This is a genomic window from Microlunatus ginsengisoli, from assembly GCF_039537205.1.
Classification (GTDB): domain Bacteria; phylum Actinomycetota; class Actinomycetes; order Propionibacteriales; family Propionibacteriaceae; genus Microlunatus; species Microlunatus ginsengisoli.
This window is the reverse complement of record NZ_BAABAB010000005.1, coordinates 197,644-255,314: the sequence shown is the minus strand read 5'-3', so window position 1 is coordinate 255,314 and position 57,671 is coordinate 197,644. Positions and strand designations below refer to the sequence as shown.

Sequence of the window (57,671 nt, the reverse complement as noted above, 5' to 3'; positions counted from 1 at the left end):
GGCCTTTGCGGACGGCTGGTCGGGCCCGATCGACGTCCTGATCAACAACGCCGGGGTGATGGCAGTGCCGCTGGGACACACCGCGGACGGCTTCGAGCTGCAGTTCGGCACCAACCACCTCGGTCACTTCGCCCTCACCAACCTGCTGCTGCCGCAGATCGTCGAGCGGGTCGTCAGCGTCGCCTCCGATGCGCACCGGGCCGGGAACGGGTTCGACCTGACCGATCTGGACTGGCGGCGCCGGAAATACCGCCGCTGGCCGGCGTACGGCCAGTCCAAGCTGGCCAACTTGCTGTTCGTGCTGGAGCTGCAGCGCCGGCTGACCGCCGCCGGGTCGCCGATCGGGGCGACCGCCGCCCATCCGGGTTTCGCTGCCACCAACCTGCAGAGCCACACCGGGAACGCCCGGGTGGACCGGGTGTTCATGGCCGTCAGCAAGGCGATCGCGCAGACCGCCGAGGGTGGCGCCCGACCGACCCTGTTCGCCGCGACCGCCGACATTCCGGGCGGAAGCTACGCCGGCCCCGACGGGCGGCGGCAGCGCGGCGCCCCGACCCTGGTGGGCCGGTCGGCCCTGGCGAGCGACGCCGGGCTGGCCGAACGGCTCTGGGCGGCGTCGGAGGACCTGACCGGCGTCACGTTCCCCGCCGAGGCGCTGGCCGAGGACTGACGTACGGTCCTGGCGCGCGGCGCAGCGCGTCTAGCGGTCGAGCAGCCGCAGCACGGTGGGCGGCGCCACCGCCTTGAAGGCGTCCAGGGCGATGGCGTCCAGCTCGGACTGGTCGACGGTGAGCAGGTGGACGCCGATCCAGCCGCGGTGCCCGACGTACGGCGGCCGGAAGAACCGGTCCGGCTCGGTCTCGATCAGGTGTTGCTGGACGCCGTCCGGCGCCGCGCACCAGATCGCCAGCCGACCGTCCTGGTGATGATCGTCGAGGAACATGACGAAGCACTTCTTATCCCGGACGAAGAACGCGGGACCACCGTGGCTCGGCCGCTCCGAGGTCTCGGGCAACTGCGTACAGGCGCTGCGCACCATCGCCAGGCAGCGCTGGACGTCCGCCTCGCCGTATCCGCTCATGTCACCCCATTCTGGGGCCGGTATGTCGCCCTGGTCGTAGGGTGCCGAGGGTGGGAGTGTTCGACCGCTTGATCGACGACGCCGGGCTGGCGGCAGCCGAGCCGGACGTCGACACCATCGATGTCCTGCGCGCACATCGCTCGCTGCGGGCGGGCCCGACGGCGGCGCCGCTCGGGCCGCTGATCGTGCCGGACCGGCGCCTGGCCGAGCTGGGACGCGCGGCCGGTGAGGAGGCGGTCGAGGTCGTCGTGGTCAACACCGGCGGTGCCGGCGGGCTGGTCGCGCTGGCCGGGCGTACGGTGCCCGGTGTCGAGGTAGTCGCCGTCCAGTCCGCACTCCGCGACCTGGACGACCTGGCCGGGAACGCCGCCCGGGTGGTGTCCGCCGCCGGTGCGCTGGACGACGGCGTCACGGTGTTCGTCGAGATCCCGTACGCCTCCGGCTGGGTCCGCGCGGTCGAGGAGGTCGAGGCGGCCGGCCTGTCCGGCGCGGTCCGGATCGGAGGCATCGATGCCGGACGCCTCGCCGAGCAGCTCTCCGTGCTGGTCGAGGCGGACCTCCCCTTCGCGATCGTCGACGGCCCGGACCGGGCGCTGTCGAGCGCGGAGGGTCCGGGTTTCGTGCCGCTGATGCTCGCGCTCGAGGCGCTGATCGACGGCGCCGCAGCGGGGGACGCGGCGGAGCTGCTCACCCTGGTCGACCCGGACCGCGTCCGCGCCGCGGTCGGCAGCTGGGACGACTCCGCGGGCGGCCGGATCCGTCGACGGCTGCGCAGCATCGCCAGCCGCGACGCGGCCGGCGCGGTCGAGGACCTGCGCGCGCTCGGGCTCGCCGGTCCGTCCTGACCCACCGGCCCGACGCGGACCGGTCAGAGCGGACGGATCACCTGGGTCTTGGCGGCGAGGTCGTGAATGGCCTGCCGCTTGGGCTGCCAGAGCGGGAACAGGCCGTCGATCAGGCGGAAGACCGCGAGCACGCCGGAGATCCCGGGCAGCACCCAGATCGCCGACCGGATCACCACGCTGCCCCACTCGAGCCGGCCGACGGAGCGGCCCTGATCGACCGGCACCACCCGGAGCCGGCAGATCAGCTTGCCGGGGGTCGCCGACTTCCAGCGCAGGAACGCGATGTTGTAGATCAACGCGACACTCAGCTGGATGGCGATCAGCAGGGTCTGGTCGCTGCTGCTGAGGAACGTCGTGACGTCCGGCTGCGGCGGCGCGGCCTGACCGGCCTGCGCGGCCTTCAGCACCTGGTCGAAGTAGCCGGTGAACGCGGCGATCATCCGCTGATAGATCGGGAAGGCCGGGATCAGCACCAGCAGGCCGACGAAGATGCTGTCCAGCCAGACCGCGAGCACCCGCCACCACCAGCCGCTGAGCGGAACTCCGTCGGCGGTGTACGCGGCCTGCGCCGAGCCGCCCACCGAGGCGGCACGGTACTGCGCCGGCGGATACTGCGCCGGAGGATGCTGAGGCTGGTTCGGCGGGTAGCCGTACGGCTTGCCCTGCTGATCCTGGCCCCGGTAGCCCTGACCCCCGTTCCCCTGCGCCCCGTAGCCGTGACCCCCATACCCCTGACTCCCGTACGCCTGGGGCGCCTGGCCGTAGTCCTGCTGCCCGCCGGCGGAACCGTACGCCGGCAGCTCGCGCGGTCGGGTGTTGCGGGACCATTGCCAGCCGTCCCAGTACCGCTCCTGGGCGGCGTCGATCGGATCCGGGTACCACCCGCCGGGAGCCGCATGGCGTCCTGGAGGGGAGGGCGGGGTGCCGATCGGGATGTCACTCACGGGACCAATCGTAGGGAGTCGTCCGAACACCCCGCGGCAACTCGGATCCCCTGGAACGCCTCGGATCCCTTGCACGGGATCCGACGGCGTACACGGGATCCGACGGCGTACAGGGGATCCGAAGTCCAGGACAGCGGCTCCCGCCACGACGTTACCGGCCCCCCACACCGAACTCGGATCCCCTGGAGCGCCTCGGATCCCTTGCACGGGATCCGAGGACGTACACGGGATCCGAAGTGCAGGGCAGCGGTGGGCGCCGGGGCGGGCTCAGTCGGTCAGCGAGTCCTCGTAGTCGATGATCTCGCAGACGTTCGCGTTGGAGTGGCTGGTCGGGTCGAAGGCATACCCCAGCCACTCCTTGGCCAGCCGGCGGGCCAGCTGGAGGCCGATCACGCGCTGCCCCATGGTGAGGATCTGGCAGTTGTTCGACAGGATCGAGCGCTCGACGCTGAACGAGTCATGGGCGACCGTGGCCCGGATACCCGGCACCTTGTTGGCCGCGATGGCGACGCCGATCCCCGTCCCGCAGATCAGGATGGCGCGGTCCGCCTCCCCGGCGGCGATCTTCTCGGCGGCCGCGATGGCCACCGAGGGATAGGACGACGCGTCCAGGTCGTCCGACATCACGCCGAGATTGTCCACGACCTCGACCCGGTCGTCGGACTGCATGTCGGCCAGGATCGCCTCCTTGTAGTCGAACCCGGCCTTGTCGCTGCCCATCAGCAGCCTGATCTTCTCCGCCATGATCAGACCTCCGATGTCTGCGCCGTCGCGGCCGCGGATCCCTCGACCGCCGCCTCGTCGAGCACCGTGCCGATCGCCGTCACGATCATCCCCATCGACACCGCCCCCGGGTCCGGCGTGCCGACGCTGCGCTCCGCCAACGGCCGGGCGCGACCGATCTTCGGAACCAGTGCCGCGGTCGCTTCGGCCGCGTCGACGCACGCCCGGGCCGCCGTGGACCACGCCGTCGCGAGCGATCGGCCCCGATCCGCCTCGGCCACCAGGCTGTCCACGAAGGGGAACAAGGCGTCGAGCATCGTCTTGTCGCCCAGCGATGCCTTGCTGAAGCCCTGCAGATCGGCGGCGGCCTGCCGTACGGCCTCCACCACTCGGGCGGTGGTCACCTTGTCGGTGTTGCCGAGGCTCTTGCCCACCCCGTCCAGCAGCAGACCCCAGAGGATCCCGCTGGTCCCGCCGGCCTTGTCGCCGAACGCGGCGCCGGCCGCACCCAGCACCGTCTGCACGCCGCCCTCGGTCTGGGCGGCCGCCTCGGCGGCGGCGCGCGCTCCGCGCGACATGCCGATGCCGTGGTCGCCGTCACCGGCGATGGCGTCGATCCGGCCGAGGTAGTCCTTGTTCTCCTCGATCGTCTCACTGATCGCGAGCACCGCACTCCGCGCGATGGCGGCCGCCGCGATCGAGTCCTCGGTCGCCTCCTCCGTCGCGGCGGCGGTCACGTCCTCGGTGACCTGGCGGTGCTTGGTGAAGGTGGTCGAGACCGCAGCGTTCCCCCGTTTGAAGGCGGCCGTGTCGGCCGGGGCCAGCCAGTAGCGCTCGAGCTCCTCGTCCAGCCAGGTCACCGACAGCGAGCAGCCGGCCATGTCTAGGCTCGTCACCAGCTCACCGACCTCCGGCGCGACGATCTCGACCCCCGCGTCGGTGAGCAGCGGAGCGATGCCGCCGAAGAGCGCGTACAACTCCTCGTACTTCGTCGCCCCGAGCCCGTTGACCACCACGGCCGCCCGGGCAGTACCGGCGGGCCGCTCGGCCAGCACCTTCTCCACCAGGGTGGCCGCCAGCTCGCTGGCGGACATCGAGTCGACCGAGCTGATCCCCGGCTCACCGTGGATGCCGAGGCCGAAGTCCATCTTGCCCTCGGCCACGTGGAACAGCGGCTCGTCGGCACCGGGCAGCGTGCAGCCGTCGAAGGCCACGCCGAAGGAGTACGTCGCCGCGTTGGCCGCGGCCATCACCCGCTCGACCTCGTCGAGGTCGGCGCCGGCCTCCGCCGCCGCCCCGGCGATCTTGTACACGGTGAAGGTGCCGGCGATGCCGCGCCGCTTGCCCTGCTCATCCGGTGCGGCCGAGGCGACGTCGTCGGTGACGTAGACGATCCGGGTGTCGATCCCCTCCGCGATCAGCCGGTCGGCCGCGACCTTGAAGTTCAGCCGGTCACCGGCGTAGTTGCCGAAGCCCAGCACGATCCCGGCGCCTCCGTTCGCGGCTCGGGCGATCCGATAGACCTGCTCGGCCGACGGCGAGGCGAAGATGTCGCCGAGCACGGCCCCGTCCGCGAAGCCGGTGCCGACGACGCCGTTGTAGGAGGGGTAGTGACCGGAGCCGCCGCCGATCACCAGCCCGACCTTGCCCTCGAGGGCGCCCCCGGCCCGGACGAAGCCGGACGCACCGGGGACCCGGTCGACGTAGTGCGGGTAGGCCAAGGCGAAACCGCGGAGTACGTCCTCCTTGAAGTCCGCCGGGTCGTTGAATACGTGCGTCATGGGGTCCTCCGTCGGATCAGATGGGTAGTCAGTCGAATGGTCGGTCGGGACGGCGACCGGGGCCGGCCGGGTGGCGGGCTAGGCCTGCGCTGCGGCGAGGGGAAGTCAGACCGCTCGTTGAGCGATCTCGTAGGCGATCCCGGCCTCGGACCACGCCGCCAGCACGTCGGGGTCCGCGCCGTCGTCGGTGATGATGAGGTCGAGCTCGCTCAGCGATGCGATCTTCAGCAACGCGCGACGGTTGAGCTTGGTGTGGTCGATGAGCAGGTAGCGCTTGCTCGCGGAGTTGAGCATCTCCCGCTTGAGCGCGGCCACCTGCTCCTCCTGGTGGTAGAGATCGGTGGTGGAGACGGCGGAGGTCGACAAGAACACGGCGTCGACGTGGATGCCCTGCACCTGCTGGTTGGTCTGGACGCCGACGAACGAGTCGTGCGCGACGTCGTAACGCCCGCCGATCCCGATCAGGGTGAGGTCGTGATCCCCGGCGAGCTCGCTGAGCCGTCTCATCCCGGCGACGAACGTCGTCGCCACGTGCAACGGCGCCCGCTCGGCCAGGCCGTCGACCATGGCGAGCACCGTGGTGCTGTCGTCCAGCAAGATGGACATCCCCGGCTGCACGTAGCGCAGCGCCGTCGCGGCGATGGCCTCCTTCTCCGCCGTCATCGACGCGAGCCGGTAGGGCATCTGCGACTCGAACACTCCGGACGGCTGTGCGGTGACCCCGCCGTGGAACTTGCGGACCACGCCACGGCGCTCGAGCTCGTCCAGGTCGCGGTGGATGGTGACCAGGCTGACGCCGAACCGCTGGGCCAGCTCTGCGGCGGTGGCCGAACCGGACGCCAGGACCGCCTCGGTGAGCAGCCGCTTGCGAGCCTCGGCCTTGCTCTCCCGGCGCGGAACCTCCGAATGCGCCAGGTGCGGTCGTGCGGGCAAGCTCGCCACGCCGCCTCCCGCCGATCCGAGCCATCCGGGGCCGGAACCCGGGGCTGACCCCGGGCCCACGGCCGCCAGAACCTGTCGCCTGATCATCCCACAGCCTCGTGTGCTCCGGCCCGTCCTAGCCCGAGTAGACGAAGTCGTTCACGTTGTCGGCGTTCTCCTTCGTGATCAGGACGCAGTCGATGGCCTGCTTCTCCTCGCTCACGCCGGTGTTCCCGGTCCGGATCACGCTGTCGAGCTGGCCGATGGCCTTCTTGGTCGCCTCCACGATGGGCTGCAGCACGGTGGCGACCATCGCGCCGCTCTTCACCGCGTCGACCGCGTCCTGGTTGCCGTCGAAGCCGAGCACCTTGACCTGGTCCAGCTTCTTGGCTTCCTTCAGCGCGTTGATCGCGCCGAGAGCCATCTCGTCGTTGCCGGCGATGACACCCTTGACGTCGGGATTCTTCGACAGCAGCGACTCCATCTTCTCCTGGCCCTGCTGGCGGTCCCAGTTGGCGATCTCCTTGCCGACCGACTTGAGGTCGGGATACTGCGAGATGACGGCCTTGTAGCCGTCGGAGCGGACCTGGGCGTTGTTGTCGCTCGGCTTGCCGAACAGCTCGACGTAGGTGCCCTTGTAGTTCATCGCCTTGGCCCACTCCTCGGCGCCGATGGTGGCACCCTGGGCGTTGTTGGACACGATCTGGGCCTTGGCCAGGCCGGTCTGGGAGATCTCGGCGTTGATCAGCACGACCGGGATCTTCGCGTCCACCGCCTTCTGGACGGCGGCCACGCTCTCGTCGGCGCCGGCCGGGTCGAGCAGGATGCCGGCGACCTTGTCGTTGATCGCGGTCTCGATCAGCTGGTTCTGGGTCTCCGGATCGTTGTTGTTGGCCGACACGGTGGTCTTGTAGCCGAGCTTCTCCGCCTCGGCCTTGGCGGTGTCCGCCTCGGCCTTCCAGTACGGGTTGGACGGGTCCACGGTGATGATGGCGATGGTGCCGCCGGCGGCGCCGCCTCCGCCGGACCCGGAGGCGGCCGGCTCGGCCGATCCGCCTCCCCCGCCACCACATGCGGCGAGGCTGAGCATCAGTGCGCCGGCGGCGAGACCGGCGAGGCGTGAGCGGGTGAACATACGGATTCCTCTCGCAGTGACCGGGAGCGCCCGGCGACTCAGGTTGTGCGGATGCCCTCCGCACGGGGGTGGTGGGTAGAAGTGCTCGTCTGGGGTCAGGCGGCGCTGCGGGCGGCCCGCTCCTTGCTGGCCTGCTTGGCGGCTGCCACCGCGCGACGGGCGCTGCGGCGACGCTGGACGATCTGCTGGATCTGGTCGACCGCCACCGCCAGGATGATCACGGCGCCGGTGATGACCTTCTGCCAGAAGGGCGAGACGCCGACGATGACCAGGCCGTTGGCCAGGAAGCCGATCACGAACGCACCGATGATCGTGCCGCGGACCGTGCCCCGGCCACCGGACAACGCCGCGCCGCCGATCACCACGGCCGCGATGGCGTTGAGCTCGTAGAACGTGCCCAGGTCGGCGGTCGAGGAGCTGATGTTGGCCATCTGCAGGATGCCGACGATGCCCGCGCACAGCCCGGCGAGGACGTACACCGTGGTCTGCACCTTCTTGACCGGGACGCCGGCGAGCTCGGCCGAGCGCTCGTTGCTGCCGGTGGCATACAGCCAGCGACCGAACGGGGTCCGGGTGAGCACGATCGAGAACACCACCGCGAGAACGATCATCACCCAGGCGGAGATCGGCAGACCCAGCGGTCGGCTGGCGAAGATCTGGAAGAACCCCGTGTTGCCGAGCGCCTCCTGGCCGCGGAGCTCGGAGGTGATGTTCTGGCCGTTCAGCATGACCTCGGTGAGCCCGCGGGCGACGTAGAGCATGCCCAGGGTGACGATGAAGGGGGCGAGGTTGAGCCGGGATATCAGCAACCCGTTGACCCATCCCACCAACATGCCGATCGCCACCGACACCAGCACGATCACCCACACGCTGGGGAACATGATCACGTCACTCAGCGGCAGGTTTACCCCGCGGAAGAGATTGCCGGCCACGGCGGCGGTCATCCCGACGACCGAGCCGACCGAGAGGTCGATTCCGCCGTTCAAGATCACCATCAGCATGCCGAGCGCGATGATGGCGTTGAACGCCACCTGCTTGGTGATCGTGGTGAGGTTGCCCGCGGTGAGGTAGTTGTCGCTGAGCGCGGCGAAGATGATGATGATGATGATCAGGGCGATCAGCGCCCTGCCCTCCATCAGCACCGCGTTCAGGTTGATCGAGCGGCCCTTGGGCTTCTCCTGCGTCGCCGGGCCGGTTCCCGAGGGCTTCGTTGCCGCTGCGGTGGTGCTCATTCGGAGTCTCCGTTCTCGTGCGCGTACTCGGTGTCGTGCTCGCCGGAGGCGGCCATCACTTCGTCGCGAGTGCAGGTGCGGGGATCGAACTCGGCGACGATGCGTCCCTTGCTCATCACCAGGACTCGATGGGATGCGGTGAGCGCCTCGCCCACCTCGGACGTCACGTAGAGGACCGCGAGACCGCGCCGCGCCTCACGGAACAGCAGCGAGAAGATCTCGCCCTTGGCGCCGACGTCGATTCCCCGGGTCGGCTCGTCCAGCAGCAGCACCTTCGGATCGGTCAGCAGCATCTTGCCGATCACGACCTTCTGCTGGTTGCCGCCGGACAGCGAGGTGATCAGCGCGCTCGGCCCGGCGGTCTTGACCTTGACGTCGGCGATCATGTCGCCGATCCGCCGCTGCTCCTGGCCGGTGTTGATGAAGCCGCGCTTCACCCAGGACTTCAGGCTGGCCAGCGACAGGTTCTTGCCGACGGTCATCAGCTGGACCAGGCCGTCGCGCTGCCGGTCCTCGGGCACCAGGCCCATGCCGGCCGAGATCCGCTCCTCGATGTCGAGCCCGGCGACGTCGTTGCCCGCCAGCAACACGGTGCCGCCCGAGATCGGGTCGCGGCCGGACAGCGCCTCCATCAGCTCGGTCCGGCCGGCACCCATCAGCCCGTACAAGCAGACGATCTCGCCCTCGCGGACGTCCAGGGACACGTTGTTCACGGTCACCCGGCCGCTCTCGAGATCGGCGACGGTCACCCCCTGGATCGACAGCGCCACCTCCCCGAAGTCCCGTGGCTCGTCGCGGAAGTCGTAGTCCGCCTCGCGGCCGACCATCTGCCGGACGACCCACGGCAGGTCGATGTTCGCGGCCTCTTCGGTCGCGACCAGATCGCCGTCGCGGAACACCACGGCGTGGTCGGCGATCTCGATCGCCTCCTCCAGGTGGTGGGAGATGTAGACGATCGCGACCCCGTTGGAGGTGAGGTCCCGGATCACCTTGAACAAGACCTCGACCTCGCTGGCGCTCAGCGCCGAGGTGGGCTCGTCCATGATCAGGATCCGGCAGTCGGTGGCCAGCGCGCGGGCGATCTCGATGATCTGCTGCTGGCCGACCCGGAGGTCCTGGACCAGCGTGCTGGCCGGGATGAGCTCCTCGAGTCGCTGCATCAGCTGCTGGGTGATCCTGCGTTCGGCGGTGTAGTCGATCGCGCCGGTGCGGGTGCGCAGCTCGCGGCCCAGGAAGATGTTGTCGCGAACGCTCAGGTTCGGCGCCAGGTTCAGCTCCTGGTGGATGATCGAGATGCCGAGGTCCACAGCCTCGTTGGTCGAGTTCAGCTCGATCCGACGCCCGTCCAGCTCCAGATGGCCGTCGGTCGGCGTGGTCACCCCGGACAAGATCTTCATCAGGGTGGACTTCCCGGCCCCGTTCTCACCGAAGAGAACCGTGACCTTGCCCCGCCGAACCTCGAAGTTGACGCCCTTGAGCGCCTTCGTGACACCGTAGGTCTTGCTGATGTCCACCGCCCGGAGCACGACCTCGCCGTCGTCGGCGGTGTCCCTGGCCCGCGCCTCGTCGATCACGCCCGCCGTCATCAGCCGACCTCGATCTTGATCGGCTGCACGTTCACCGGCTTGGCCTTCGGTTGCGGCGCTCCGTTGTTCTGCACCGAGATCATCCCGATCACCTGGATCTGCTTGCCCTTGGTGATCCCGGATGCCTGCTCCTGCACCGCGGCCTGCATCAGCTTCTTGATCTCGTCACCGACGTACTGATAGTCGGTCTGGCCTGGGGCGTCGGCGAACTTGAACCCCATCCCGTCCCGGACCACCGTGCCCTGGATCGCGACATCGGTCGGCACGATCACCGCGGTCTCGTTCGGCACACCGGGGATCTTCAGCCGGACGGACTGGTCCGTCACGTCGGTCACCACGCCACTGGCGCGGACCGCGAACACCCAGGTGGACTCGTTCGGGGCGACCGCACCGAACTTCTCCGCCGCCGCCTTCGGGTCGCTCTGCACGCCGGTGATCACGTCGCCCAGCGGGCTTGCCTTGGAGGCGACCTCGGACTCGGCCTTGGTGTACAGCCCCTTGGCCACGGCGGCCGGCTCGAACGGCTTCGGCAGCGCGGCCGCGAGTTCAGCGGGGGTGAGGAACTTGGTGCTCAGGATCATGGCCACCAGCAGGACCACGAGGAGACCGGCTCCGATCAGGCGATTACGAGTCTTCTTGCCCTGCGTTCTTGGCATCAACGCTCCCTCACGCTGCGACGGCGCACCACTGCGCAACGTCGACCGGTTATCCGGTGGCTGAAAACTTACAGTCCACCGGCTTAATTTTGCAAGTCATTCTGAAAACTTGTCGTTTCAGATGTTATTTTGACTCGCACAGTTAACTTCGACGTGGGCCGCTCCCACCCGCATAAGAGCGAGAAACCCCTCGATGTCCCAGGCCGCGCGGCCCACGAACAGCCCGTCGGTATGCGGACTCCGGAGCAGCTCAGCCGCGTTGCCCACGCTCACACTTCCGCCGTAGAGCAGCGCGCACGCACGGCCGCCGCCGGTCAGTTCCGCAACGGCGGTGGCGATCGCGCTCATCACGGGCGCGACCTCGACCTCGCTCGCCGGGCGTCCTCGCGCACCGATCGCCCAGATCGGTTCGTAGGCGATCAGGCAGGCGCCGACACTGCCCGGCGCCGCGCGGGCCAGCGCCGCCGTGACCTGATCGGCGACGAACGACTCGGCGTCGCCACGGTCGCGCACCTCTGTCGGTTCCCCGACGCAGACCAGCGGCACGAGATCGTGGTCCAGTGCAGCGGCGACCTTGCGGGCGATGGTCTGATCTGTCTCGTTGAAGTGCTCGCGCCGCTCCGAGTGGCCGAGCTCCACCATCGTCGCCCCGGCATCGGCAGCCATCCGCATCGAGATCTCGCCGGTCCAGGCACCCTCGGCCGCCCAGTGCGCGTTCTGGGCGCCCAACCGCACCGGCGAGTCCCGCGGCAACCGGGCGCGGGCGGCAGCGAGCGCCGTGTGCGCGGGCAGTACGAACGGCTGCACCGAGCGGGGTATCGGTGCAGCAGACAGCCGGTCGATGAAGGCGGCGGCCTCGGCCAACGTCTTGTTCATCTTCCAACTCGTGCCGATCCACACCGGCCGGGATCCGTCGACCATCAGCGCATCTCCTGGGGGCAGAGAGGGGTGGATCAGCGGTGTCGATCAGGGGATCAGCGATACCTTGACCGACTCCTTCCCGCTCGCGACCAAGTCCAAACCCTTCTGGAACTCCGCGAGCGGTAGTTGATGGGTGCAGATCTTGTCCATCGGGAGCAGTTGGGACTCGAGCATGCGGATCGCGGCCGGCCACGTGTGCGGACCGAGATGGGCACCGAGGACGTCGAGCTCCTTGTCGTCGGAGATGATCGACCAGTCCACGCTAACGTCGCTGCCGAACACGCTGTACTCGACGTAGGTGCCGAGTTTGCGCAGGATGTTCAGCCCCTGGGCGACCGCCGACGGGTGGCCCGTGCCCTCGAGATAGACGTCCGCGCCGTAGCCGCCCGTCATGTCCTTGACGGCTGCGACGGCATCTTCCTCTCCGATGTTGATCGCGACATCGGCGCCGCACTCCAGCGCCAGCTTCAGCTTGTCCGGGGCCATGTCGAGGGCAACGATCTTGGCCGGGTACTTCGCCCGCGAGCCGGCGATCATGCCGAGGCCGATCGGGCCGCAACCGGCGACCACGACCACGTCGTCGAAGGTCATGTTCGCCCGCTCCACCGCGTGCAGCGCGCACGACAGCGGCTCGACGAACGCGGCATGCGCGGGCGGCAGGTCCGGGCTGATCTTGTGGACCAGCGCGTCGCCGGAATAGATCATGTAGCTCGCCATCGCACCCGGCGTCCGGCGCTTGAAGCCGTACAGGTCGTGCGGGGCGCACATGTGGTATTGACCGCGCAAGCAATAGCGACACTTCCAGCAGGGCACGATCTGCTCGCTTGTCACCCGGTCACCGACGGCCACTCCCCAGCGCTCGGCGGCCTGGTCGTCCAGCTGAACAATCGTGCCGACGAACTCGTGACCGGGGATCACTTCGGTCTCGGCCCAAGCGGGCCGGTTGGCGTCGCCCCAGAACTTCGCCGCGCCGTGGTAGCACTTCAGGTCGCTGGCGCAGATACCGACGGCCTCGACCTTCACCAATGCCTCCCCGGCAGCGGGCTCGGGCACCGGAACCTCTTCGAGCACGTAGTTCTCGGGTCCGTGACAGATCACGGCCTGCATGGTGTCGGGAACCCCGGCGGGAGCAGTGGACATCTTTGCGCCTCCAAACAAAGGTAGTGTTCGCTCGTACCCTATCCGGGCCAGTGACATGCGTCCAGAACGTCTGTTCAGCTACGATCTCTGGTGAACAGACGTTCTGAGAGGGGCGGACAGGCATGGACGACACGTCGTCGCGCGCCATCAGCGACTCCAAGGCCACCGACGCCGGTGGACCGTGGACGCCGTCAGTGCTGTTCGCCGCCGCCAAGATGTACTACGAGGACGACGCTACCCAGGCCGAGATCGCCGCCCGGATCGGTGTCAGCCGCCCGACCGTGTCCAGGCTGCTGTCGGAGGCGCGGCGCCAGGGCATCGTCAAGATCACGGTGATCGAGCCGGCCCACGAGGCGGAGGACGAGCTCCGCCGCCGGGTGGAGGGCGTGCTGAACCTGCGCCGCGTGTATCTCACCGTGCCACTGCCGGTCGAGGTGCCCGGCGGCAACGAGGAGTATCTGGGCAAGGCGCTCGGCCCGGCGGTCGGACGGGCGCTGATCGACGCCGGCCTGGGCCACGGCGACGCCCTGCTGGTCTCCTCCGGCCGCACCCTGTACGAGGTGGCCAGGACGCGACTGCCTCAGTTCCCCGGCGTGGTGGTCGCGCCGGCCATCGGCGGTATCGACCAGCCGGAGGACTGGTACCAGACGAACGAGATCACCCGGCTGTTCGCGGCCGGCATCGCCGGCCGGGCGCAATACCTGTTCGCACCGGCCCTGCCCGGTCCCAGCCTGCACCGCACCCTGCGCCGGGACCCTACGATCCAGCGCGTGCTGCGACTGTGGCCGCAGGCCCGGGTGGTGCTGACCGGAGTCGGTGCCGCACCGATGCTGCGAGCCCAGGTGCCCCAGTACGCCCCGACCGGCGGGGACCTCCTGTGGGAGGCGGTGGGCGACGTCTGCGGACGGTTCTTCGATCGCGCCGGCAGCCCGGTGGACTTTCCGGGCAGCGATCGGCTGATCGCCCTCGAGCTGGCAGACCTCCGCGAGCTTCCGGTGGTGGTCGCCGTGGCCGCCGGGCTGGACAAGGTGACGCCGATCATCGTCGGCGCCCGGGCCGGATACTTCAACCAGCTCGTCACCGATCCGTTGACCGCGGAACAGATCCTGGCCCGCGCCGCAGAGGGGAGCTGACGACGCGGTAGGGGTCGTGACGCGCTCCGATCGCAGGTGGGAAGGTTGCTCTGTGGCGAAACACAAGCACAAGGGCGACAAGGCAGGCGCGGTCGAATCCACCGAACCGCAGCCGAAGCTGAAGACCAAGGCGTACGAGGCCGAGATGGAGCGGCTGCAGGGTGAGCTGGTCGCGATGCAGGAGTGGGTGAAAGCCACCGGCGCGAAGGTGCTCATCGTGTTCGAGGGTCGAGACACGGCCGGCAAGGGCGGCACGATCAAGCGGATCACCGAGCGGGTCAGCCCGCGGGTCTTCCGGATCGCGGCGTTGCCCGCGCCGACGCCCAAGGAACAGTCGCAGATGTACATCCAGCGCTACGTATCGCACTTCCCGTCGGCCGGCGAGGTGGTGATCTTCGACCGCAGCTGGTACAACCGGGCCGGTGTCGAGCCCGTGATGGGCTTCTGCACCCCCGAGGAGTCGGCCGCCTTCTTGGAGGTGGTGCCGCTGCTCGAACGGCAGATCGTGCAGTCCGGCATCATCTTGATCAAGTACTGGCTGGAGGTGAGCCAGGACGAGCAGACCCGGCGGCTGAAGGGGCGGATCGACGACCCGCGCAAGACCTGGAAGCTCTCCGACATGGACCTGAAGTCGTACAGCAAGTGGTATGAGTACTCGCGGGCCCGGGACGCCATGTTCGCCAAGACCGACACCGACGAGTCGCCCTGGCATGTCGCGGTCAGCAACGACAAGAAGCGCGCCCGGCTGAACATCATCAGCCACCTGCTGTCCCAGATCCCGTACGAACCGCTACCGGAACGCACGGTGAAGCTGCCGCGGCGGCAGGCGAAGGGCAACTACGTCGAGCCCGAGCATCCGAAGCGCTACATCCCCACCCCCTACTGAGAGACCCCGTCCCCTACTGAGAGACCAGCGATGACCGCGCTCAGCGACGAGAACCTGCCCGAGATCGAGATCCCGACCCCGACTTACGATCGGTCCCGGCTGAGCCCGGGCATCGTGCACGTCGGCGTCGGCGGTTTCCACCGTGCACACCAGGCGATGTACGTCGACGCGTGGCTGAACTCCGGCGATCCCGACGCCTACGGCTGGGGCATCTGTGGCGTCGGGGTGCTTCCCCACGACGCCCGGATGCGGGACGTGCTGAAGGAGCAGGACGGGCTGTACACGCTGGTGCTGAAGGACGCCGACGGAAGCTGGGAGCCGCGGGTGATCGGCTCGATCACCGACTACCTGCTCGCGCCGGACGACCCCGAGGCCGTGATCGAGCAGATGGCGGCCGAGACGACCAGGATCGTCTCGCTGACCGTCACCGAGGGCGGCTACAACGTGCACCCGGTGACCGGCGAGTTCGACGCCGGCAACCCGGCGGTGCAGGCCGACCTGGAACCCGGAGCGACGCCGACGACGACGTTCGGCCTGGTGGTAGAGGCGCTGGCCCGGCGTCGGGACCGCGGGCTGGCGCCGTTCACCGTCATGTCCTGCGACAACATCCAGGGCAACGGGCACGTCGCGGCCAAGATGTTCACCGCGTTCGCCCGGCTGCGCGATCCGGAGCTGGGCGACTGGCTGGCGGGAGCCGTGCGCTTCCCGAACTCGATGGTCGACCGGATCACCCCGGGCACCACCGACGAGGACCGGGACGCAGTGGCCGAGCGGTTCGGGATCGCCGACGGCTGGCCGGTGGTCTGCGAGCCGTTCACCCAGTGGGTGCTGGAGGACGACTTCAGCCTGGGCCGGCCGGCGCTGGAGACGGTTGGCGTCCAGGTGGTGGACGACGTCACACCGTACGAGTTGATGAAGCTGCGGTTGCTGAACGCCAGCCACCAGGCGCTGTGCTATTTCGGCTACCTCGCGGGCTACCGGCTGGTGCACGACGTCGCCCAGGACCCGCTGTTCGCCCGGTTCCTGCTGGCCTACATGGAGCGCGAGGGTTCGCCCACCCTCGCTCCGGTGCCGGGCATCGACCTGGACGCGTACCGGCGTCAGCTGATCGAGCGGTTCTCCAACGCCCACGTCCGCGACACGGTCGCGCGGCTGTGCGCGGAGAGCTCCGACCGGATCCCGAAGTGGCTGCTGCCGGTGATCCGGGAGAATCTGGCGGCCGGCCGGGACGTCACGCTGGCCAGCGCGGTGGTGGCCAGCTGGGCGCGTTATGCCGACGCCGTGGACGAGGACGGCGAGCCGATCACCGTGGTCGACCGGCTGTCCGCGACCCTCACCGAACGGGCCCGGCGCCAACGCGAAGACCCGCTGGCCTTCGTCCGTGACCGGGAGCTGTTCGGCGACCTGATCGACCACGAGCCGTTCGTCAGCGCCTATCTCGGCACCCTCGGCTCCCTGTACGAGCGCGGTTCGCGGGCGACGCTGGAGCGCCTGATGGGCGCCGATGCCCGCTGAGCCGGGCGCGCCCGCCGTGCCGGTCGACCCGCCCGCCCCGGACGGGGGCTGAATGCGGCTGGCGACGTACAACATCCTGCACGGTCGCTGCCCGGCCGACGGGGTCGTCGATCCCGACCGGTTCGCCACGGCGGTGGCCGCGCTGGACGCCGACGTGCTCGGCCTGCAGGAGGTGGATGGCGCCCAGCCGCGCACCCGTGGCATCGACTTCACCGCCGTGGCGGCGGAGGCGATGGGATCGGTCGCCCAGCTGTATGCACCGGCGCTGGTCGGCACCCCGGGCGGGCTGTGGGTGCCGGCGCTGGAGTCCGGCGCCGGCCGGCCGACGTTCGGAATCGCGCTGCTGTCGCGGTATCCGGTGACCCGGTGGGAGGTACGTCGGCTGCCCTGGATCGGCGCCGGCTTCCCACTCCGGTTGCCCGGCCCCCGGCCGGCCGGCGCCGACAGCGGACGGGAAACCCGGCGCGGCATCATGATCCGCGAGGAGCCGCGGCTGGCGATCGTCGCCCACCTGGAGACACCCCGCGGTCCACGGGTGGTGGTGAACACGCACCTGACCTACCTGCCCGGCTGGGGCCGGCGCCAGCTCCGCCGGCTGCGTGCCGACCTGGCCGAGATCGACGCCCCGCTGGCCCTGATGGGCGACCTCAACATGTTCGGCAACCAGCCCGCGGCCATCACCGGCTACCGCAGCCTGGCCGCCCACAAGACGTTCCCGGCGGGCACCCCCCGGGTCCAGCTGGACCACATCCTGGTCCGCGGCGAGTGGGGCGACGTCACCGCGAGCCGGGCCGTCCGGCTGGACGTGTCCGATCACCGCGCGCTGGTCGTCGACGTGGCTGACACGTGACCGGTGACCTGGGCGAGAATGGCGCTCACCCCATGGAGACCATCGGCCGCTATCGCCTCGTCCGCCGCCTCGGCGCGGGATCGTTCGCGACCGTCTGGCTCGGGCACGACGACGATCTGGACGTCCCGGTCGCGGTCAAGGTGCTGGCCGAGAACTGGGCGGACAACGCCGACGTCAGGAACCGCTTTCTGGGCGAGGCCCGGATCCTGCGCCGGATTCGGGACCCGCGGCTGGTCGCGGTGTACGACATCGGCGCGCTGCCGGACGGCCGGCCGTACTTCGTCATGGACTTCGTCAACAGCGGGTCGCTGGACGACCTGCGACGCAGCGGCGTGCCGCCGGTGGTGGCGCTGCGGCTGTGCGCGCAGGGCTGCCGGGCGATCGACGTGCTGCACGCCAACCAGGTGCTGCACCGCGACGTGACGCCGGGCAACCTGCTGATCCAGCGTTCCGCCGGCGCTCCCCCGCTGGTCGTGCTGGCCGACCTCGGCGTGGCCAAGGCGATGGCGGAGGCGGGCGAGGTGACCATGACCGCCGGCACCCCCGCGTACATGGCGCCGGAGCAGGCGGCCGGCGGCGCACTCGATCGGCGGGTGGACGTCTATTCGCTGACCGCGGTCACCTACGCGATGCTCAGCGGCAAGCCGCCGTTCCCGGTCCGCACCGTGGCCGACATCATCGGCCGGGATCCCGCCCTCGACCCGCCGGCCCTGGCGGCCCGGGTCGGCGCGCCGGCGAGCCTGGACACGGTGCTCGCGGCCGGGCTGGCCTTCCGGGTGGACCGGCGACCGCCGACAGCACTCATCCTCGCCGACGCCCTGGACGTGGTGGCCGCCGAGATGGAACGGACGCAGGGTGCAGCGGACTGGTCGCCGCCGCCGTCCGCGACGTCGACCATGCTGAGCCCGGCGGCCACCTCGATCCGTCAGCCGCCTCCGCCGGTGCCGACCCCGCCGGTGAGGCAGGCGCCGGCGGAACCCGGGTTCGCTCCCGGTCCGGCTGTTGACGCGCCCGTCGGAAGCCGCCCGCCGCTGACGTCACCCGCATCAGCGACACCGGCATCATCGGCGACGGCAGCACCGGCGACGGCAGCACCGGCACCGAAAGGACGGTCCCGAGCGGCCTTCGCGGCCCTCGTCGCGATCGCCTGCGCGGCGCTGTTCGCCCTGTCGCTGTTCGTGACGATCCTGATCCTGGAGCGCTGACCAGCACCCGGGCGCCGGCCGCGGCGGGTATCGCCCGGGCCGCTCAGGACGTACCGGACCGGATCTCGCCGATCCGGAGCGACGCCAGCACGGACAGGCACGCCACCGCGGACATGCCGCCCAGCAGGACGCCGAAGGTGAGTGGCAGGTTGCCGGTCGGGTGCAGCGCGGCGAAGACCGTGCCGGCAAGACCGACGAAGATGCCGGAGCCGAGCGCGTCGAACAGGTTCAGGGAGGACGCGTTGCGGCCCTGCTCCCCCTCGGCGGACAGCGACATCACCGCGACCGACGTACTGGAGATGGCGAGACCCATGCCGAGCCCGCTGAAGATCCAGCCCAGGCCGACGACCCCGAACCACAGGTCGGGCAGGGCGGCGGTGGCCGCGACAACGGCCAGCCCGAGGGCGACTGATGCGCAGCCGAGCGTGATCAACCGGTCGCGGCGCACCCGGAGCCAGGTCTGGGACTGCAGCCAGGAGCCCGTGGTCCAGCCCACCGCGCCGACCGTCAGCGCGGCGCCGGCGATCACCAGCGCGATGCCGCGTTCCTCGACCAGCATCAGCGGGATGAACGCCTCGCCGCCGAAGAAGGCTCCGGGGAGAAGCCCGCGGACGAGAATGACCGCGGACAGCCCCCGGCGCATCCGCATGAAGCCGGGGGGCATCAGCCGGGGCAGCCCGACCAGCAGCAACGCGATGCCGACCGCCACCAGGACGAGCGCGATCCAGTCGAGCCGCTGCCCGGCGGCTTGCAGCGCCGCGGCGCCGATCGCCACCAGTCCGGCGGCCAGCATCGACTGCGGCTTGCCCGATGTCGCCGGCGGCTCGTGACCGCGCATCATCGGGATCAGCGACGGCGTGATCATCGCCGCGCCGACGACGACCAGCGGGAGGACGGCGAAGAAGACCCAGTGCCAGCTGAGGTTGTGCGTCAGCCAGGCCGCGATGGGCGGCCCGACGAAGGACGGCACCACCCACGCCGTGGAGATGTAGGTGAACACACGCGGCCGCAGCCTCGGCTCGAACACCTTCGCCACCGCGACGAAGATCGCCACGTTGATGACACCGCTGCCCAGTCCCTGGACGAGCCGACCGCCGATCAGCTGGACCATGTGCAGCGAGGTTCCGGACAGCACCAGGCCGGCACTGAAGACGACCAGGCCCACCAGCAGTGGCTTGGCCGGCCCGATCCGGTCGCTGACCCGGCCGGCGACGACCGTGGCGACCAGCATGCCGATCAGGAACAGGGAGAACGACCAGGCGTAGTACGGCAACCCGTTCAGGTCCTGGGCCGCGATCGGCATCGCCGTCGCGACCGCAATCGCCTCGAAGGCGATCGCCACCACGGTGACGCAGATGCCGACGATCAGCCGACGCTGGGAGACCCCGGTGGCGGGCGCGGCGGGGCGGTCGGTGGCGGCAGGCGAGGTCATCGGGGACCAGTCCACCACCTCCAGCCCGGTTGAGGTCAACCGGGAAACGGTCCGCGTGCCCGCCGCCACCGGCGTACGTGAACGGATTGCCGGAGCGGCCGGCGTGTCTAGACTGAGCCTCGTGAGCCAGCAGACAGCGCCGGGAGCCAAGACGATCGTCGATGAGCGCACCGAGACCCGCCCTGATTATCGGGTCGAGGAGGGTGACCACGAGCGGTTCTCCCACTACGTGCCGCGGGACAAGCTCACCGAGGCGATGGTGATGGGTACGCCGGTGGTGGCGCTGTGCGGAAAGGTATGGGTGCCGAGCCGCGATCCGGAGCGGTTCCCCGTCTGCCCCGAGTGCAAGGAGATCTGGGAGAGCCTGCCGCAGGGCGGCGACGACTGACCCCGGCCCGGGCTCAGGCCGCTTCCTGGGGCACTGTCGCCTCCAGCTCGTCGGCCTCGAGATCGCCGGTGACGCCGGCCCGGGCCGCGCGGCGGCCGAGCGTGAAGACGTAGGTCAAGAAGGCGAGCCAGACGACGGCGCCGATCGCCAGCCGATCCTGGGCGGGCAGCCGTGAGGGGGTGACGAACCCCTCGACCAGGCCCGAGACCAGCAACCAGACGCCGAGGCCGAGTGCGATCGCCCCGGCCGCCCGGCCCTCCGCAGCCAGCGCACTCGCCCGGGTGCGCGGACCGGGGGCGATCCAGCTCCAGCCGAGCCGCAAACCCGCTCCCGCCGCGACGAACACGATCGTCAGCTCCAGCATCCCGTGCGGCAGCAGCAGGCCGTAGAAGACGTCCGCCCGGCCCGCGCCGATCATGAATCCCGCGATCGCGCCGACATTGGCCATGTTGATCCAGAGCACGACGACCACCGGCACGATCAGCACCCCGAGGACGAGACAGGTCGCGGTCACCCGCGCGTTGTTCAACCAGACCTGGAGGGCGAAGTCCGCGGCCGGGTTGTTGCTGTAGTACGCGGCGAAGTCGTGCTCCACCAGTTGCTGAGCCTGGTCCGCCGGCAGCAGGGACTCCGCCAGCCCCGGCACGGTGATCACCCGCCAGGCGACCAGGGCCGCGAGCGCGACCGACACGATCCCCACCGTGATCCACCACCAGCGCGCTCGATAGACCGCAGCCGGGAACGTGGTGGTGAAGAACCGTCCGACGGTCTGCCAGACGGGCACGTTCACGCCGGTGATGGCGGAGCGCGCCGCGGCGACCAGCGCCGACAGCCGCGCCTCGAGCACCGGGTCCGCGGCGGTGCTGCGGACCACCGACAGCTGGGTCGACACCCGGGGATACAGCTCGACCAGCTCGTCCACCTCGGCGCCGGTCATCGCCCGCCGCTTCGAGGTCAGCTCGGCCAACCGGTCCCACTGACCGGCGTGCCGGAGGACGTACGCGTCGAGGTCCACCCGCGACAGCCTAGATCCCGCGGCGTCCGGTGGCCTGGGCAGCGCACCCGGGCGCCGGTAGTCTGCGCGGGGTGAGCCAGCTGGTGACGGGCGACGCCGTCCTGCTCGACCTCCGCCCGGCGCGGGTGCCGACCCGGATGCTCAGCGCCATGATCGACGTCGCGCTGATCGCCGGTGCGAGCTATCTGTGGAACTACGTGGTGACCAGGGTCGGCGGTTCGCCGGCCCGCCAGCAGGCGGTCAGCCTGATCGGCGTCCTGGTGATCATGTTCGGCTACCTGATCGCGATGGAGACGCTCACCCGCGGACGTACGGTCGGGGCGTACGCCCTGGGCCTGCGTGCCGTCCGCGACGACGGTGGCGCGGTTCGGTTCCGGCAGGCGCTGATGCGTGGTCTCACCTTCTGGGCGGTCGACTTCGCGATCTGGACCGGATTCTGCGGCGGGTTGATCTGCGCCGCGGTCAACGCCCAGGGCAAGCGGTTCGGCGATCTGCTGGCGGGCACCATCGTGATCCGGACCCGGGCGCCGCGGGGGCCGGCGGCGCTGCCACCGATGCCCGCCGACCTGGTGCCGTGGGCGGCGTCCCTGGAGCTCAGCCGGCTCTCCGACGAGCTGGTCACCGCCAGCCGCCATCTCGTCCAGCGCTTCAGCCGGCTCTCCGCCTATCCACGTGCGCAGCTCAGCGGCGACCTCGCGCGCCAGGTGGCGGCCAGGACTGCCCCGCTGCCGCCACGGCCGCTGGACCCGGAGGTGTTCCTCGCCGCCGTGATCGTCGAACGCCGGCGCCGCGAGACGGAGCGCCTGCGGGCCCGGCAGTGGGTGCCCACGGCCGCCGAACTGCCGAAGGGATGGCGATAGCCGATGGCGCCGACCGGTGAGCGACGCACCCTGGTCCTGCTCCGGCACGCCAAGTCGTCCTGGGACGATCCGGACCTGGACGACCACGAGCGGCCGTTGGCCGAACGCGGCCGGCGGGACGCGACCCAGGTCGGCACCCTGATGGCCGAGCGGCGGATCCGTCCCGACCTGGTCCTCTGCTCCACCGCCGAGCGCACCCGGCAGACCTGGAAGCGCGCAGAACGGGCCGGCGCCCGCGCGGTCGAGGTCCGCTTCGACGATCGGGTCTACGAGGCGTCGTCCTATGGGCTGTTGCGCCTCGTGCAGAGCGTGCCGGACGAGGTGCGGAGCCTGCTGGTGCTCGGGCATGGCCCCGGTCTCCCCGATCTCGCCGACCGGCTGAGCATCGAGTCCACCTCGGAGGCGGCTCGGCGAATGCGCATGAAGTTCCCGACCAGCGGCCTGGCGCTGTTCGCGGTGACCGTGCCGTGGGCCCAGCTCCGCGAGGCGTCCCTGCTCGACTTCGTGGTCCCCCGCGGCTGACGCGAAACCGCCGCTCGAACCGCATTTCGGGCCGGTCCGGCGCCGATTCCGGGTTCGAGCGGTGGAAACGCGTCATCCACAGCTCCGAGCCCCTCGGAAGCGTCATCCACAGAATTCTGCGCGAGCGGCACGACGGGGCAGTCGCTCCGCAACGTACAGACATGAGACCCGATGCGAGGATCGCCGAGCTCTTGTCGCAGCAGGGGGTGATCCTGCGGCGTGAGCATCCGGACCTGGCCAGTTCGTTGCAGCGTCGGGTGCACGCGGGAGAACTGGTGAGCATCCTCCCCGGGGTCTACACGATCCCCCAGCTGGCCCGGGACCAGCGCACCCTGGTGGCGGGATTGGCGCGGGCCCACCCCGAGACGATCGTGACGGGTGCGACAGCCGCCCGGTTGAGCTACTGGCCCGAGGCACCGATGCGGGCGGTGTCGGCCACGATCGGCCGCGACCGGGCGCCCAGGCAGGGGTTCTGCTGGGAGCGCCGGACCATCCCGCCCGAGCTGGTCATGGTTCGCGGTGAAATCAGGATGACGACGCCGTCGCTCACCGCACTCGACCTGTCCGACCTGGAACGCACCGAGGCCCTGGACGTAGCGCTGCGCAAGCGGGTCGTCACGGTGGAAAGCCTGCGCCATGCGCTGGAGCTGACCGCGTATCGGCGCGGGAACGTGGGCCGGTGGGCCGTGGTCATCGACTCGCGCACTGGCGGGTGGTCCTATCCCGAGAGAGTCGGCCACCGCCTGCTGCGCCGAGCAGGAATCGGCGGCTGGGACGCGAACCTGCCGTTCCAGGTCGCCGGTGGAGAGCTGTACTACATCGACATCGCCTTCCGGCGGCGGATGCTGGCGATCGAGATCGACGGTCGCATCCATGCGACCGACCTCCAGGTGTTCGAGTCCGACCGGTGGCGGCAGAACGATCTCGTCGCGGCGGGCTGGACGGTCTACCGCTTCACCTATGCCATGGTGATGAACCACCCGGAGATGTTCGTCCGCACGATCCGTCAGGCGCTCCGGTGACGCGATTCTGCCGCTCGAACGGCATGTCGGGCGATTCTCGGGCCGAATCCAGGTTCGAGCGGCAGAAACGCATCACGCGCCGCGGACGGCGCGGGAGACGAAGTCGAGCTTGTCGATCACGGGTTGCGTCAGCAGGAACGGATAGAGCTCCCCCTTGCCGAGGCTCTTGTTGATCTGGTTGAGCGCGGCGCTCACCGGCAGCCACTGCTGGGCGATCACCTCGGCGAACGGGCGGCCCGGATCCACCGCGCCCGCGCCGAGTCCGAACTCGGCGGCCGTCTGCAGCGTGTCGGTGATGTGCAGGAAGTGGGCAAAGGTCTCCGCGAAGTCCTCCAAGGGGTGCATCGCGGCGTAGCCACTGATCATGTCGGCCGGCCAGCTGCTGCCCGGGCCGTCGCTGTAGTGCTCGTCCAGGGCCTCCGCATACGATCTGGTCTCGTCGCCGAACAGCGCGCGGAACTCCTCGCCGCGGCCGGCGGTGAGCACCAGCAGCTCGCAGTAGTAGTGCCCGATCTCGTGCCGGAAGTGGCCGAGCACCGTCCGGTAGGGCTCGGCCATGCTCACCCGGAGCTGCTCGCGATGCGCATCCTGGGTCTCGGCGAGATCGAAGGTGATGACCCCGTTCAGGTAGCCGGTGGTGACCGGGGTACGCGCGCTGGACAGCAGGTCGAACGCCAGCCCGGTGAAGCCGTCGGTGACCACCACCGGCAGCCCGAGCTCGTCGAGTGAGAAGACCAGCCAGCGCTTGGCCTCCTCGGCCACGTAGTAGTCGGCCAGCCCGGCCAGGTCGGCGTCGGCCGGACGGGTCCGGGTGAGCCGGCAGCTGAGGCAAAAGCCGCTGTCGGAAGCCGGGTCGGCGAGCCAGTTGCACCCGTTCAGGTCGAGGTTGGCGCACATGTCGCGGCCCTCAGCGAGCGCGATGGTCCCCGCGTCGCGGTCGTAGGCCACCGCCGAACCGCAGCTGACGCAGACGGAGTTCTCGAAGTAGAGCCGAGCATGGCACTGGGGACAGCTGAAGGCGCGCATCGGACCAGCCTGTCAGGTGGCGGCGCCGACGCACAGCCGCCCTTCGACAGGCTCAGGGCACGAGCGGACGGCACGCACTGAAGTAGCGCCGAAGCTGCGCCGTCTCGGAGTGCAGGAGCGTTCGGTGAAACACGCTCTTTTCGTTTCACCGAACGCGACGAACGACGAGACCAAAGGCGCAGCGAGCGCGGAGCGAGGGCTTGCCCGAGCGAAGCAATCAGATCCGCGCCATGTCGACGCCGACCTTCATCTTCGACTTCTTCGACTCGGTGAAGATGACGCCCTTCACCGGCGGCACGTCGCTGTAGTCGCGGCCCCACGCCACGGTCGCATGGGACACGTCGGTGAGCCGGTTGTTGGTCGGGTCGAGATAGAGCCAGCCGGCACCGGGGACCCAGACCCCGACCCAGGCGTGGCTGGCGTCAGCGCCGACCACCCGCTCCTTGCCCGGCGGCGGCACCGTGGCGAGATAGCCGCTGACGTAGCGACCGGCCAGCCCGAGGCTGCGCAGGCAGGCCACCGTGAAGTGCGCATAGTCCTGGCAGACCCCCATCATCCGCTCCAACAGGTCGCTGACCCGGGTCGAGATGGTGGTCGAGCCGGACTTGTAGGTGAAGTCGGCGTACACCCGGTGCATCAGCTCGATCGCCGCGTCGCCGATCGGTCGGCCCGGCGTGAAGCTCTCCAGTGCGTACTGCCGCGCGCCGTCCGGGACGTCCACCATGGGCGAACCGAAGGTGAAGTCGGTGGCCTTCCACGAGTCCGGGGCGTCGACCGCGAGCGACGGGCGGGCCGACTCCCACGGCAGCGCCAGCCGATCCGGATCGAGGACCCGGTCGGAGATGTCGACCGTCGAGATGCCGGTGATCACCAGCTGGGTGTGAGGGGTGAGCACGTGGAAATAGGTCTTGGTGTTGCCGTATACGTCGGTATGCCGGAACAGATCCGACGGCTCCGGCGTGATCACCACCTCGTGGTCCAGGCACTTCTGCCAGTCCAGGTCGCGCGGCCGGAGGTGGAACTCGCCGTAGCTGCCGGTGACCTCCGACGAATAGCTGTACGTCGTCGTGTGCTCGATCCGGTATCTCACGGGCACTCCAGCTGGCCCGCTCACGCCGAGGCCTCGTTCGTCCAGGACTGCCACATCGTCTGCTGCGGCGGCGGCGGCTGTTGGTAGGTCTGCCGGATCGTGTCGGACAGCTCGCGCAGCCGAGCCTGCAGGTCGGCCAGGAACTCCTCCAGCGCCACCCGCCTGCCGCCGGTCCCCATGGCGAGCTCGGACAGGTCGGCCTCGGCCAGCCGGTGCCCGATCTCGGCCACCAGGTCCATCGCCCGATGCGCGCCGGTGCCGGGCATGGCCTCCAGGTCGGCCAGCACCCGCTTCAGCTGGTAGGCCACCGACCGCGGATTGAACTGGTCGAGCACGAGCAGTTCGGTCAGCGGCTCGATCCCGGTCAGCCCGCGGTAGCGGCGACGGAACGTGACGATCGACTCGGTCGCGGTCAGCACGGCCTCCATCACCAGACGCTCGGTGTCGGCGTCCCGCTCGGCGCAGACCGTCACCCGGAGCAGCGCGAGCACCTGCTGCGCTCGCTCCAGCCCCCGGCCGGAGTCGAGCATGTACCAGCCCGGATCGCGGACCATGTTCTCGCTGACGATCCCGGCCAGCGCGAGCAGGCCCGACAGCACCCGCTCGGCCGCGTCGGTCAGCTGCAGGCCCTGGTCGTACGGGTTGGCCGACAGCGCAGCCAGCGCGCGGTCGATGTCGGCCAGCACCATCCAGACGTCCTCCGACAGCTGGTCGCGTACGCCCTGCGCCGCCCGGGACAGCGAGCCGATCGCCTGTGCCGCGGTGCCGGTGCGGTGCCGCTCCAGCAGCATCGCGCGGAGCTCGGGCATCATCGTCACGGTCTGGTCCAGGAAGCCCGGGTAGGCGGTGCTGACGTGGGTGATCGCCTGCAGCAGCACGCTCAGCGCGCGGCCCTGGGTGATGTCGAGATCGGTCTCCAGCGACACGCTCCGGGTGGCCAGGATGAGCCGGAGCAGGTCCTCGGCGCGCTCGGCATAACGGCCGAACCAGAACAGGTCGGACAGCACCCGCGGCACCATCGCCGCCGACGGCGGGGCGGCGTGGGCGAGGATCGGCTCCCCGATCTGGCGCAGCCGCATGCTGGCCCGGCGCTGCTCGATCGGCGTCGGGCTGACGATCCAGACGTCCTTGGACAGCCCGCCGTCCGGTGCGGTGACCAGCACCCCGATCGCCTTGTCGTGATCGGTCGAAACCCGTCCCAGTCCACCGAACATCGCCGTATACGAGTCGCCGTTGCGAACCGTGAACGACCGCAGCACGACGCTGCGCCGGACCAGCCTGTCGTGCTCCGACGTCGGTGCCGCGGACAGGGGCAGCACCTCCTGGCCGACGTAGGAGTGGGGTCGGGCGCGGAGCCGGGCCACCAGGCGCTCCTTCTGCGCCGCCGTCAGCGCGCCGCCGCGGACGCTGCGGCCGTGGCCGCGGCTGACCGGCCGCACCACCAGCTCGTCGAGGTGGGCGACGACGTGGTCCAGGCTCAACGGGTCGCCGCACCACCAGGTGTCGACCGAGGCCAGCTTCAGATCCTCACCGAGCAGCCGCCGGCACAACTCCGGCAGCAACGGCATCAGCGCCGGGTTCTCCAGCAGCCCCGAGCCGAGCGGGTTGACCACGCTGACCGTGCCCTGCCGGACGCACTCGGTCAGCCCGGCGACGCCGAGCCGCGAGCCGGCCCGCAGCTCCAGCGGGTCGCACCAGAACGAGTCGACCCGACGCAGGATCACGTCGACCTGCTCCAGCTTGCCGAGCACGCGCATCCAGACCCGGCCCTCGCGCACCGTCAGGTCGCTGCCCTCGATCAGCGGGAAGCCGAGCAGCGAGGCGAGAAACGCCTGGTCGAACGCGGTCTCGGAGTGCGTACCGGGGCTGAGCACGACCACCCGAGGGTTCTCGGCCTGGCGTGGGGCCGCGTTCAGCGCGGCCATCCGCATCGTCTGGAAGAACGGGGTCAGCCGGTGCAGATGGGCCGACTGGTAGATGTCCGGCATCACCCGGGAGACGACCCGGCGGTTGGCCATCGCGTAGCCGGCGCCGGAGGGCGCCTGGGTCCGGTCCGAGATCGCCTTCCAGCGCCCGTCGGCGTCCCGGCCGAGGTCGACCGCGACCATGAACAGCGGCTGCCGGACCGCGGCGTCCATGCCGACCAGCGGACGCAGGTACTCGGGGTGGTCGAAGATCGCCGACGCCGGGATGTGCCGGCCGGACAGCAGCCGCTGGACGCCGTACAGGTCGGTGAGGACGGCGTCGAGCAGCTCGGTGCGCTGCACCAGGGCCGGTTCGAGCGCGGCCCACTCGCGGTCGTCGAAGACCAGCGGAAGCGGGTCGAGCTGCCAGTTGCGGGCGCTGGCCAGCGGCTGGGTCGGCGCGGTCTCGATCAGCGCGGCATCGTCGGCGATCGAGACCGACGACATCGGGCTCGGGATGTAGGTCACCCCGTCGTCCTCGAGCAGCCGGGCCACCTCGCGCTGGGCGCCGATCAGGTTGGTCTCGGTGAACTCGTCGAGCCGGCCCATCAGCGGAACCCAGCCTCGGCGGACCGAACCGTCGGGGGCGGCGAACTCGTCGAACACCGGCCCGTCGGTGTCCCGGCGCGCCGGACCGTCCGGCGGCAGCTCCAGCTCGTCGAGCTGGCTGGCGCCGGCGAGGTAGCGACCCAGGACGGTCAACGCGTGTCCGCCCCCGCCGCGCCCGGCCCGCGCCCGCGCCCGCGCCCGGAAAACTGTGCCGTTGTTGCGGCGACACGCCGTACGGAACTGCGACAGCTGCACAGTTTCGGGGAGGACGACGAGTGCAGCACCGACGGTCTCCGGCAGCAGAGGATCGGCGAAGGCGTCACGAGCGACCCCAGCCCCTCGGCAGCCGGCGGCGCAGGTCGAGCGTCAGCGGGTAGTCGTCGCCGCCGTAGCGGCGCCAGGCTGCCTGCGAGCCGAGCGCGTCGATGTCGATCACCCCGGTAGTGTGCCCCATCGCCTCGAACCGGCGTGCCCGCCGGGCCTCGGCCTCCTTGGCATTGACCGGCGGATGATCGTACGAACGCCCGCCCGGGTGCACCACGTGGTACGTCGCACCGCCCAGCGAGACCGCGGCCCCGACGTCGATCAGCTCGAACGTCAGCGGGCTGTCGATCTCCAGCGTCGGGTGCAGCGCGGACCACGGTTTCCAGGCCCGGAACCGGACCCCGGCGACGTACTCCCCGGGGGTGCCGGTCGGCTGCAGCGGCACCGCGACGCCGTTGCAGGTGACCAGGTGCCGGCCGGGCACCAGCCCGACCACGCGGATCTGGACCCGCTCGGTGGAGGAGTCGACGTAGCGGGCGGTGCCGCCGGCCGACGCCTCCTCGCCGAGCACGTGCCAGGGCTCGATCGCAGTGCGCAGCTCCAGCAGCACGTTGTCGACGTGCACCGCTCCGATCCGCGGGAACCGGAACTCCAGGTACGGATCGAGCCAGCTCAGGTCGAAGCCGATGTCGTGGGCGCGAAGGTCGGCCACCATAGCGGCGGCATCGGCGGCGCAGTAGTACGGCAGCAGGAACCGCTCGTGCAGCGCGGTCCCCCAGCGCACCAGCGGTGCGGAGAACGGGTCCTCGGCGAAGCGCAGCAGCAGCGCGCGCACCAGCAGGGCCTGGACCAGCGCCATCTCCGGGTGCGGCGGCATCTCGAACCCGCGCAGCTCCACCAGACCGAGCCTGCCGCGCATCGAGTCCGGGCTGTACAGCTTGTCGATGCAGAACTCGGCCCGGTGGGTGTTGCCGGTGATGTCGGTCAGCAGGTGCCGCAGCGCCCGGTCCACGATCCAGGGCCGGTGGTCGGTGTCGGGCAGCTTCGCGATCTCGGCGAACGCGATCTCGAGCTCGTACAGGGTCTCGGGCCGGCCCTCGTCTACCCGCGGCGCCTGGCTGGTCGGGCCGATGAAGCGGCCCGAGAACAGGTACGACAGCGACGGGTGGTGCTGCCAGTAGCCGACCATGCTGGTGAGCAGCTCCGGGCGGCGCAGCATCGGCGAGGTCTTGGGCTCGGCCCCGCCGAGGGTGATGTGGTTGCCGCCGCCGGTGCCGCTGTGCCGGCCGTCCACGGCGAACGTCTCGGTGCCGAGCCGGTTCCGGCGGGCGCGGTCGTAGAGCTCGGTGGTGACCTCGGCCAGCTCGTCCCAGCTCGACGTCGGCTGCAGGTTCACCTCGATCACGCCCGGGTCGGGCGTGACCATCAGCGTCCGCAGTCGCGGGTCGTTCGGCGGCGCGTAGCCCTCCAGGATGACCGGGGTCGCGGTGTTCGCGGCGGCGCGCTCGAGCAGCCGGGCCAGCTGGCAGAACTGCTCCAGCTTCTCCAGCGGCGGCAGGAAGACGTGCACGAACCCGTCCCGGGCCTGGACCACCAGCGCGGTCCGGCCGGGTGACTCGTCCGGGTCGACCACGACCGCGGACAGCACCGCGTCGGGCAGCCCGTCGGCGAGCCGCGCGTGCACGCTCTCCTCACCGGCGTACTCCGGGTCCTTCCAGCCCACCGCAGACAGCGGAAGCCGCTGGCCCGCCGGCGAGTCGCCCGGGATCAGCACCAGCCGGCCGCGACGCGTTCGCCATGCGGGGCTGGCCCAGCCGTCGCCCCACCAGGCCGGGATCAGCGGCAGCGCCCATGCCACCGGTTGCTCGGTGGCGTCCAGCGCCGCCACCAGCTCCGTGCCGGGGTCGGGCTCGTCGGCCCTCGGCCCCTCCGGCCGGGACAGCTCGCCGGCCAGCACCGATAGCGGGTCCTCGTAACACGGGATGCACTGCGACGCCGGCAGGCCGAACGCGGCAACCACCGCCTCCGCGTACGCCTTCGCCTGGGCCTCGGCGTCCGGCAGTGCCTGGCCGCGGTCGAACGGGTCGGCGCAAAGCGCCGGGTCGCGCCACAGCGGCTCGCGGTCGGTGCGCCAGTGCAGCCCGATCTGCCAGCGCGGCAGCGGCTCGCCCGGATACCACTTGCCCTGGCTGCGCTGGACCAGCCCGCCGCTGGCGAAGCGCTCGGCGAGCGCGCCCGACAGCCGGTTGGCGAGCTCGCGCTTGTGCGGACCATCGGCTGCCACCGTCCACTCGGCCGAGGTCATGTCGTCGACCGAGACGAAGGTGGGCTCGCCGCCCATGGTGAGCTGGATGCCCTGGGCGACCAGCCGGCGATCGACCTCTCGGCCGAGCTCGTGCAGGTGGCCGACCTGCTGCGGGGTGTACGGCTTGGTGACCCGCGGGTCCTCGTGCACCCGAGTCACGGTGTTGGCGAAGTCGAACGTCACCTCGCACGGGTCGGTTTGACCGGCGATCGGCGCCGCGTGCGCCGGGTGCGGCGTGGCGGCCAGCGGGATGTGGCCCTCGCCCGCGAACAGGGCCGAGGTCGGGTCGAGGCCGACCCAGCCGGCACCGGGAATGAAGACCTCGGCCCAGGCGTGCAGGTCGGTGAAGTCCTCGGTCGGGCCGGACGGCCCGTCCAGCGACTCGGTGTCGGACGCGAGCTGGACCAGGTAGCCGGAGACGAACCGGGCGGCCAGCCCGAAGTCCCGCAGCGCCGCCACCAGCAGCCAGGCCGAGTCGCGACAGGAGCCGATGGCCCGGGTCAGGGTCTGGTCGGGCGTCTGCACGCCCGGCTCCATCCGGACCGAGTAGGCCACGTCGGAATAGATCTTGGTGTTCAGCTGGACCAGGAAGTCGATGGTGGAGATCTCGTCGGCGACGGTGATGCCGGCCAGCCAATCGGTCAGAGCCGGCCCCAGCCCGGCCCCGGGAGTGTCCTCGACCGGTGCGAGATACGGCTCCAGGTCGGCCCCCAGCGCCGGCGGATAGCGGAACGGGAAGCTCTCGGCGTACTCCTCGATGAAGAAGTCGAACGGGTTGATCACGCCCATGTCGGCGACCAGGCCGACGGTGACCTCGAGCTCCCTGGCCTTGGTCGGGAACACCAGCCGGGCCAGGTAGTTGCCGAACGGGTCCTGCTGCCAGTTGACGAAGTGGTCGGCCGGGCTGACCGTCAGCGAGTACGACTCGATCGGCGTCCGGGTGTGCGGCGCCGGCCGGAGCCGGACGATGTGCGGCCCGATACCGACCGAGCGATCGAAGCGGTACGTCGTGCGGTGCTCCAGCGAGACCTTGATACCCACGCGCAGAGCCTGTCAGATCGACGTTACGGAGGCGAGACGTGTGTCGCCCTCAGTGGTGGTCACCCGCCGCGCGGTCCATCGCTCATGTTCCTGATCGGCTCGAGCGGAGGCGCGGCGTTGGCGCGCAAAATCCACCCGCGGCGGGAAAGTCGGGGCCGATTCGGGCCGAAATGCCCCCACAATCCCCGCCGCGGCCGGAATCTGCGCGACCGAGTGGCGGGGTGGCAACACGCGGGCGCGGCCGGGGCGGCCGCGACCGGGGGTAGTGGTCCTGCCCGGAGCTCCGGTCGCAAAACCCGTCCGCGGCGGGAATATCGGCGCCGAATCCGGCCGGAGCGCCCCCAAATTCCGACCGCGGCCGGAATCTGCCCGAGCGAGCGGGGCGGCGGCGACATCCGGGCGAGACTGGCTCCCGGCCGGGTCTCGAGTCTCAAAACCCGTCCGCGGCGGGAAATTCGGGGCCGAATAGGGCCGGAGCGCCCCCAGATTCCGACCGCGGCCGGAATCTGTCCGAGCGAGTGGCGCGGTGGCGACGCGCGGGCGCGGCCGGGGCGGGCGCGACGAGCTGGCCCGGCCCGGAGCTCCGGTCCCAAAACCCGTCCGCGGCGGGAAAATCGGGGTCGAATAGGGCCGGAGCGCCCCAAGAATCCGGCCACGGCGGGAATTTGCACAACCGAGCGGCGCGGTGACCGCGACCGAGCCGCGACCGCGCGGATTCCCGGTGCGGGGCGCCAGGCGTCCGGCGCCCCGGTGGAGCGGTCTAGTAGCGGTAGTGGTCCGGCTTGTAGGGGCCCTCGGTGGGGACGCCGAGGTAGTCGGCCTGCTCGGGGGTCAGCTCGGTCAGCTTCACACCGAGGGAGGCGAGGTGCAGCCGGGCGACGGACTCGTCGAGGTGCTTCGGCAGCGTGTAGACCCCGGTCGGGTAATTATCCGGCTTGGTGAAGAGCTCGATCTGGGCCAGCACCTGGTTGGTGAACGAGTTGCTCATCACGAAACTCGGGTGCCCGGTGGCGTTGCCGAGATTCATCAGCCGGCCCTCGCTCAGTACGATGACAGAGCGCTGCTCGTCGGTGCCCTCGTCGAACACCCACTCATCGACCTGCGGCTTGATGATGATCCGGCTCGCGTTCGGCCGCCGCTCCAGGCCGGCCATGTCGATCTCGTTGTCGAAGTGGCCGATGTTGGACACGATCGCCTGGTGCTTCATCCGGGCCATCTGGTCGACGGTGATGACGTCCTTGTTGCCGGTGGCGGTGACGTAGATGTCGGCGATCGGCAGGGCCTCCTCCAGGGTCGTGACCTGGAAGCCGTCCATCGCCGCCTGCAGCGCACAGATCGGGTCGATCTCGGTGACGATCACCCGGGCGCCCTGGCCGCGCAGCGACTCCGCACAGCCCTTGCCGACGTCGCCGTAGCCGCAGACGACCGCTACCTTGCCGCCGATGAGTACGTCGGTGGCGCGGTTCAGGCCGTCGATCAGGGAGTGCCGGACGCCGTACTTGTTGTCGAACTTCGACTTGGTGACGGAGTCGTTGACGTTGATCGCCGGGAAGAGCAGGGAACCGCGCCGGAATGCCTCGTAGAGCCGGTGCACCCCGGTCGTGGTCTCTTCGGTCACGCCCTTGATCTCGTTGGCGATCGCGATCCAGGAGACGCCGTCGGCGATCGACTGCTTGATGGCGCGCAGCAGCACCTGCAGCTCGTGCGGGTCGTCCTCGGTCGGTTCGCGGACCTCGCCGGCCTTCTCGGCGTCGACACCCAGGTGCACCAGGAGGGTGGCGTCGCCGCCGTCGTCCAGGATCATGTTGGCGAACTCACCGTCCGGCCAGACCAGGATCTCCCGGGTGCACTCCCAGTACTCCTCCAGGCTCTCGCCCTTCCAGGCGAACACCGGCACCCCGTCGGGCGCGTCGGTGCTGCCGTCCGGCCCGACCACCACCGCGGCGGCCGCATGGTCCTGGGTGGAGAAGATATTGCAGCTGGCCCAGCGGACCTCCGCGCCCAGGGCGACCAGGGTCTCGATCAGGACTGCGGTCTGTACGGTCATGTGCAACGACCCGGCGATCCGGGCGCCGGCGAGTGGTTTGGCCTCGCCGTACTGCTCCCGCATGGCCATCAGGCCGGGCATCTCGTGCTCGGCCAGCCGGATCTCCTTGCGACCGAACTCAGCCAACCCCAGGTCGGCAATGCGAAACTCCATGCGGGCCACCCTAATAGGCACCGGCACCCGTTCCGGCCGCCCGAGCCGGGAAAGTGTGCGGGTCTTGCAGTCGCGCGCGGCGTGTCGCTGCAAGACCCGCACAGTTTCCGGGAGCGGGAGTCCGAGGACGCCGGGTGGCCGGGTCGGCGGGACGCCGGGTGGCCGGGACGCCGGGACATACCCCGGTGGCCGGGTGGCCGGGTGGCCGGGTCGGCGGTCGCCGGGTCGTCGGGTCGTCGGGGACGCCGGGTCAGGGTGGGACGGTCAGTGGGCGGGGGCCGAGGGGCGCTCGGGGCGGGGCGCCGGCGCGTAGTCGGCGCGGTAGATGTCCGGCTCGAGATAGAGCGCGGTGACCATCGGCTCGGCCGCACGAACGGCGACCTCGGCCCGGTCGATCGCGGCGGCCACCTCGCCGGCCGACTCCGACTCGGTGACGGCGATCTTCGCCGCGACCAGGATCTCCTCCGGACCCAGGTGCAGCGTCTTCATGTGGATCACCTTCTCCACGCCGTCGACCCCGGCCAGCGCGTCGGCGATCTTGGTACGGACCTCCGGTGCCGCGGACTCGCCGATCAGCAGGCTCTGGGTCTCGATCGCCAGGGTCACCGCCACCGCGACCAGCAGCAGGCCGATCAGCGCCGTACCGATCACATCGAAGATGCCGTTGTGGGTGACCAGCGTCATGCCGACGCCGAACAAGGCGAATACCAGACCGATCAGGGCGGCGAAGTCCTCCAGCAGCACCACCGGCAGCTCCGGGGCCTTGGCCGACCGGATGAACCTCGACCAACGCTGCCGCCCGCGGGTCTTGTTCGACTCCCGGATCGCGGTCCGAAACGACAGCCCCTCGGCGACGATGGCCGCGACCAGGATGACGAGCGGCACCCACCACCAGGTGCTTTCCAGCAGCCCGTTCGGGTGACCCTCGGCGATCTCGTGCCACTTGTGGTACGCCTCGTACAGCGCAAACAAGCCACCGACGCTGAACAGCACGATCGACACCACGAAGGCGAACACGTAGCGCTCGCGGCCGTACCCGAACGGATGCTCCTCGTCCGCCGCCCGCTGGGCGCGCCGGCCGCCGATCAGCAGCAACAGCTGGTTGCCCGAGTCGGCGACCGAGTGGATCGCCTCGGCCAGCATCGACGACGCGCCGGTCAGCGCCCAGGCGCCGAACTTGGTGGCGGCGATGAACAGGTTGGCGGTCAGCGCGGCGACGACCGCCTTGGTGCCACCCTCGGTGCTCATGCGCGCTGCCGTTCGCTCGCGCCCGGCGCCAGGAATCCGGTCATCCGCGGCCACGTCCCGGAAGGCCCGCTCCCCCACCGAACACCGCCGAACACCTCGAGTTCGCCTTCCGCTCCGCGACCACGGAAGACCGGAGCGCCTACCCGACACCCGCTCACAGAATCCCGTTCGCTCAGGCCTTCAGTTCTCAAGATCGGCGTACCTTCCCAGTCCGACGGCCAGATAGACGGCGGCGAACATGCCGGTCTGCAGCAGCGTCGCATAGCGCTCGACGTCGGAGCCGTGGGCGTGCTCGATCACGCACACGCGGACGTCGTTGCGCTCGGCCGCCGACGTCAACCGGGTCCGGGCCGCGCGGATCAGCTCGGCGCCGTTGCCGTCCTCCAGCACCAGCAGGCCGGGCCGGCGATCCGCACCGCCGCCGTCCTCGAACGGGTCCGCGAACGGGTCCCGCGGCGCCGTCAGCTCCAGCACCGGGCTCAGCGCGTCGGCGTCGGCGGCCAGGGCGGGGCGGCCGGTGGCCGCGCGCAGCGCCTCGGCGACCCGCCGGCTGGCGCGGGCAGCGAGCACCGAGCCGCCCCAGACCAGCGGCTGGGCGTCGGCCAGGCCGAGCGCGATGTCCTTGGCGGGATTCAGCGAGACGTCCGCGTACGGCGAGCAGTCCTCGGCGACCAGGTCCATCGCGTCCGCGACCAGGTCGGGACGTACCTCCGGACCGAGCTGCATCTCGTGCAGCGCGGACAGCATCACGATCGCTGCCGCGAGCGGGTCCGCGGTCGCGGTCGGCAGCAGCACGGTCGAGGAGGACATCGCATGCTCGGCGATCAACGATGGTCGGGGGGCGGCGATGACCAGCTGGGCGCCCCGACGTACGGCCTCGTGCACGCTCGCGATCAGCGACGCCGGGGCGGCGTCGCTCGCCATCACCACGACCAGGTCGAGGGCCCCGACCCAGCCGGGCAGGCCGTGCGCTGGCCAGGCCACGAACGGCACCGGGCAGACCGGTTCGAGGATCGCCCGGATGAAGCGGGCCTCCGACCCGGCCGCGATCACCGCCCGCGGCCGCGGCAGGTCGCCGAGCCCGCGGATCGGGTCGAGCGCGTCCTCGGTCTCCCGGCGGAGCCGGGCGCCGGCCTCAGCCAGCCGGCGCAGCACCGGCTCGGCACCGCGCCAGCCCTGCCGGTCGTCCAGCCAGGAGTCGTCGAACATGGTGCCCGGCCGGCTGCTCACGACTCGTCGGCGGCCGCTTCGGCGGAGCCCTCGGACGCCGTCCCGCTCGGGGCTTGATCGGGCGCCGCGCCGGGCGTGCCCGGGCGCCGCGCCTCGTCCACCAGCATCACCGGGATGCCGCCCACCACCGGGTAGGCCAGGCCGCAGTCCGACGCGACGCAGACCAGTTCGTCCCGGTCGTCGTCCACGGCCAGCGCGCTGTGGCAGTTCGGACAGGCCAGGATCTCCAGCAGCTCGGGGGCCAGATCGACGGGCATACGGGGTTCCTCCAGGTACGGACGTACGGACGGTGCTTCGAGTCGGACGGTGCAGATTCTTCTCGGAACCGGCGCCGGACACCAGACCGGGGGTGCTCAACGCCCGATCTCGGATCCTTGGTGGCTGTTCGGATCCCCTGTCACGGATCCGAACAGCCACAGGGGATCCGAGATCGCGGACGGGGGGCCGGGGTCAGCCGCGGATCACCCCGAGCGCCTCGTCCCGAAGCGTCGCGACCTGAGCCTTGTCGCGGGCCTCCACGTTGAGCCGGAGCAGCGGTTCGGTGTTGCTCGGCCGGACGTTCACCCACCAGTCCGCGCCGGTGACGGTCAGGCCGTCCATCCGGTCCTGCTCGCCACGACCGTCGAACTCGGCCGCCACCGCATCCATCACCGCCTGCTGGTCGTCGACCAGGGTGTTGATCTCGCCGGAGGAGACGTAGCGGCTGAACTCCGCGGTGAGCGCCGACAGCGGCTGGTCGGAGGCGCCGGCGAGAGCGAGCACGTGCAGCGCCGCGAGCATGCCGGTGTCGGCGCCCCAGAAGTCGCGGAAGTAGTAGTGCGCCGAATGCTCGCCGCCGAAGATCGCGCGATGCTCGGCCATCGCCGCCTTGACGAAGGTGTGGCCGACCTTCGTCATCACGATCGTGCCGCCGGCCTCCGCGACGATCTCGCCGACGGCCCGCGACGTGATCTTGTTGATCACCACCGTCGCGCCCGGCTCCCGGCGCAGCTCGTTGAAGGCGATCATCGCCGTCACCGTGGACGGGTTCACCACCTCGCCGCGCTCGTCGATGATGAAGCAACGGTCGGCGTCGCCGTCGAAGACCAGCGCCAGGTCCGCCCCGTGCTCGACCACCGCCGCCTGCGCGTCGACCAGGTTCTCCGGCTCCAGCGGGTTCGGGGCGTGGTTGGGGAACGTGCCGTCCGGATCGGTGTAGAGCCCGATCAGCTCCAGGTTCTGCCCGCCGAGCACCGCGGGCAGGGTGTGTCCGGCCATCCCGTTGCCAGCGTCGGCGACGACCGTCAGCCGGCGGATGCCGGACAGATCGACCAGCGAGTGCAGATGGTCCGCGTACGCCGGCAGCAGGTCTTGCTCGGTCCGGCTGCCGCGCTGCGCGACCGGTTCCGGCGCGGGCCGGGTGGCCCGCTCGGCCAGCTCGCGGAGCAGCTGGGGCGACACCGGTCGAGCCTCGGACAGGCAGAACTTGATCCCGTTGTAGTGCCCGGGGTTGTGGCTCGCGGTGAACATCACCCCGGGCAGCCGGAGGTGGCCGGAGGCGAACCACAGCTCGTCGGTGCTGGCGAGGCCGATGTCGATCACGTCGGCGCCGCGGTCCAGCACTCCCGCGGTGAATGCGCGAGACAGCTCGGGGCTGGTGGTGCGCATGTCCCGGCCGAGCACCAAGGCTCCCTCGGCGGCGGTCAGGTCCAGGGCGTCGACGAGGGCTGCACCGAGGACGTAAGCGCCGTCGGTGTCCCACTGCGGCGCGTCGCCGGTGGCGACGCCGCGGATGTCGTTGGCTTTGAAGATTCCGGGTTCGATCATGTCCTCGGTCCAGCGGGTCGTCGAGCAGGCGGTCGGGCGCCGGGACGTGCCCGGTTCACGCGTCCGGGTCGGCCAGCACCGTCAGATGTCCCCGACGACCCAGCTCGACGATGCCTGTCCGCCCGTACCCGACAGCGCCGTCGGCGCCGCGCCGCGGGGTGACGCCACTGTCGGGATCGGGCTGATCATAGGACAACCCGACCTCGCGGACCGCATCGGCAAGGGCCAGCAGATCGTCGCTGCTGGGCTGCGGCTCGGCCTCGATCGCCAGCCGGATCACCTCCCAGCCCCTCGGCACCGACAGGGCACCGGCGTGACGGCCGCACAGGTCGTAGCCGTGCGGCTCGACCTGGCCGGCCAACGGCCCGAGTACCGCGGTGGAGTCGACGTAGACGTAGGTCAAGGTGGCCACCGCCTCGCCGCCGCAGCCCGCCCGAGAACAGCGCCGAGATCTCACCTGGGTGACGCTACCTGCGGGCGGGCGGTGTCGGGTCGCAGCCGGGCGCGTGTCCGGCCGGATTTGTCCCGCGTACGTCGGTCGTCGGTCGACCACGCGGGGCGGCACTACAGTGAGCGCCATGTCCAGCCGGCGTCGAGACCGCCACCAGCGCGGGATCCGGGGCCCGCTGGCCCTGCCGAACCCGCTGACCAAGACGCCGGCGCGCCCGGCGCGGCCCGCGGACCGGGCCGGGTTCTTCCTGGACGCGGTGCAGAGCTCGGTCGATCAGATCGCCGGCCAGGCACCGGACGTGCTCGCGGGCGTGACATTCGGGGTCGAGGACGTGCCCTATCTGGAGACCGCCTGGACCGGACGCCAGGTGCCGCTGGCGGCCGCCGTCGAGGCCGCTCCCGGCCGGCCGGCCCAGGTCGTGATCTATCGGCGCCCGCTGGAGCATCGGGCCGCCACCCGCCGCGGGCTGCGGATCCTGGTCTATCGCACCATCGTCGAGCAGCTGGCCGCACTCACCGGCCGCAGCGTCGACGAGATCGATCCGAGCGGCAGCCGGGACGACTTCTAGGCATCGGCCGCGGCGGGTCGGGACCGGCGCGCGTCAGCGGCCGACCGCGGGGTCCGGCACGGCGTCACGGGACCGCGAGGCCAGGTCGGGCGAGGTGATCGGCAGCGAGGTGAGCCCGGCGACCGGGCCCTCGGACTGGGCGAAGTCGGCCGCGCCGTAGATCAGCGCACCGTCGGGGACGTCCACCTGGACGTACGACGCACCGGCGGCGGGGTCCAGCCGTCGGGTCGACGTGCCGTGCGCGGGGACGAGCATCGTGTCGGAGCGGAGGGTGACCCCGCTCAGGTTGGCGATCGTGAACCCGACCCTGGTGTCGGTGTCCCCGCCGTTGCTGAGCATCAACGTGCCGTCGGTGCCGGTGACGGCCGCGATCGCGCCGACCCCGTGCCGGCCCACCGCAGGGGTCGCCGGCTGGACCGCGATGTCGGGCAGGGCGGCCGAGCCGGTGTCGGCATCGGTGCCCGAGGACGTGGACACCACCGCGGCACTGACCGGGCGGTCGGCCGCGAGGCCGATCCCCGCGCCCTGGCCGGCCAGCCCCGGATCGAGCGACGCCGATACCGTGCTCTCCGGCGGGACCTCCACCTGCTCGGCACCGACCGGGCTGAAGGCTCCGGTGGCGCCCAACACGCTGACGGTCACCAGCGCCCGGGTCATGCTCGGATTGACCAGCTGCAGCTGCCGGGCGCCGGCGCCGGCGGGCACGCCCGGCACGACCAGCGCGCGCCGCGGCCCGATCGAGGCCGGGTGCCAGTCCGCGCCGGCAGGGGTCAGGCCGACGCTGCGCAGGTCGCGGGCCATCGCCGAGACGCGGCCCGAGGTGGCCCGGACCCAGACGCTGAGCGGGCCGGTCTGGGCCACCAACGACTCCAGCGAGACCGTTCGCGAGGCGTGCGCGGGCACGACCAGTCCCGGACTGCCCGGCACCACCACCCGGCCGGACTGGCCGAAGAAGCGCAGGTCGACCTCAGCCTGGGCGTCGTCGGGGTTGCTCAGCACCAGCTCGGTGCGGTTGGTCGTCTCCGCGCCGACCCCGACGAACCACTGGCTCGTCGACGGGGACGTGCAGGGAGCCGCGGACAGCCCGGTCAGCTCGCCGGTGTCGGCGCTGGCCAGGATCGCGCCGCTGCTCGCGGTCGACATGGCCCCGGTCGCCTGCAGCAGCAGCGGCGCGTCAGGCGCCTTGACCTGCGCGCCGAAGCCCTGCTGCTTCACCGTCAGCAGCGGCTCGCCGCCGGCCAGCAGGGTGCCGGTCAGCACGCCCTGGCGGTCGGGTGCGGAGCGAATGGTGACCGCGCTCACGGTCGCGGCTGGACGGTCCGCGGCGTCCGCGCTGTCCTGGAACGCCGCCGGGCAGACCGAGGTGGTGCGCCCGACCAGCGGCGCCGCGCTGACCACCGTCCGGGCCCGCTGGGTCGGCAGCAGCGAGCCGCCGACGACGATCGCTACCGCCACCACCAGCACCACGGCCACCGCGAGGACGTGCCGGCCCGACACCGGGAACCGGCGCCGCGCCCGGCGGGTGGTCCCCCAGTCGTCGACACCGTCGGCGTCGTCGTCAGCCGGGGAGCGGGTACGCCCGCGCCCGCTCCGACCGGAGCCGCGGGAGCCGCGCGAGCCGCGCCCCGTGCCGTCGCCGATCTCGTCGAGGTCGGCATCGTCGTCGGCTCCCGGGTCGAAGGCCATCTCGTCGTCGGGGTCGAGCGGGTCGCGGTCGCGCCGGTCCGGGCTCATCGTCGGCCGCCCAGCACGTTGGAGGCTCGCCGCGCCGACCGGGTCGGATCGCGGACCTCGGGACGACGTACGGCCGGGGCGGCCAGCACGATCACCACCAGCCAGACGATCCCCTGCACGATCAGCAGCCAGCCGGCCGGTGTGCTCAGCTGGAAGCGCAGGGTGCCCGCGGCCGCCGGCACGGTGAAGGCCTGCTGCCAGCCGCCGGGGGCCGGCGCCAGCGCTGCCCCGTCGAGGTCGGCCCGCCAGCGCGGATCGGCGGCCTCGCCCACCAGCAGGTTTCGATCTCCGGTGCCGGCCGGCACGGTCGTCGGGGACGGGCCGAGCGCGATCGCCGGCGAGCCGGGTGTCGCCAGCGCGACCCGGGAGACACCCTGGTCGACCTGCCAGATGGTGTCGTCGCCGGTTCCGCTGGCCGTGCCCAGACCCGGCGTGTTGTCGATCCGCGCCTTGTCCTCCTCGCTCGCGTCGCGGACCCAGACGAAGCCGATGCCCAGCTCACGGAGCTGCGGCACGATGTCCTCGTCGGCCGTACCCGCGACCAGCCGCAGGACCAGGTCACGGGCCTGCTCGTCGGCGGTCTCGGACCCGCCGAAGGTGAAACCGCGATCGGCCGAGCCGAGTCGCTGGCCCTCTCCGGCCAGCACGGTGTAGCGAGCCGCCCGGCTCGACAGGTCGATCGCCAGCACCCGCACCTGGGCGCTGGACAGCATGGCGTTGCGGACGTACGGCGGGATGGCGTTCAGCGGCTGCCGGTCGATCGGTCCGGTGGCCCCGGCTAGCACCCACCAGGTCGCGGCGCCGAGGCTGACCGCCGCCATCGCCGCCGCGAGCAGCACCGTCGCGGGCTGGAGCCAGCTGAAGCTCTGCGCCCGGACCTGCCCCGCCAGCCCGTCCAGCCCGATCGCCCCGCCCAGGACAAGCGCGGCGAAGGCGATCAACAACAGCGAGCCGACCGCGGGCCGCACCTGCAGCCCGATCGGCGGGACGTCGACCACCAGCCGGGACACCACGATCGCGACCGCGAGCGCGGCCAGCGCCGTCGTCCAGCTGGCCAGCACCATCCGCTCCCGGGCGCGGCGCACCAGTCCGCCGAGCGCCAGCAGCCAGATTGCGCCGAAGAAGACCAGCCCGATCCAGAGCGCGGGTAGGCCGGCGCCGCGGTCCCGCCCGATCAGCAGCTGCCAGACCTCCGGCGCGGCCGGCACCCCGCGGAGGGCGGAGTCGGGCCCGACCAGCAGCCGGCCCCAGTCGGCGACGATGCTCGGCCACCACGGCGCGAGCACCACCAGCGGGACGGCGAGCGCGATCCCGATCCGGCCGATCTTGCGCGGGGTCCGTCGCAGTGCCACCGCGCCGGCGATGCCGAGGAGCACCGCGAGCACGAACAGCACGGGTTCGTACGCGACGAGCACCACCAGCACCACGCCGGCGCCCCAGCCGCCGCGCCAAGCCTCCGGCGCCCGCACCCGGCGCAGCGCGATGGCCCGCACGGCCAGCACCAGCAGCGGCAGCAGCACGGCGACGACGCTGATCGAGAGCCGGCCCTGGTTCGTGCCGCCGAGCAGCACCGGCAGCAGCGCATAAGTCACCGCCGCCCACAGCCGCAGCCGCCAGTCGTCCAGCACCTGCCGGACGACGGGGTAGGAGGTCAGGATCGACAGCGGGACGACCAGGCACAGCGCGATCGTCACGAACCACTCCGGCCGGCCGGCGGTGATGGTCGATCCGAGCGCCGTCAGCGCCAGCCACGGCGGGCTGATCTGTTCGGGGGCACCCGGGATCGCACTGGTGGCCGAGTCCCAGAGCTGGCCGAGGTCAGGCGCCGGCAGCAGCGCCGGCCCGGCGAGCGATCCGGTACCGAACAGCTGGCGGGCCGCGACCAGGCTGGCGACGACGCTGAGCGCCGTGGCGACGACCGCAGGCCGCAGCCACGGGGTGACCTGCTTCTCCTCGCCGACCGCGGCGAAGTCGTCGCCGGTCAGCTCGTCCAGAGTGGCCGCGTCCAGCTCCCCGGCGACCGAGCGGTAGCGCTCGGTGACCGCGCCGGTGATCGTCTCGCCGGCGACTCTGAGGCTGGACCACCACGGCGGGCGCAGGGCGCGGATGACATCGGCGGAGCCGTCGACCGGCCGCTGCCCGCGCACCCGCTTGCGGTACGCGTGCAGCCGGCCGGGGTGCGCCAGAAACGATCCGAGTGCCTCGAGCTCGTCCAGACTTCGGCTGGGCACCTTGCCCAGCAGGTAGCCCACCGAGCGGATCAGACAGCTGACCACCAGCCGGAGCCAGACGAACGGCAGCGCCGCCGGCCGGGCGTGCCCGACCACCACCAAGATCCCGAGCTGCCGGTCGAGCTTGCCGGGCCGTTTGCCGATCACGCTCTCCTGGCGCAGCCCGGCCCGGCCGACCTGGCGGTGGGTGAACTGGGCCTGCGGGCAGGTGACCACGCGGTGGCCGGCAGCGTGCGCCCGCCAGCCGAACTCCACTCCGTCGCGGAACACCGGCAGCGCCGGATCGAGGCCGCCGAGCTGGTCCCATACCGCCGTCCGGACCAGCATCCCGCAGGTGGACACGCCGAGGCGTTCCTGCGGCACGTCGCGTTGGCCCTGGTCGATCTCCCCGGGGTCGATCAGCAGCTCGCGCCGGCCGGTGCCCGAGATCGAGACCCCGATCTCGGCGATCGGCTGGCCCGCCCGCCGTCGGCGGGGCAACAACAGCTTGGGCCCGGTGACGTCGATGCTCGGTTCGGCGCTGACCTGAGCGAGCAGCCGGATCAAAGCATCCGGGGCGGGTACGGCGTCGTCGTGCAGCAGCCAGAGCCAGTGGTTCGGCGCAGCCACGGCCCCGCCGGGATCCTCGGGCTCTGTCCCTTGCTCCTCGGAGTCCCGCTCCTCGAGGTCCCGCTCCTCGAGGTCCCGCGCGTCGGGCTCCGGCTCGCCGGGCTCCGGTTCGTCGGGCTCGGCTTCGTCCGGCGCGGTCCGACCCGGCACATCCTCGGATCCGCTCGGCTCGATGCCCTGGCCGGGCTCGTACAGGTGCTCGGGGTCGTACAACTGCTCGGTGTCGTACAACTGCTCGGGGTCGTACGGGTCGTCGAGCTCGTCCGGCAGTTCACGCGGCCCGGCCGACACCACCGGGACACCGGAGGTGGGGTGCGACCGGTCCTGGCGCAGCGCGGAGGCGACGGCCTGACCGAAGCCGAATCCCCGCTCCCCGTCGTACAGCGCGTCGATGATCTCCTGCTCCAACGCGCGACGTAGCAGCCGGCGGGTGGCGTCGGCGCTCTCGTTGTCGATCGCGATGATCCGGGCGGGCCTGTGCTCGAGGGCGGCGAGACCGGCGAGCGTCTCCGGCAGCCAGCGTTCGGCATCGAGGGTGACCAGCACGGCCGTCACGTGGTGCCGGCCGATATCGACCAGTTGGGTCTCGTCGGAGTCGGTGTCGATCCAGGCCCACGGGTTGGGCTGGACCTCGGGTGGAACCTCGATCGCGCGGAGCGACTGCGTCCACTCGTCGGGATTCTCGTCCACGTGGCCGCGAACCCTGATCTCGGTGGGTCGATCGTCCTCGCTGCCGCGACCGAGGCCGTGGCCGATCGGGGCGCCGTCGGAGACTTCGTTGACCATGAGTGTGGGGCGCAACCTCGTGCAGTGAGTCGGCTCGGCGCGTCGAGTGGCGCCGCTCGAGCGTCGGAAGGGCAGCCGGTGCCGGCGCCCCATCGGGCTGGGCCAGTGTAATCGCTGACCCCGACAGCCGATCCGGCACGACCTCGGCCGCCCGGGCCGCGCCGCGACCGGACGGGGCGAGACGCCCTAGACGGCGCGCTTCTTCAGCCGGCGCCGCTCGCGCTCGCTGAGACCACCCCAGATGCCGAACCGCTCGTCGTTGGCGAGGGCGTACTCCAAGCACTCGGACCGGACCTCGCAGGAGAGGCAGACCTTCTTGGCCTCCCGGGTGGAACCGCCCTTCTCGGGGAAGAAGGCCTCGGGGTCGGTCTGTGCGCAGAGCGCTCGCTCCTGCCAGCCGAGGATTCCCTCATCCTCCAGCGGTGCCTCGATCATTCCGTGTGCCTCCTCGACCCCGAACTTGTGGTCGATCCATCGCTGGACCGATCTCGGTCGGGCCTGCTCGGCGCAAGCCCCGCATGCTGCCCGACGGCAGCCACCTCCGGGAATTCGCGGTTCCCGGAGCCGATGCCACCCCGCGTCGACCGGAGGCCTCTGCTCCGAAGCGCCAGATCGTCGCGGTGAATGACATCAGTGAAATTACATGCCTGCAAATACTACGAAGTCAAGGGTTGGTTTGGTAATGGGGGCGCTGGATTGGCATCTGTTTTCGCCTTATCACACCCGCGTGTCACTGCTGTTTCGGATGGGACGAATGTGACTGGTGGTAATCTGCGCCGGCACTTCAGGTCCGGGTCGTCGTTGCGCCCCCCGACACGCCCGACCCCGTGGTCGTGACCGAATCGTGTCCCTCGGCTCCCCTGCGTCCTCGGATCCCCTGTACGTCCTCGGATCCCCTGCAACGGATCCGACGCGTCCCAGCGGATCCGAGTTCCTGGGACACGCTCGAGTGGCGACCGCGACCCTCCGCGCCGATCCCCCTCGGTCAGTCCGATTGCGGGCGCGAGTCCGGAGCCGGGGGCTCGCCCTCGAGACCGCCCCAGTCCGTGCCCGCGGACGCCGAGCTCCCCCACCCCGATGCCGCGGCGCCCTTGGCAGCTTCGCCCGCGCTGGTCCAGACCGCTCCCGCCGCCTCGTCCGGGGCCCACCCGGCCGCCTCCCGATAGGGCTGCACGACCTCCGGCGCCTCGATCTCCGCCCGAGCCTGACCGGCCGGGGCCTGATCTCCCGGGCCGACCTCTGGAACGGGTTCCTTCTCGCCGGCGGAGCGCGCCACCCGCAGCAGCACGATCGCCGTCACGACGGGCACCACCAGCCAGGTGAGCTGAGCCAGCAGCGACGCCAGCCGCATCCCGAGCGCACCGCCACCCAGCGCGAATGTCGCCACCGCGGCGGCGCCGGTCAGCAGCACTTGGACGGCGACGAGCGCCGCGCCGATGCCGGCGACCACCCGAATCCCGGGTACGTCGTCCGCCGCAGCCCACCAGCACATCGCGGCCAGCCCGATGGCCACCACCACCTCGCCCGGCCCGACCCCGGCACTCGCCAGGTACAGCAGCGGGTCGAGTCCGGCCACGGCACCGTCCATCAGCGCGATCAAAGCCGCGCCGACCCGAACCGTCAGCGCGACGAGCAGGACGATCGCCACCGGCAAGCGCCAGGAGCGCAGATCGGGCACGCTCCTCACCCTAATGGTGCCGCCGCCGGCCGGTGTGGTGCTCGGCGGCGCATGGGTGCGCGTTCGCGAGGCCGGCGAGATCGGCGCTCGAGCCCGTGTTGAGCGGACCAAACCAGAGAAACACCTGTCGCCGACCCGGAAACCGGGCACACATAGGCTCTTCCGGTGCGCATCGTGGTTCTGGCCGGAGGCGTCGGCGGGTCGCGGTTCACCACCGGCGTGCGCGCGGCGTATCCCGATGCCGAGATCACCGCGATCGTCAACACCGCCGACGACATCACCTTGCACGGGCTGCGGATCTGTCCCGACCTCGACACGATGATGTACGCCCTCGGCGGCGGCAACGACGTCGAGCGCGGCTGGGGCCGGTCCGGGGAGACGTGGCAGGTGCTGGACGAGCTGCGGACGTACGGCGTCGAGCCGCTCTGGTTCGCCCTGGGCGACCGCGACATCGCGACCCACCTCGTCCGGACCCAGCTGATGAACGCCGGCTATCCGCTGTCGGAGGTCACCGCGGCGCTGTGCAGTCGCTGGCTCGCCCACGATCCCCGGCTGCGGCTGCTGCCGATGAGCGACGACCGGGTGGAGACCCACGTGCTGATCCCCGCGCCGGACGAGCCGTCGGGCCGGCGCGCGGTGCACTTCCAGGAGTACTGGGTCCGGCTGCACGCCGAACCGCCCGCCCTGGCCGTGATCCAGGTCGGGATCGAGGACAGCACTCCGGCAGCCGGGGTCCTCGACGCGCTCGCCGCCGCAGACCTCGTGCTGCTCGCCCCCAGCAACCCGGTGGTGTCGATCGGCCCGATCCTGGCCGTCCCCGGGCTGCGGTCCGCCCTGCTGGCCGGCCCGGCCCCGGTGATCGGCTTCAGCGGCATCCTGGCGGGCGCCCCGGTGCTCGGCATGGCGCACCGGCTGCTGCCGGCGATCGGCGTCGAGGTGCAGGCGGGCGCGGTCGGCCGGCACTACGGCCACCGGGCCGCGGGCGGCCTGCTCGACCTGTGGGTGGTCGACAGCGCGGACGCTCCCGGCGCGGTCTCCGCAACCGCCGGGGCTCGCGAAGGGGACGATCTGCAGACGCTGGCCACGCCGCTGCTGATGAGCTCGCCCGAGGCGACGGCGCGCTTCGTCCGGGCCGCGGTCGGCGCGCTGCCGTGATCGCGATCTTCGCCCCGGACGGCATCGGCGAGATCGGCCCGGACAGCGATCTGGTCCGGGTCGTGCTCGATGCGGTCGCGGCCGACCCCAGCGGGCCGCTGGCGGCCGGAGACATCGCGGTGGTCACGTCCAAGATCGTCAGCAAGGCCGAGGGCCGCCGGCTGGCCGCCGCCGACCGGACGTCAGCGGTCGCCGCCGAGACGGTGGACACGGTCGCCTGGCGTGGGCCGATGCGGATCGTCCGGAACGGCCTCGGCCTCGTCCAGGCCGCGGCCGGGGTCGATGCGTCGAACGTCGAACCGGGTCAGGTGCTGTTGCTGCCCGTCGACCCCGACGACAGCGCGGAACGGCTGCGCGCCGGGTTGTCCGCCGCGGTCGGGGGCCCGGTCGGCGTGATCGTGTCCGACACGGCGGGACGCGCCTGGCGGATCGGCCAGACCGACCACGCGATCGGGGCGGCCGGCGTGCAGGTCAAGCGGTCGTACGCCGGCGAGTCCGACGGCTACGGCAACCCGCTGCTGGTGACCGTGACGGCCGTCGCCGACGAGCTCGCGGCCGCGGCCGACCTGGCCAAGGGCAAGCTCGCCCGGCGTCCGGTCGCGATCGTCCGCGGGCTGTCACACCTGGTCGTGGCCGAGTCCGGCATTCCGGACGAGCCGGCCGAGCCGCCGCCTCGGGCGGCCGAGCTGATCCGGCCGGCCGCCGACGACCTGTTCGCCCACGGCTCGCGGGAGGCGGTCGTGGCCGCCGTGCTGGCCGCTGCCGGCCGGCCGGGAGCGTACGAACAGCTCGCCGGCCTGGAGGGCGACGAACTGGTTGCGGCCGTTCAGGAACTCTGCCCGCCCGCCGAGCGTGACCTGCTGGGGCGCGTCGTGCGCACCACCCTCGCCGCGCCTCCGCGGTGAGCCCGACGACCGTCGGTCCGGCGCGACCGAGGACCCGACACAGCCCGGCAGACTAGACTGCGCGCGCTCGGTTTGCGTCCGGGCGCGACGTACGCCCGCAGAACCCGACACCTCCGGAGGACCTCCACCGTGGCCAGTGCCAAGCCGAAGAAGAGCGCGGCGACCTCCGACACCGGCGGTTCCGGCACGTCCCGCCGGGCGCGGATGGCCTCGTTCGAGGCTGCCCGGAAGAAGGAGCAGCGCCGCCGGTCCCTGCTGCTGCTCGGGATCTGCGTGCTGCTGGCCGCCGCCCTGCTCGCCTACCCGGTCTACTTATTCGTCGAGGACTATCGGGCGCGCAGCGCGACCATCGCCGACATCGGCGTCAGCGCCTCGGCCGCCGGCTGCGACGCCGTCTCCGAGCACGCCGCGACCGGCAACCAGGAGCACGTGGCCGAGGGCACCAAGGTGAAGTACGACCAGACCCCGCCCGACTCCGGCAAGCACTACCCGAGCCCGGCGCCGTTCACCAAGCGCTTCTACAGCACCGCCGACCGGCCCGCGGTCGAGACGCTGGTGCACAACCTCGAACACGGGTACACCGTCGTCTGGTATCGAGACACCATGCCGGCCGACCAGATCGACCAGCTGGAGAAGATCTCGAAGACCTTCACCGCGGAGGACTACAACCCGGCCGACAAGTTCATCGCCGCACCCTGGTCCGACTCCGACGGCGCCGGCTTCCCGGACGGCAAGAACGTGGTCTTGACCAGGTGGTACGCCGACCCGTCCAACCCGGGCGAGCAGTCGTTGCAGAAGGGCACCCGGCAGGCCTGCGCGTCGGTCAGCGGGCAGGCGATCCAGGAGTTCATGGCCAAGTACCCCGCCACGAGCGCACCGGAGCCGAACGGCGCCTGAGCCCTGCCGCGGAGTCAGGCGTACGCGCGGCCCAGCTGGCTGGTCACCTGGGCGACCAGCTCCTTGACCCGCTCGGCATCGCTCATCGGGCAGACCAGGGTGATCTGCGGCGTCTGCACGATGACGGTCTCGGACAGCCCGACCACCGCCACCAGACGGCCCTCCTCGGCGTTGTTGATCACCAGGTTGTCGCGGGCGTCGACCAGCACGCTGGATCCGGACGTGGCGTTGCCCTGCGGGTCGCGCGGCAACTGCTCCGACAGCGCGGCGAAGCCGCCGACGTCGTGCCAGGTGATCGGCAGCCGGACCGCCACCACATGCGCGCTCCCGCGACCGAGCGACACCGGCTCCATCACGGCGTAGTCGACGCTGATCTTGACCAGGCTCGGATAGATCTCGGCCAGCCGGTCGCCGTGCTGGGCGAGTTCGAGCACCGACGCATACGTCTCCGGCAGCAGCTGCCGGAGCTGGTCCAGCAGGGTGGTCGCGCGCCAGACGAACATCCCCGAGTTCCACCAGTACTGACCCGTGGCGAGATAGGCCTCCGCGGTCGCCCGGTCCGGCTTCTCCTTGAACGCGAGCACCCGGCTGACACTCGGGTGACCGGGCAGGTCCTCCCCCCGCTGCAGATAGCCGTAGCCGGTGTGCGGGGAGGTCGGCACGACGCCGAAGGTGACCAGCGCCCGCGGGTCCTCCTCGGCCACCGCGAAGCCCTCCTCCAGCGCGACCCCGAACGCCGCGACCGGGTGCATGATCTGATCGGCGGTGACCACCGCGACCACGGCCTCCGGATCGCGTGCGGCGAGGATCGCGGCCGGCCAGGCGACGGCGTTCAGCGAGTCCCGGCCCTCCGGCTCGCCGAGGATGTTCGCGGCCGGCACCTCGGGCAGTTCCTCGGCCACCACGTCGGCGTAGTCCGCGCCGGTACAGACGAACACCCGGTCCGCCGGCACGATCCCGTCCAACCGGTCGAACGCGATCCGGAGCAGGCTCCGGCCGCCGACCACCTTGAGCAGCTGCTTGGGCATGTCCTGCCGAGACAGCGGCCAGAGCCGCTTGCCCGAGCCGCCGGCCATGATGAGTACGTATCGACCATCCACCATGGCGGTCAGCCTAACGGGGCCTCTGATTAGGCTCGTCCGTCGTGAACCTGCTCGTCGCCGACCTGTTACGGAGCCGCATCACGGCGGCCGGAGCCGGCCCGCTGATCACCTACTACGACGTCGCCGCCGGTGAGCGGACCGAGCTGTCCGCGATCACCGTCGGCAACTGGGTGGCCAAGACGGCCAACCTGCTGACCTGGGACCTGGCGGTCGCACCGGGTGACGCGGTCCGGTTGCCGCTGGCCCGGACACACCCCGGCCACTGGATGACGGCGGTCTGGCAGCTCGCGGTCTGGCAGGTCGGGGCGTACGTCGACCTGACGTCCACCCCGGCAGCTGCGGACGTACTGGTCAGCGGGCCGGACTGGCAGCCGTACGTCGGCGATGCCGCCGACGTCCTGGCCTGCTCACTGCACCCGTTCGCCACCGGGCTCGGGACCGGCCTGCCGGCGTCGGTCACAGACGTGGACCTAGCGGTCCGGGCCCAGCCGGACAGCTACTCCCCCAGCCCGGTCAGCGGGTCGGCGCCGGCCTGGGTCGATGACGAGCGCCGGCTGACCCAGGCCGAGCTCGCCGAGCTGGACGGCTCCGACCAGCGCCGCCTGCTCGTGCCCGGCGAACCCTGGGCGACCGCCCGCGACGGGATCGTGGCCGCGCTGATCGGTGGCGGATCACTGGTCGTCGTCCGGGGAGGCGATGCCGACGAGATCGCCCACATCGCTACCGGCGAGCGAGTCAGCCCGCCGGACGGCGGCTCCTCAGCGACCACCCCTGCCGACGGTCACGGCTGAGGACTCCTCCGACGCGGCGTAGGTCGCGTCGGACTGGTCGGCGGCCTCGCTCGGTCGCGAATCACCGGCGCTGTCCGTTGCGCGATCACTCGCGGACGCTCGGTAGTAGCCGCCGTGGTACGCGTACGGCTGGGTATCGCGCTTGGCGACCTTGTTCAGCGCCAGCCCGTGGACCTCGGCCCCGGCCGTCGCCAACGCCTCGAGGGCGTCCTCCAGCTGGCGCCGATGGATCCGGTCCGCGCCGACGACGACGAGCGCACCGCCCGCGAGCTTGGTCAGGATCGCCGCGTCGGTGACCGGCAGCAATGGGGCGCTGTCGAGCAGCACCACGTCGTAGCTCTCGCCCAGCTGGTCCAACAGCACCGCCATGGCCGGTGATCCCAACAGCTCGCTCGGGTTCGGTGGGACCTGTCCCGACGGCAGGATGTCCAGGCCGCTGGATCGCCAGGGCTGGATGACATCGGCCAGCTCGACCTTTCCGATCAGCACCGTGGTCAGACCGGCCGCGCCTTCGAGACCCATGTACTCGGCCACAGCTGGGCGCCGAAGATCGGCGTCGACCAGGATGACCTTGGCGCCCGCATCGGCCAGCGAGACCGCCAGGTTGATCGAGGTGGTCGTCTTGCCCTCGCCGGGAACCGACGAGGTGATCACCACCTTCTTCGACTGGCCGGGTGCCCCGACGAACTGAAGGTTCGTCCGCAGCCTGCGTACGGCCTCCGAGGGGGCGCTGAGCGGCTCTTCGGCAACCACCACGGGGTGAGTCGGCACCGACTCATCGAAGGCGATCGAGCCGAGCAGTGGCGCATCGGTCACCGAGCGGAGATCGGCGTCACTCCGGATCTTGGTGTCCAGCACGTTGCGGAGGAACGCGGCGAAGACACCCAGCAGCAGCGCGAGGACGAGCCCTAGCGCAAGATTGCGGGCGATGTCGGGAGAAGACGGCGCAACCGGCACGACGGCCGGCTGCAAGATCGTCGCCTTGACGGCCTGGCCGCCACCCTGCTGTTCCGGCGACAACTGGCTCACGACGCGCGCGAGTTCCGTACCGATCGCATTGGCGATCGCCGTGGCCTGTGCGGGGTCCTCGTCGACGACGGACACCTCCAAGATCACCGTGTCGGTCGGTACGACGGCGCTCACCGACTTGGCGAGATCGGCCGGCGACAGGTCGAGGTGCAAACCGTCGATCACCGGGTCGAGCACCAACGGCGACGTCGCGACCTGAGCGTAGGAGGTGATCTGCTTCTCGGCGAAGGTCGAACCCTGGGCCAGGTCCGTCACGCTCTCGGTGCCCTGCACGGCAAAGAACAACCGGGTTGTGGCCGTGTACTTCTCGGGCATCAACAAGGTGATGCCGGCTGTCGCCGCCAGCACGGTCAGCGCCACCGCGAGTCCGGCGAGCCAGCGCCGCCGGAGTATGTCGATATAGTCTCGCAGCGCCACCGGGGTCCTTCCGTCGTCGAGTTCCTGCAACTCCCCCGAGGTGCTGGGTCCACATCATGGCAAAGCGCGTCGGCCCACGTCCATCACCGATCATCGCCCACAGCTCGGCAAATGGCTAACCGGCGAACCGATACGGTAGCCTCGCACTCGTTCGCCGTACGGCGGTCCTCGGGGTATGCCGCAAGATCAGAACGCAGACAGCGATGTTGATCAGAGAGGACGTACGGCGTGTTCCCCGAGATCCAGCTGTCGACCGATCGCGCCGCTGACGCCGCCGGCATCACCGACACCCTGGTTCGCTCGGCCCCCGGCGATGATCGATCACCCATCTATCTCTCCGCTCCTGACGTCGGCCTCGCCGAGGAGCAGGCGCTCGTCCGCGCGCTGCGATCGGGCTGGGTCGCACCCCGCGGGCCGGAGCTGGATGCGTTCGAGCACGAGCTCGCCGCGAGCGCAGAGCGCGAGCATGCCGTGGCGCTGTCCAGCGGAACGGCAGCACTCCATCTCGGCCTGCTGGCTCTCGGCGTCGGGCCGGGCGACACCGTCCTGACCTCGACCTTGACCTTCGCGGCGACGATCAACGCGATCATCTACACCGGCGCTCGGCCCGTCTTGGTCGACTGTGATCAGAGCGGCTGCACGACGCCGGCGCAGTTCGAGGCCGCGATGATCGACCTGAGTGCCAAAGGTGTCGACGTAGCGGCGATCGTGCCCGTCGACCTGCTCGGCCGGATGGCTGATCATGCGGCGATCTCGGCCCTGGCCGCGCGCTGGAACGCGTCGGTGCTGGTCGACGCGGCCGAGGCCTTCGGGGCACGACGCGACGGCCGGCCGGCCGGGTCGTCGGGGCACGCGTCGGCGATTTCGTTCAACGGCAACAAGGTGATGACCACGTCCGGTGGCGGTGCCCTGCTGACCGACGACGCTCGCATCGCGGACCACGCCCGCTACCTGTCCACCCAGGCTCGCCAACCGTGTACCCACTACGAGCACACCGAGGTCGGCTACAACTACCGGATGTCCAATCTGCTGGCCGCCCTCGGCCGCGCCCAGCTGTCGAGGCTCCCGCAGATGATCGAGCGACGACGCCGGATCCGCTGCAGGTACGTCGAGTTCTTGGACCCGGTCGACGGCGTCGACGTGATCGGATCTGACGGCGGTGAGTGCGACGGCCCCGATCGGGAGAATTACTGGCTGACCTCGATCATCGTCGAACCGGACCGTGCCGGGTGGACGGCGGAGGACCTCCGCCGATGGCTGGCGGACGACAGGATCGAGGCCCGCCCACTATGGAAGCCGATGCACGCCCAACCGGTCTTCAGCGGCCTGACCAGCTATCTGGACGGGACAGCGGATCGCCTGTACCGCAACGGGCTCTCGCTGCCGAGCGGGTCGAGTCTCGACGATCTTGCGATCGATCGGATCCTGGCCTCGATCGGGCAGTTCCTGCGCGCGCGGGACGACCATGCGGGCTGATGCGCTGAAGCGCACCTTCGACGTCGCCACGGCCGCTGTGGCGCTGACGCTGAGCCTTCCGATCCAGATCGTCGTGGCTGCGACGATCGCGGCGCGCCTGGGCCGTCCCGTTCTGTTCCGGCAGGTCCGGCCGGGACTGGCCGGCCAGCCGTTCACGCTGATCAAGTTCCGCACCATGAGCGCGCCCGACCCAGAGCGCGGGATCGTCACCGACGCCGAGCGGCTGACCCCACTGGGTCGGTTCCTCCGAGCGAGCAGCCTGGACGAGCTGCCGACGTTGATCAACGTCCTGCGTGGTGAGATGAGCGTCGTCGGACCGCGCCCGTTGCTGATGGAGTACCTGCCGCTCTACACACCGGAACAGTCCCGTCGACACGACGTGAGGCCGGGACTGACCGGTCTGGCGCAGGTCAGCGGCCGCAACTCGCTGAGCTGGGCGGATCGTCTGGCCCTCGACGTCGACTACGTTCAGCACCGATCGTTCGCGCTGGACCTCACCATCATCCTGAGGACGTTCGCTCAGCTCGCGAGGGTCGGTCAGGTGTCCCAGGCCGGTCACGTGACGATGAGTCCCTTCACCGGAAGCTCTTCCCGGTGAGTACGCAGGTGGTCAGCGTCGGCGCCAGCGGCTTCGGGAGGGAGCTGTTGGACGTGATCGACGCGGTCAACCAGGCGGCACCCGAACCCGTCTGGGATCTCGTCGGCGTGTTGGACGACGCGCCGACGGAGGCCGATCTCAATCGGTTGAGCCATCGCGGCGCTCGCTACCGGGGCACCGTCGACCGCTGGTTGGGCGGTGCGGAACCCGGGTGCTTCGTGATCGGGATCGGGAGTCCACAGATCAGGCGGCGCCTCGCCTGGGAGTTCGAGCGCCACGGGCACACGGCGGCCGTCCTCCGCCACCCGGCGGCGACCGTCGGCTTCGGGACCGAGATCGCACCCGGATCGGTGATCTGCGCCGGTGCACAGATCTCCACCATGGTCACGCTCGGGTCGCACGCCCACGTCAACCCCAACGCGACGATCGGTCACGACACGGTGCTCGGTTCCTTCGTTTCGGTCAATCCTGCAGCTGTCGTCTCCGGCGCCTGCGAACTCGCCGACGGATGCCTGGTCGGCGCCGGCGCCGTGGTGCTGCAAGGATTGCGGATCGGGGCCGGGGCCACCGTCGGAGCCGCAGCCTGCGTCACCAAGGACGTCCCGCCCGGTGCGGTGGTCAAGGGAGTGCCGGCGCGATGAGGCCGTCCCGCGCCGACGCGGCCCCGGCGGCTGCCGTCGCAGACGGCTCCGCGCCGATCAGGATCTTCACCGAGGCACGGCTGTACCGGGAGCCCGCGGGTGGGTTCGTCACACTGGATCGCAGCAGTGCCGACGGTGCGTGGCGGCCCTATCGCGATCGATGGGCAGATGCGCAGCTGGTGGCGAGGGTCGGTGACGTGCGGCCGGGCGACGACGACGCCTTGTCGGTCGGTCCGATCGAGGTGCGGCCACTGCCGTACTACACGGGTCCTCGCCAGCTGCTCGCCCAACTCCCCCGGCTGGTGACCGCGGTGATCCGCACCACGTCCGACATCTCGCTGTGCATGTTCCGCCTGCCGGGGCCGATCGGCTTCATCGGTTCGCTGTGGTGCCGGCTGCGGGGCCGTCGCTATGCAGTGGAGGTAGTCGGGGACCCAGTGGATGTCCTCCGGTCCGGCGTCGCCGGTTCGGCCGGTGTCCGGCTCGCCGCAGCCTGTGGCGTCGTGATGCGCTGGGCGGTCGGGGGCGCCGCGACCGCTCACTACGTCACCGAGCAGACCTTGCAACGGCACTATCCCGCCAGCCGGGCGACCTCGACCCATGTCTTCTCCAACGTCGATCTGCACGAGGACGACTTCACCGCTGCCCCCCGGTCCGAGCGGCCCGCGATCCGCCGGCTGATCGCGGTCGGGACCCATGACCAGCTGTACAAGGGTCACGACGATCTGATCCGTGCCGTGGGCCTGTTGCGGGCCGACTACCCAGAGCTGCGGCTGCGACTGGTCGGCGACGGGCGTCACTCTGCCCTGCTGCGGAGTCTTGCTGCGCGGACCGGCGTCGAGGACAGGGTCGAGTTCGTCGGACGGGTGGACTCGAGGACGAGGCTGCGGGAGCTGCTGGACACCTCCGACCTCTTCTGCATGCCCTCCCGCACCGAAGGACTGCCCCGGGCGCTGATCGAGGCGATGGCGCGGGGTGTGCCGTCGATCGGCACCACCGTGGGCGGCATTCCCGAGCTCCTGCCGGCCGAGCTTCTCGTCCCTCCCGACGATCCGGTCCGGCTCGCGACGTTGATCACCCGCCTCGCCGACGACCCCCGGCTCGCGGCTGCCGCGTCACAGATCGCCTGGCAGACCGCGCAGCGTTTCCGACCGGAGGAGATGGCCCGTCGCCGATCGGCCTGGTATGCGGCGCTCGCCGAGCTGACGTCACGGGGGAAGGTCCCCGTCGAGGCCAATCGGGGCGACTCGTGAGCCACGTGATGACGAGCACCCGCGGTCGGATCGGGCAGCGGCGACGACGGTTGCCGCCAGGATCCACCGCAGAGCAGACGAGTACGGTCTCGGCCTCGGACGCTCGCCTGGTCAGCTGGTTGATCAGCGCCGGCCTGGTGATCACGACGAGCACGCTCTTCTGCGCCTTCGTCCCGGCGTTGTGGCACTGGCTGATCGTGCCCACGAGTGTCGCCGGAGTCCTGCTCGGCGTCGACGCCGTCGACTGGGTCCGCGGCCGGCTCGAGACCTTCCAGCCCCGGGCCGTCGTGGCGTTGTTCGGGCTGCACCTGTGCTATCTCGGTCCGCTGCTGCACGTCGCGTTGGACTACTGGCCGCGCTACGTTTCACCGGCCCAGGACTGGCGCCAGTCGCTCGCTCTGCTCGGTGTGGTCAACGCCTCCGGCCTGCTGATCTACCGCTTCGTCCTGTCGCTTCGACCGGCGCCACGTGGACCGCGAGTCGCACATCGACTGGACGAGCACCGACTGATAACCGCGAGCTCAGCCGTCGTCGCCGTCGGGTTCGGCGCTCTCGTCGTGCTGCTCCTGGCCTTCGGTGGCCCGGCACAGTACCTACGGGTCGTCGCCGGACATCGAGAACTGCTGGCGGGCCGGGGCTGGCTGTTGCTGCTCGCCGAGTCGTGGCCGATGGTGCTCTTCATGACGGTTCTCGTCACCGGACGCCGCTGGCTCCGTGCGAGTACACCGCTCACCCTTGCCGCCCTCGCCGCGTTCGTCGTGGCGCAACTCGTCGTCGGTGGCCTGCGCGGCAGTCGAGCCGAGACGGTCTGGCCCGCGATCACCGCCGCAGTG

General features: G+C 71.0%; 50 protein-coding genes (1 of these 50 running past the window's edge). 21 read left to right on the top strand and 29 right to left on the bottom strand.

The window, feature by feature from the left end:
• Window positions 1-670: the 3' portion of an oxidoreductase gene (locus tag ABD747_RS03435; protein WP_344801689.1), read on the top strand. It extends 224 nt beyond the left edge of the window; the window shows 670 of its 894 coding nt (coding positions 225-894); the start codon falls outside the window, past its left edge; the stop codon is at window positions 668-670.
• A 30-nt stretch (window positions 671-700) separates the two neighbouring features.
• Here ABD747_RS03435 and ABD747_RS03430 read toward each other — a convergent pair whose 3' ends face one another.
• Window positions 701-1,081 (bottom strand): MmcQ/YjbR family DNA-binding protein, encoded by a 381-nt coding sequence (locus tag ABD747_RS03430; protein ID WP_344801688.1) that lies wholly within the window; start codon window positions 1,079-1,081, stop codon window positions 701-703.
• Window positions 1,082-1,131: 50 nt separating this feature from the next.
• Here ABD747_RS03430 and ABD747_RS03425 point away from each other — a divergent pair, with 50 nt between their 5' ends.
• Window positions 1,132-1,926, top strand: a complete 795-nt coding sequence (locus ABD747_RS03425; RefSeq protein WP_344801687.1) for a hypothetical protein — start codon at window positions 1,132-1,134, stop codon at window positions 1,924-1,926.
• 23 nt (window positions 1,927-1,949) lie between these two features.
• Here ABD747_RS03425 and ABD747_RS03420 read toward each other — a convergent pair whose 3' ends face one another.
• The 10 genes from ABD747_RS03420 to ABD747_RS03375 all read right to left on the bottom strand — a co-directional run bounded on the left by ABD747_RS03420 (window position 1,950) and on the right by ABD747_RS03375 (window position 12,965).
• Window positions 1,950-2,870: an RDD family protein gene (locus ABD747_RS03420; protein ID WP_344801686.1), complete on the bottom strand. Its 921-nt coding sequence runs from the start codon at window positions 2,868-2,870 to the stop codon at window positions 1,950-1,952.
• A gap of 267 nt (window positions 2,871-3,137) precedes the next feature.
• Window positions 3,138-3,614: a ribose-5-phosphate isomerase gene (locus tag ABD747_RS03415; RefSeq protein WP_344801685.1), complete on the bottom strand. Its 477-nt coding sequence runs from the start codon at window positions 3,612-3,614 to the stop codon at window positions 3,138-3,140.
• 2 nt (window positions 3,615-3,616) lie between these two features.
• Window positions 3,617-5,374, bottom strand: a complete 1,758-nt coding sequence (locus ABD747_RS03410) for a dihydroxyacetone kinase family protein (RefSeq protein ID WP_344801684.1) — start codon at window positions 5,372-5,374, stop codon at window positions 3,617-3,619.
• A gap of 105 nt (window positions 5,375-5,479) precedes the next feature.
• Window positions 5,480-6,316 carry a DeoR/GlpR family DNA-binding transcription regulator gene (locus tag ABD747_RS03405; RefSeq protein ID WP_344801683.1) on the bottom strand — a complete coding sequence of 279 codons (837 nt, stop codon included), beginning with the start codon at window positions 6,314-6,316 and terminating at the stop codon, window positions 5,480-5,482.
• 115 nt (window positions 6,317-6,431) lie between these two features.
• On the bottom strand, window positions 6,432-7,430 hold the full coding sequence (locus tag ABD747_RS03400) for a D-ribose ABC transporter substrate-binding protein (protein WP_344801682.1): 999 nt from the start codon (window positions 7,428-7,430) through the stop codon (window positions 6,432-6,434).
• A 95-nt stretch (window positions 7,431-7,525) separates the two neighbouring features.
• Window positions 7,526-8,662, bottom strand: a complete 1,137-nt coding sequence (locus ABD747_RS03395; RefSeq protein WP_344801681.1) for an ABC transporter permease — start codon at window positions 8,660-8,662, stop codon at window positions 7,526-7,528.
• Complete coding sequence (locus ABD747_RS03390) at window positions 8,659-10,248, bottom strand: sugar ABC transporter ATP-binding protein (RefSeq protein ID WP_344801680.1); 1,590 nt, start codon at window positions 10,246-10,248, stop codon at window positions 8,659-8,661. Before ABD747_RS03390 ends, ABD747_RS03395 begins: the two co-directional genes overlap by 4 nt.
• Entirely contained in the window at window positions 10,248-10,904 is a 657-nt protein-coding gene (locus ABD747_RS03385; protein ID WP_344801679.1) for a DUF2291 family protein, read from the bottom strand. Before ABD747_RS03385 ends, ABD747_RS03390 begins: the two co-directional genes overlap by 1 nt.
• Before the next feature lie 117 nt (window positions 10,905-11,021).
• Entirely contained in the window at window positions 11,022-11,825 is an 804-nt protein-coding gene (locus ABD747_RS03380) for a triose-phosphate isomerase (RefSeq protein WP_344801678.1), read from the bottom strand.
• Between the two features lie 45 nt (window positions 11,826-11,870).
• The gene (locus tag ABD747_RS03375) at window positions 11,871-12,965 is read right to left on the bottom strand and encodes an alcohol dehydrogenase catalytic domain-containing protein (protein WP_344801677.1); all 1,095 of its coding nucleotides are present in this window, start codon (window positions 12,963-12,965) and stop codon (window positions 11,871-11,873) included.
• 122 nt (window positions 12,966-13,087) lie between these two features.
• Between ABD747_RS03375 and ABD747_RS03370 the strand changes: the two genes are divergently transcribed.
• The 5 genes from ABD747_RS03370 to ABD747_RS03350 are packed head-to-tail and all read left to right on the top strand — an operon-like array spanning window position 13,088 to window position 18,554.
• Window positions 13,088-14,098 (top strand): sugar-binding transcriptional regulator, encoded by a 1,011-nt coding sequence (locus tag ABD747_RS03370; protein ID WP_344801676.1) that lies wholly within the window; start codon window positions 13,088-13,090, stop codon window positions 14,096-14,098.
• A 52-nt stretch (window positions 14,099-14,150) separates the two neighbouring features.
• A complete protein-coding gene (gene ppk2, locus ABD747_RS03365) occupies window positions 14,151-14,984 on the top strand; it encodes a polyphosphate kinase 2 (protein WP_344801675.1) in 834 nt (277 codons plus the stop codon).
• A 30-nt stretch (window positions 14,985-15,014) separates the two neighbouring features.
• Window positions 15,015-16,499, top strand: coding sequence for a mannitol dehydrogenase family protein (locus tag ABD747_RS03360; protein ID WP_344801674.1), 1,485 nt, complete (start codon window positions 15,015-15,017; stop codon window positions 16,497-16,499).
• 52 nt (window positions 16,500-16,551) lie between these two features.
• Window positions 16,552-17,349, top strand: coding sequence for an endonuclease/exonuclease/phosphatase family protein (locus ABD747_RS03355; RefSeq protein WP_344801673.1), 798 nt, complete (start codon window positions 16,552-16,554; stop codon window positions 17,347-17,349).
• Window positions 17,350-17,381: 32 nt separating this feature from the next.
• Entirely contained in the window at window positions 17,382-18,554 is a 1,173-nt protein-coding gene (locus ABD747_RS03350; protein ID WP_344801672.1) for a serine/threonine-protein kinase, read from the top strand.
• A 43-nt stretch (window positions 18,555-18,597) separates the two neighbouring features.
• On the opposite strand, the gene ABD747_RS03345 is transcribed toward ABD747_RS03350, so the two are convergent.
• Window positions 18,598-20,025: an MFS transporter gene (locus ABD747_RS03345; protein ID WP_344801671.1), complete on the bottom strand. Its 1,428-nt coding sequence runs from the start codon at window positions 20,023-20,025 to the stop codon at window positions 18,598-18,600.
• A gap of 82 nt (window positions 20,026-20,107) precedes the next feature.
• Here ABD747_RS03345 and ABD747_RS03340 point away from each other — a divergent pair, with 82 nt between their 5' ends.
• Window positions 20,108-20,374, top strand: coding sequence for a DUF3039 domain-containing protein (locus tag ABD747_RS03340; protein ID WP_344801670.1), 267 nt, complete (start codon window positions 20,108-20,110; stop codon window positions 20,372-20,374).
• Between the two features lie 13 nt (window positions 20,375-20,387).
• Here ABD747_RS03340 and ABD747_RS03335 read toward each other — a convergent pair whose 3' ends face one another.
• A complete protein-coding gene (locus ABD747_RS03335) occupies window positions 20,388-21,389 on the bottom strand; it encodes a stage II sporulation protein M (protein ID WP_344801669.1) in 1,002 nt (333 codons plus the stop codon).
• Window positions 21,390-21,460: 71 nt separating this feature from the next.
• Here ABD747_RS03335 and ABD747_RS03330 point away from each other — a divergent pair, with 71 nt between their 5' ends.
• The 3 genes from ABD747_RS03330 to ABD747_RS03320 all read left to right on the top strand — a co-directional run bounded on the left by ABD747_RS03330 (window position 21,461) and on the right by ABD747_RS03320 (window position 23,793).
• Window positions 21,461-22,249: an RDD family protein gene (locus tag ABD747_RS03330; protein WP_344801668.1), complete on the top strand. Its 789-nt coding sequence runs from the start codon at window positions 21,461-21,463 to the stop codon at window positions 22,247-22,249.
• Between the two features lie 3 nt (window positions 22,250-22,252).
• Entirely contained in the window at window positions 22,253-22,771 is a 519-nt protein-coding gene (locus ABD747_RS03325) for a SixA phosphatase family protein (RefSeq protein WP_344801667.1), read from the top strand.
• Between the two features lie 161 nt (window positions 22,772-22,932).
• Complete coding sequence (locus tag ABD747_RS03320; protein ID WP_344801666.1) at window positions 22,933-23,793, top strand: DUF559 domain-containing protein; 861 nt, start codon at window positions 22,933-22,935, stop codon at window positions 23,791-23,793.
• Window positions 23,794-23,865: 72 nt separating this feature from the next.
• On the opposite strand, the gene ABD747_RS03315 is transcribed toward ABD747_RS03320, so the two are convergent.
• The 10 genes from ABD747_RS03315 to ABD747_RS03270 all read right to left on the bottom strand — a co-directional run bounded on the left by ABD747_RS03315 (window position 23,866) and on the right by ABD747_RS03270 (window position 38,973).
• Entirely contained in the window at window positions 23,866-24,819 is a 954-nt protein-coding gene (locus tag ABD747_RS03315; RefSeq protein WP_344801665.1) for a zinc-binding metallopeptidase family protein, read from the bottom strand.
• A gap of 217 nt (window positions 24,820-25,036) precedes the next feature.
• The gene (locus tag ABD747_RS03310) at window positions 25,037-25,909 is read right to left on the bottom strand and encodes a transglutaminase family protein (protein ID WP_344801664.1); all 873 of its coding nucleotides are present in this window, start codon (window positions 25,907-25,909) and stop codon (window positions 25,037-25,039) included.
• Between the two features lie 20 nt (window positions 25,910-25,929).
• Window positions 25,930-28,575, bottom strand: coding sequence for a circularly permuted type 2 ATP-grasp protein (locus ABD747_RS03305; protein WP_344801663.1), 2,646 nt, complete (start codon window positions 28,573-28,575; stop codon window positions 25,930-25,932).
• Window positions 28,576-28,741: 166 nt separating this feature from the next.
• The gene (locus ABD747_RS03300; RefSeq protein WP_344801662.1) at window positions 28,742-32,032 is read right to left on the bottom strand and encodes a transglutaminase family protein; all 3,291 of its coding nucleotides are present in this window, start codon (window positions 32,030-32,032) and stop codon (window positions 28,742-28,744) included.
• A 760-nt stretch (window positions 32,033-32,792) separates the two neighbouring features.
• Entirely contained in the window at window positions 32,793-34,232 is a 1,440-nt protein-coding gene (gene ahcY / locus ABD747_RS03295) for an adenosylhomocysteinase (RefSeq protein ID WP_344801661.1), read from the bottom strand.
• 264 nt (window positions 34,233-34,496) lie between these two features.
• Window positions 34,497-35,480: a cation diffusion facilitator family transporter gene (locus ABD747_RS03290; RefSeq protein ID WP_344801660.1), complete on the bottom strand. Its 984-nt coding sequence runs from the start codon at window positions 35,478-35,480 to the stop codon at window positions 34,497-34,499.
• A gap of 180 nt (window positions 35,481-35,660) precedes the next feature.
• Complete coding sequence (locus tag ABD747_RS03285; protein ID WP_344801659.1) at window positions 35,661-36,710, bottom strand: SIS domain-containing protein; 1,050 nt, start codon at window positions 36,708-36,710, stop codon at window positions 35,661-35,663.
• Complete coding sequence (locus ABD747_RS03280) at window positions 36,707-36,967, bottom strand: Trm112 family protein (protein ID WP_425562471.1); 261 nt, start codon at window positions 36,965-36,967, stop codon at window positions 36,707-36,709. Before ABD747_RS03280 ends, ABD747_RS03285 begins: the two co-directional genes overlap by 4 nt.
• A 193-nt stretch (window positions 36,968-37,160) precedes the next feature.
• Entirely contained in the window at window positions 37,161-38,516 is a 1,356-nt protein-coding gene (locus ABD747_RS03275; RefSeq protein ID WP_344801658.1) for a phosphohexomutase domain-containing protein, read from the bottom strand.
• 55 nt (window positions 38,517-38,571) lie between these two features.
• Window positions 38,572-38,973, bottom strand: a complete 402-nt coding sequence (locus ABD747_RS03270; RefSeq protein ID WP_344801657.1) for a DUF3499 domain-containing protein — start codon at window positions 38,971-38,973, stop codon at window positions 38,572-38,574.
• A 121-nt stretch (window positions 38,974-39,094) separates the two neighbouring features.
• Here ABD747_RS03270 and ABD747_RS03265 point away from each other — a divergent pair, with 121 nt between their 5' ends.
• On the top strand, window positions 39,095-39,535 hold the full coding sequence (locus ABD747_RS03265) for a metallopeptidase family protein (RefSeq protein WP_344801656.1): 441 nt from the start codon (window positions 39,095-39,097) through the stop codon (window positions 39,533-39,535).
• A 33-nt stretch (window positions 39,536-39,568) separates the two neighbouring features.
• Here ABD747_RS03265 and ABD747_RS03260 read toward each other — a convergent pair whose 3' ends face one another.
• The 4 genes from ABD747_RS03260 to ABD747_RS03245 form a co-directional block, all read right to left on the bottom strand.
• Window positions 39,569-41,269 (bottom strand): DUF5719 family protein, encoded by a 1,701-nt coding sequence (locus ABD747_RS03260; protein WP_344801655.1) that lies wholly within the window; start codon window positions 41,267-41,269, stop codon window positions 39,569-39,571.
• Complete coding sequence (locus tag ABD747_RS03255) at window positions 41,266-44,895, bottom strand: glycosyltransferase (RefSeq protein WP_344801654.1); 3,630 nt, start codon at window positions 44,893-44,895, stop codon at window positions 41,266-41,268. The genes ABD747_RS03260 and ABD747_RS03255 overlap by 4 nt, the downstream gene beginning before the upstream one ends.
• Before the next feature lie 186 nt (window positions 44,896-45,081).
• Complete coding sequence (locus tag ABD747_RS03250; RefSeq protein ID WP_344801653.1) at window positions 45,082-45,330, bottom strand: WhiB family transcriptional regulator; 249 nt, start codon at window positions 45,328-45,330, stop codon at window positions 45,082-45,084.
• Between the two features lie 550 nt (window positions 45,331-45,880).
• Window positions 45,881-46,573 (bottom strand): hypothetical protein, encoded by a 693-nt coding sequence (locus tag ABD747_RS03245; protein ID WP_344801652.1) that lies wholly within the window; start codon window positions 46,571-46,573, stop codon window positions 45,881-45,883.
• 165 nt (window positions 46,574-46,738) lie between these two features.
• Between ABD747_RS03245 and cofD the strand changes: the two genes are divergently transcribed.
• The 3 genes from cofD (at window position 46,739) to ABD747_RS03230 (ending at window position 49,530) form a co-directional block, all read left to right on the top strand.
• A complete protein-coding gene (gene cofD, locus ABD747_RS03240; RefSeq protein ID WP_344801651.1) occupies window positions 46,739-47,728 on the top strand; it encodes a 2-phospho-L-lactate transferase in 990 nt (329 codons plus the stop codon).
• Complete coding sequence (gene cofE, locus ABD747_RS03235) at window positions 47,725-48,633, top strand: coenzyme F420-0:L-glutamate ligase (RefSeq protein WP_344801650.1); 909 nt, start codon at window positions 47,725-47,727, stop codon at window positions 48,631-48,633. The genes cofD and cofE overlap by 4 nt, the downstream gene beginning before the upstream one ends.
• Window positions 48,634-48,762: 129 nt before the next feature.
• Window positions 48,763-49,530, top strand: coding sequence for a DUF3105 domain-containing protein (locus tag ABD747_RS03230; protein ID WP_344801649.1), 768 nt, complete (start codon window positions 48,763-48,765; stop codon window positions 49,528-49,530).
• A 14-nt stretch (window positions 49,531-49,544) separates the two neighbouring features.
• Here ABD747_RS03230 and ABD747_RS03225 read toward each other — a convergent pair whose 3' ends face one another.
• Window positions 49,545-50,633 (bottom strand): mannose-1-phosphate guanylyltransferase, encoded by a 1,089-nt coding sequence (locus ABD747_RS03225; protein ID WP_344801648.1) that lies wholly within the window; start codon window positions 50,631-50,633, stop codon window positions 49,545-49,547.
• A gap of 41 nt (window positions 50,634-50,674) precedes the next feature.
• On the opposite strand from ABD747_RS03225, the gene ABD747_RS03220 reads away from it, so the two are divergent.
• Entirely contained in the window at window positions 50,675-51,424 is a 750-nt protein-coding gene (locus ABD747_RS03220; RefSeq protein ID WP_344801647.1) for a TIGR03089 family protein, read from the top strand.
• Here the strand turns inward: ABD747_RS03220 and ABD747_RS03215 are convergent.
• Window positions 51,392-52,870, bottom strand: a complete 1,479-nt coding sequence (locus ABD747_RS03215; protein ID WP_344801646.1) for a tyrosine-protein kinase domain-containing protein — start codon at window positions 52,868-52,870, stop codon at window positions 51,392-51,394. The two genes, ABD747_RS03220 and ABD747_RS03215, sit on opposite strands and share 33 nt — an antisense overlap.
• Before the next feature lie 228 nt (window positions 52,871-53,098).
• Here ABD747_RS03215 and ABD747_RS03210 point away from each other — a divergent pair, with 228 nt between their 5' ends.
• The 5 genes from ABD747_RS03210 to ABD747_RS03190 form a co-directional block, all read left to right on the top strand.
• A complete protein-coding gene (locus ABD747_RS03210) occupies window positions 53,099-54,346 on the top strand; it encodes a DegT/DnrJ/EryC1/StrS family aminotransferase (RefSeq protein ID WP_344801645.1) in 1,248 nt (415 codons plus the stop codon).
• Entirely contained in the window at window positions 54,336-54,944 is a 609-nt protein-coding gene (locus ABD747_RS03205) for a sugar transferase (RefSeq protein WP_344801644.1), read from the top strand. Before ABD747_RS03210 ends, ABD747_RS03205 begins: the two co-directional genes overlap by 11 nt.
• The gene (locus tag ABD747_RS03200) at window positions 54,941-55,585 is read left to right on the top strand and encodes a NeuD/PglB/VioB family sugar acetyltransferase (protein WP_344801643.1); all 645 of its coding nucleotides are present in this window, start codon (window positions 54,941-54,943) and stop codon (window positions 55,583-55,585) included. The genes ABD747_RS03205 and ABD747_RS03200 overlap by 4 nt, the downstream gene beginning before the upstream one ends.
• Entirely contained in the window at window positions 55,582-56,838 is a 1,257-nt protein-coding gene (locus ABD747_RS03195) for a glycosyltransferase family 4 protein (protein WP_344801642.1), read from the top strand. The genes ABD747_RS03200 and ABD747_RS03195 overlap by 4 nt, the downstream gene beginning before the upstream one ends.
• On the top strand, window positions 56,835-57,671 hold an 837-nt coding region (locus ABD747_RS03190; protein WP_344801641.1), incomplete at its 3' end, for a hypothetical protein. The genes ABD747_RS03195 and ABD747_RS03190, both read left to right, overlap by 4 nt.

What these genes read in the sequence shown, in the direction of transcription:
- ABD747_RS03325 (WP_344801667.1), top strand. Translation starts at nt 22,253, where the DNA reads ATGGCGCCGACCGGTGAGCGACGCACCCTGGTCCTGCTCCGGCACGCC.
- ABD747_RS03280 (WP_425562471.1), bottom strand. Translation starts at nt 36,967, where the DNA reads ATGCCCGTCGATCTGGCCCCCGAGCTGCTGGAGATCCTGGCCTGTCCG.
- ABD747_RS03390 (WP_344801680.1), bottom strand. Translation starts at nt 10,248, where the DNA reads ATGACGGCGGGCGTGATCGACGAGGCGCGGGCCAGGGACACCGCCGAC.
- ABD747_RS03355 (WP_344801673.1), top strand. Translation starts at nt 16,552, where the DNA reads ATGCGGCTGGCGACGTACAACATCCTGCACGGTCGCTGCCCGGCCGAC.
- ABD747_RS03205 (WP_344801644.1), top strand. Translation starts at nt 54,336, where the DNA reads ATGCGGGCTGATGCGCTGAAGCGCACCTTCGACGTCGCCACGGCCGCT.
- ABD747_RS03370 (WP_344801676.1), top strand. Translation starts at nt 13,088, where the DNA reads ATGGACGACACGTCGTCGCGCGCCATCAGCGACTCCAAGGCCACCGAC.
- ABD747_RS03385 (WP_344801679.1), bottom strand. Translation starts at nt 10,904, where the DNA reads ATGCCAAGAACGCAGGGCAAGAAGACTCGTAATCGCCTGATCGGAGCC.
- ABD747_RS03225 (WP_344801648.1), bottom strand. Translation starts at nt 50,633, where the DNA reads ATGGTGGATGGTCGATACGTACTCATCATGGCCGGCGGCTCGGGCAAG.
- ABD747_RS03400 (WP_344801682.1), bottom strand. Translation starts at nt 7,430, where the DNA reads ATGTTCACCCGCTCACGCCTCGCCGGTCTCGCCGCCGGCGCACTGATG.
- ABD747_RS03415 (WP_344801685.1), bottom strand. Translation starts at nt 3,614, where the DNA reads ATGGCGGAGAAGATCAGGCTGCTGATGGGCAGCGACAAGGCCGGGTTC.
- ABD747_RS03260 (WP_344801655.1), bottom strand. Translation starts at nt 41,269, where the DNA reads ATGAGCCCGGACCGGCGCGACCGCGACCCGCTCGACCCCGACGACGAG.
- ABD747_RS03320 (WP_344801666.1), top strand. Translation starts at nt 22,933, where the DNA reads ATGAGACCCGATGCGAGGATCGCCGAGCTCTTGTCGCAGCAGGGGGTG.
- ABD747_RS03290 (WP_344801660.1), bottom strand. Translation starts at nt 35,480, where the DNA reads ATGAGCACCGAGGGTGGCACCAAGGCGGTCGTCGCCGCGCTGACCGCC.
- ABD747_RS03350 (WP_344801672.1), top strand. Translation starts at nt 17,382, where the DNA reads ATGGAGACCATCGGCCGCTATCGCCTCGTCCGCCGCCTCGGCGCGGGA.
- ABD747_RS03250 (WP_344801653.1), bottom strand. Translation starts at nt 45,330, where the DNA reads ATGATCGAGGCACCGCTGGAGGATGAGGGAATCCTCGGCTGGCAGGAG.
- ABD747_RS03410 (WP_344801684.1), bottom strand. Translation starts at nt 5,374, where the DNA reads ATGACGCACGTATTCAACGACCCGGCGGACTTCAAGGAGGACGTACTC.
- ABD747_RS03375 (WP_344801677.1), bottom strand. Translation starts at nt 12,965, where the DNA reads ATGTCCACTGCTCCCGCCGGGGTTCCCGACACCATGCAGGCCGTGATC.
- ahcY (WP_344801661.1), bottom strand. Translation starts at nt 34,232, where the DNA reads ATGGAGTTTCGCATTGCCGACCTGGGGTTGGCTGAGTTCGGTCGCAAG.
- ABD747_RS03275 (WP_344801658.1), bottom strand. Translation starts at nt 38,516, where the DNA reads ATGATCGAACCCGGAATCTTCAAAGCCAACGACATCCGCGGCGTCGCC.
- ABD747_RS03195 (WP_344801642.1), top strand. Translation starts at nt 55,582, where the DNA reads ATGAGGCCGTCCCGCGCCGACGCGGCCCCGGCGGCTGCCGTCGCAGAC.
- ABD747_RS03315 (WP_344801665.1), bottom strand. Translation starts at nt 24,819, where the DNA reads ATGCGCGCCTTCAGCTGTCCCCAGTGCCATGCTCGGCTCTACTTCGAG.
- ABD747_RS03265 (WP_344801656.1), top strand. Translation starts at nt 39,095, where the DNA reads ATGTCCAGCCGGCGTCGAGACCGCCACCAGCGCGGGATCCGGGGCCCG.
- ABD747_RS03360 (WP_344801674.1), top strand. Translation starts at nt 15,015, where the DNA reads ATGACCGCGCTCAGCGACGAGAACCTGCCCGAGATCGAGATCCCGACC.
- ABD747_RS03430 (WP_344801688.1), bottom strand. Translation starts at nt 1,081, where the DNA reads ATGAGCGGATACGGCGAGGCGGACGTCCAGCGCTGCCTGGCGATGGTG.
- ABD747_RS03255 (WP_344801654.1), bottom strand. Translation starts at nt 44,895, where the DNA reads ATGGTCAACGAAGTCTCCGACGGCGCCCCGATCGGCCACGGCCTCGGT.
- ABD747_RS03395 (WP_344801681.1), bottom strand. Translation starts at nt 8,662, where the DNA reads ATGAGCACCACCGCAGCGGCAACGAAGCCCTCGGGAACCGGCCCGGCG.
- ABD747_RS03380 (WP_344801678.1), bottom strand. Translation starts at nt 11,825, where the DNA reads ATGGTCGACGGATCCCGGCCGGTGTGGATCGGCACGAGTTGGAAGATG.